Origin of the sequence: Streptomyces sp. NPDC012835 (genome assembly GCF_042900885.1) — a bacterium.
Taxonomy (GTDB): domain Bacteria; phylum Actinomycetota; class Actinomycetes; order Streptomycetales; family Streptomycetaceae; genus Streptomyces.
Genome location: NZ_JBIBBW010000006.1, coordinates 396,101 through 453,771, shown reverse-complemented (window position 1 = coordinate 453,771; position 57,671 = coordinate 396,101). Strand labels below are relative to the sequence as shown.

Annotated in this window: 47 protein-coding genes, 1 pseudogene and 1 riboswitch (2 of these 49 running past the window's edge); of the genes and pseudogenes, 21 read left to right on the top strand and 27 right to left on the bottom strand. The window is 71.3% G+C overall.

All coding sequences use genetic code 11. From position 1 onward, the window contains the following. The 3 genes in view from ACFY6S_RS25525 to ACFY6S_RS25515 are tightly spaced (at most 39 nt apart) and all read right to left on the bottom strand, a layout consistent with a single transcriptional unit that may run on beyond the window. A protein-coding gene (locus tag ACFY6S_RS25525; protein ID WP_388814702.1) for a methionine synthase crosses the window boundary here: on the bottom strand, positions 1 to 407 show its 5' portion. 589 nt of this gene lie to the left of the window's left edge; 407 of the gene's 996 nt are visible here — the first part of the coding sequence; it begins with the start codon at positions 405 to 407; the stop codon falls past the left edge of the window. Beyond that, positions 404 to 1,093 carry an SDR family oxidoreductase gene (locus ACFY6S_RS25520; protein WP_388814704.1) on the bottom strand — a complete coding sequence of 230 codons (690 nt, stop codon included), beginning with the start codon at positions 1,091 to 1,093 and terminating at the stop codon, positions 404 to 406. Before ACFY6S_RS25520 ends, ACFY6S_RS25525 begins: the two co-directional genes overlap by 4 nt. Positions 1,094 to 1,132: 39 nt before the next feature. Continuing rightward, positions 1,133 to 1,672 (bottom strand): TIGR00730 family Rossman fold protein, encoded by a 540-nt coding sequence (locus ACFY6S_RS25515; RefSeq protein WP_388814706.1) that lies wholly within the window; start codon positions 1,670 to 1,672, stop codon positions 1,133 to 1,135. 104 nt (positions 1,673 to 1,776) lie between these two features. On the opposite strand from ACFY6S_RS25515, the gene ACFY6S_RS25510 reads away from it, so the two are divergent. Both ACFY6S_RS25510 and ACFY6S_RS25505 read left to right on the top strand, forming a co-directional pair. Next, positions 1,777 to 2,112 (top strand): DUF427 domain-containing protein, encoded by a 336-nt coding sequence (locus ACFY6S_RS25510; RefSeq protein ID WP_388817810.1) that lies wholly within the window; start codon positions 1,777 to 1,779, stop codon positions 2,110 to 2,112. Between the two features lie 87 nt (positions 2,113 to 2,199). Then, complete coding sequence (locus ACFY6S_RS25505) at positions 2,200 to 2,976, top strand: alpha/beta fold hydrolase (RefSeq protein ID WP_388817813.1); 777 nt, start codon at positions 2,200 to 2,202, stop codon at positions 2,974 to 2,976. Positions 2,977 to 3,077: 101 nt separating this feature from the next. On the opposite strand, the gene ACFY6S_RS25500 is transcribed toward ACFY6S_RS25505, so the two are convergent. Continuing rightward, a complete protein-coding gene (locus ACFY6S_RS25500) occupies positions 3,078 to 3,266 on the bottom strand; it encodes a hypothetical protein (protein ID WP_388814708.1) in 189 nt (62 codons plus the stop codon). A 362-nt stretch (positions 3,267 to 3,628) separates the two neighbouring features. On the opposite strand from ACFY6S_RS25500, the gene ACFY6S_RS25495 reads away from it, so the two are divergent. The 3 genes from ACFY6S_RS25495 (at position 3,629) to ACFY6S_RS25485 (ending at position 6,810) form a co-directional block, all read left to right on the top strand. Then, positions 3,629 to 4,048, top strand: coding sequence for a hypothetical protein (locus tag ACFY6S_RS25495; RefSeq protein ID WP_388814710.1), 420 nt, complete (start codon positions 3,629 to 3,631; stop codon positions 4,046 to 4,048). A gap of 24 nt (positions 4,049 to 4,072) precedes the next feature. Then, on the top strand, positions 4,073 to 5,815 hold the full coding sequence (locus tag ACFY6S_RS25490) for an alpha/beta hydrolase (RefSeq protein ID WP_388814712.1): 1,743 nt from the start codon (positions 4,073 to 4,075) through the stop codon (positions 5,813 to 5,815). A 287-nt stretch (positions 5,816 to 6,102) separates the two neighbouring features. Beyond that, entirely contained in the window at positions 6,103 to 6,810 is a 708-nt protein-coding gene (locus ACFY6S_RS25485; protein WP_388814713.1) for a hypothetical protein, read from the top strand. Between the two features lie 37 nt (positions 6,811 to 6,847). Here ACFY6S_RS25485 and mnmA read toward each other — a convergent pair whose 3' ends face one another. Next, positions 6,848 to 7,984, bottom strand: coding sequence for a tRNA 2-thiouridine(34) synthase MnmA (gene mnmA, locus ACFY6S_RS25480; protein ID WP_388814715.1), 1,137 nt, complete (start codon positions 7,982 to 7,984; stop codon positions 6,848 to 6,850). Positions 7,985 to 8,044: 60 nt separating this feature from the next. Between mnmA and ACFY6S_RS25475 the strand changes: the two genes are divergently transcribed. Beyond that, positions 8,045 to 8,761, top strand: a complete 717-nt coding sequence (locus tag ACFY6S_RS25475) for an N-acetylmuramoyl-L-alanine amidase (RefSeq protein ID WP_388814716.1) — start codon at positions 8,045 to 8,047, stop codon at positions 8,759 to 8,761. A gap of 68 nt (positions 8,762 to 8,829) precedes the next feature. Here the strand turns inward: ACFY6S_RS25475 and ACFY6S_RS25470 are convergent, their stop codons facing one another. The 11 genes from ACFY6S_RS25470 to ACFY6S_RS25420 form a co-directional block, all read right to left on the bottom strand. After that, positions 8,830 to 9,993 (bottom strand): cysteine desulfurase family protein, encoded by a 1,164-nt coding sequence (locus ACFY6S_RS25470; RefSeq protein ID WP_388814717.1) that lies wholly within the window; start codon positions 9,991 to 9,993, stop codon positions 8,830 to 8,832. A 255-nt stretch (positions 9,994 to 10,248) separates the two neighbouring features. Continuing rightward, complete coding sequence (locus ACFY6S_RS25465; RefSeq protein ID WP_388814719.1) at positions 10,249 to 11,082, bottom strand: thioesterase family protein; 834 nt, start codon at positions 11,080 to 11,082, stop codon at positions 10,249 to 10,251. 48 nt (positions 11,083 to 11,130) lie between these two features. Continuing rightward, complete coding sequence (locus ACFY6S_RS25460) at positions 11,131 to 11,802, bottom strand: trimeric intracellular cation channel family protein (RefSeq protein WP_388817816.1); 672 nt, start codon at positions 11,800 to 11,802, stop codon at positions 11,131 to 11,133. 151 nt (positions 11,803 to 11,953) lie between these two features. Beyond that, positions 11,954 to 13,147: an ABC transporter ATP-binding protein gene (locus ACFY6S_RS25455; RefSeq protein WP_388814720.1), complete on the bottom strand. Its 1,194-nt coding sequence runs from the start codon at positions 13,145 to 13,147 to the stop codon at positions 11,954 to 11,956. After that, positions 13,144 to 14,259 carry an ABC transporter ATP-binding protein gene (locus ACFY6S_RS25450; protein WP_388814722.1) on the bottom strand — a complete coding sequence of 372 codons (1,116 nt, stop codon included), beginning with the start codon at positions 14,257 to 14,259 and terminating at the stop codon, positions 13,144 to 13,146. The genes ACFY6S_RS25455 and ACFY6S_RS25450 overlap by 4 nt, the downstream gene beginning before the upstream one ends. Then, the gene (locus ACFY6S_RS25445) at positions 14,256 to 15,266 is read right to left on the bottom strand and encodes an ABC transporter permease (protein ID WP_388814724.1); all 1,011 of its coding nucleotides are present in this window, start codon (positions 15,264 to 15,266) and stop codon (positions 14,256 to 14,258) included. Before ACFY6S_RS25445 ends, ACFY6S_RS25450 begins: the two co-directional genes overlap by 4 nt. Before the next feature lie 138 nt (positions 15,267 to 15,404). Next, complete coding sequence (locus tag ACFY6S_RS25440; RefSeq protein ID WP_388814726.1) at positions 15,405 to 17,165, bottom strand: ABC transporter substrate-binding protein; 1,761 nt, start codon at positions 17,163 to 17,165, stop codon at positions 15,405 to 15,407. 44 nt (positions 17,166 to 17,209) lie between these two features. Further along, entirely contained in the window at positions 17,210 to 18,208 is a 999-nt protein-coding gene (locus ACFY6S_RS25435; protein ID WP_388814728.1) for an ABC transporter permease, read from the bottom strand. Positions 18,209 to 18,660: 452 nt separating this feature from the next. Next, positions 18,661 to 19,455 carry an enhanced serine sensitivity protein SseB C-terminal domain-containing protein gene (locus ACFY6S_RS25430; RefSeq protein WP_388814730.1) on the bottom strand — a complete coding sequence of 265 codons (795 nt, stop codon included), beginning with the start codon at positions 19,453 to 19,455 and terminating at the stop codon, positions 18,661 to 18,663. A 230-nt stretch (positions 19,456 to 19,685) separates the two neighbouring features. Further along, the gene (locus ACFY6S_RS25425) at positions 19,686 to 20,420 is read right to left on the bottom strand and encodes an enhanced serine sensitivity protein SseB (RefSeq protein ID WP_388814732.1); all 735 of its coding nucleotides are present in this window, start codon (positions 20,418 to 20,420) and stop codon (positions 19,686 to 19,688) included. A gap of 37 nt (positions 20,421 to 20,457) precedes the next feature. After that, positions 20,458 to 21,165 (bottom strand): AAA family ATPase, encoded by a 708-nt coding sequence (locus ACFY6S_RS25420; protein ID WP_388814733.1) that lies wholly within the window; start codon positions 21,163 to 21,165, stop codon positions 20,458 to 20,460. Positions 21,166 to 21,366: 201 nt separating this feature from the next. Continuing rightward, positions 21,367 to 21,464, top strand: a riboswitch (glycine riboswitch). A gap of 155 nt (positions 21,465 to 21,619) precedes the next feature. On the opposite strand from ACFY6S_RS25420, the gene gcvT reads away from it, so the two are divergent. From gcvT to ACFY6S_RS25400, 4 genes are all read left to right on the top strand, one after another. Continuing rightward, positions 21,620 to 22,777, top strand: a complete 1,158-nt coding sequence (gene gcvT, locus ACFY6S_RS25415) for a glycine cleavage system aminomethyltransferase GcvT (RefSeq protein ID WP_388814735.1) — start codon at positions 21,620 to 21,622, stop codon at positions 22,775 to 22,777. A 160-nt stretch (positions 22,778 to 22,937) separates the two neighbouring features. Then, on the top strand, positions 22,938 to 23,315 hold the full coding sequence (gene gcvH / locus ACFY6S_RS25410) for a glycine cleavage system protein GcvH (protein WP_388814737.1): 378 nt from the start codon (positions 22,938 to 22,940) through the stop codon (positions 23,313 to 23,315). Positions 23,316 to 23,331: 16 nt separating this feature from the next. Next, positions 23,332 to 24,600, top strand: a complete 1,269-nt coding sequence (gene glyA / locus ACFY6S_RS25405; RefSeq protein ID WP_388814739.1) for a serine hydroxymethyltransferase — start codon at positions 23,332 to 23,334, stop codon at positions 24,598 to 24,600. Between the two features lie 138 nt (positions 24,601 to 24,738). Then, positions 24,739 to 26,136, top strand: coding sequence for an L-serine ammonia-lyase (locus ACFY6S_RS25400; RefSeq protein WP_388814740.1), 1,398 nt, complete (start codon positions 24,739 to 24,741; stop codon positions 26,134 to 26,136). Positions 26,137 to 26,185: 49 nt separating this feature from the next. On the opposite strand, the gene ACFY6S_RS25395 is transcribed toward ACFY6S_RS25400, so the two are convergent. After that, entirely contained in the window at positions 26,186 to 26,566 is a 381-nt protein-coding gene (locus ACFY6S_RS25395) for a hypothetical protein (protein WP_388814741.1), read from the bottom strand. A 436-nt stretch (positions 26,567 to 27,002) separates the two neighbouring features. Between ACFY6S_RS25395 and ACFY6S_RS25390 the strand changes: the two genes are divergently transcribed. Continuing rightward, positions 27,003 to 28,379 (top strand): tol-pal system YbgF family protein, encoded by a 1,377-nt coding sequence (locus ACFY6S_RS25390; protein WP_388814743.1) that lies wholly within the window; start codon positions 27,003 to 27,005, stop codon positions 28,377 to 28,379. 253 nt (positions 28,380 to 28,632) lie between these two features. Here ACFY6S_RS25390 and ACFY6S_RS25385 read toward each other — a convergent pair whose 3' ends face one another. From ACFY6S_RS25385 to ACFY6S_RS25350, 8 genes are all read right to left on the bottom strand, one after another. Continuing rightward, the gene (locus ACFY6S_RS25385) at positions 28,633 to 29,496 is read right to left on the bottom strand and encodes a CopD family protein (RefSeq protein WP_388817819.1); all 864 of its coding nucleotides are present in this window, start codon (positions 29,494 to 29,496) and stop codon (positions 28,633 to 28,635) included. Between the two features lie 240 nt (positions 29,497 to 29,736). Beyond that, a complete protein-coding gene (locus ACFY6S_RS25380) occupies positions 29,737 to 30,399 on the bottom strand; it encodes an ADP-ribosyltransferase (protein WP_388814745.1) in 663 nt (220 codons plus the stop codon). Positions 30,400 to 30,511: 112 nt separating this feature from the next. Beyond that, on the bottom strand, positions 30,512 to 31,807 hold the full coding sequence (locus ACFY6S_RS25375) for a YncE family protein (protein ID WP_388814747.1): 1,296 nt from the start codon (positions 31,805 to 31,807) through the stop codon (positions 30,512 to 30,514). Beyond that, positions 31,807 to 32,613 (bottom strand): polysaccharide deacetylase family protein, encoded by an 807-nt coding sequence (locus tag ACFY6S_RS25370; protein ID WP_388814749.1) that lies wholly within the window; start codon positions 32,611 to 32,613, stop codon positions 31,807 to 31,809. The genes ACFY6S_RS25375 and ACFY6S_RS25370 overlap by 1 nt, the downstream gene beginning before the upstream one ends. A 209-nt stretch (positions 32,614 to 32,822) precedes the next feature. Further along, entirely contained in the window at positions 32,823 to 33,347 is a 525-nt protein-coding gene (locus ACFY6S_RS25365; protein WP_388814751.1) for an ATP-binding protein, read from the bottom strand. A gap of 273 nt (positions 33,348 to 33,620) precedes the next feature. Then, positions 33,621 to 34,391 carry an enoyl-CoA hydratase/isomerase family protein gene (locus ACFY6S_RS25360; protein WP_388814753.1) on the bottom strand — a complete coding sequence of 257 codons (771 nt, stop codon included), beginning with the start codon at positions 34,389 to 34,391 and terminating at the stop codon, positions 33,621 to 33,623. Between the two features lie 94 nt (positions 34,392 to 34,485). Continuing rightward, entirely contained in the window at positions 34,486 to 35,775 is a 1,290-nt protein-coding gene (locus ACFY6S_RS25355) for an Ig-like domain-containing protein (protein WP_388814755.1), read from the bottom strand. Between the two features lie 283 nt (positions 35,776 to 36,058). After that, positions 36,059 to 37,279 (bottom strand): Ig-like domain-containing protein, encoded by a 1,221-nt coding sequence (locus tag ACFY6S_RS25350; RefSeq protein WP_388814756.1) that lies wholly within the window; start codon positions 37,277 to 37,279, stop codon positions 36,059 to 36,061. A gap of 149 nt (positions 37,280 to 37,428) precedes the next feature. Between ACFY6S_RS25350 and glgX the strand changes: the two genes are divergently transcribed. The 3 genes from glgX (at position 37,429) to ACFY6S_RS25335 (ending at position 43,750) form a co-directional block, all read left to right on the top strand. Further along, positions 37,429 to 39,810, top strand: coding sequence for a glycogen debranching protein GlgX (gene glgX, locus ACFY6S_RS25345; protein ID WP_388814758.1), 2,382 nt, complete (start codon positions 37,429 to 37,431; stop codon positions 39,808 to 39,810). 185 nt (positions 39,811 to 39,995) lie between these two features. Next, complete coding sequence (locus ACFY6S_RS25340; protein WP_388814760.1) at positions 39,996 to 41,870, top strand: ABC transporter ATP-binding protein; 1,875 nt, start codon at positions 39,996 to 39,998, stop codon at positions 41,868 to 41,870. After that, positions 41,867 to 43,750 carry an ABC transporter ATP-binding protein gene (locus tag ACFY6S_RS25335; RefSeq protein ID WP_388814762.1) on the top strand — a complete coding sequence of 628 codons (1,884 nt, stop codon included), beginning with the start codon at positions 41,867 to 41,869 and terminating at the stop codon, positions 43,748 to 43,750. The genes ACFY6S_RS25340 and ACFY6S_RS25335 overlap by 4 nt, the downstream gene beginning before the upstream one ends. Positions 43,751 to 43,871: 121 nt before the next feature. Here the strand turns inward: ACFY6S_RS25335 and ACFY6S_RS25330 are convergent, their stop codons facing one another. Then, complete coding sequence (locus ACFY6S_RS25330; protein WP_388814764.1) at positions 43,872 to 47,660, bottom strand: WD40 repeat domain-containing protein; 3,789 nt, start codon at positions 47,658 to 47,660, stop codon at positions 43,872 to 43,874. Positions 47,661 to 48,210: 550 nt separating this feature from the next. Between ACFY6S_RS25330 and ACFY6S_RS25325 the strand changes: the two genes are divergently transcribed. The 5 genes from ACFY6S_RS25325 (at position 48,211) to ACFY6S_RS25305 (ending at position 53,276) form a co-directional block, all read left to right on the top strand. Next, positions 48,211 to 49,635, top strand: a complete 1,425-nt coding sequence (locus ACFY6S_RS25325; RefSeq protein WP_388814765.1) for a hypothetical protein — start codon at positions 48,211 to 48,213, stop codon at positions 49,633 to 49,635. An 11-nt stretch (positions 49,636 to 49,646) separates the two neighbouring features. After that, the gene (locus tag ACFY6S_RS25320; protein ID WP_388814766.1) at positions 49,647 to 50,504 is read left to right on the top strand and encodes a hypothetical protein; all 858 of its coding nucleotides are present in this window, start codon (positions 49,647 to 49,649) and stop codon (positions 50,502 to 50,504) included. A gap of 292 nt (positions 50,505 to 50,796) precedes the next feature. Then, positions 50,797 to 51,690 (top strand): oxaloacetate decarboxylase, encoded by an 894-nt coding sequence (locus tag ACFY6S_RS25315; RefSeq protein ID WP_388814767.1) that lies wholly within the window; start codon positions 50,797 to 50,799, stop codon positions 51,688 to 51,690. Positions 51,691 to 51,748: 58 nt separating this feature from the next. Further along, positions 51,749 to 52,159, top strand: coding sequence for a hypothetical protein (locus tag ACFY6S_RS25310; RefSeq protein ID WP_388814769.1), 411 nt, complete (start codon positions 51,749 to 51,751; stop codon positions 52,157 to 52,159). A 4-nt stretch (positions 52,160 to 52,163) separates the two neighbouring features. Beyond that, on the top strand, positions 52,164 to 53,276 hold the full coding sequence (locus ACFY6S_RS25305; protein ID WP_388817822.1) for a bile acid:sodium symporter family protein: 1,113 nt from the start codon (positions 52,164 to 52,166) through the stop codon (positions 53,274 to 53,276). On the opposite strand, the pseudogene ACFY6S_RS25300 reads toward ACFY6S_RS25305, so the two are convergent. Further along, positions 53,170 to 54,795: pseudogene (locus ACFY6S_RS25300) on the bottom strand (MFS transporter); the annotation flags it as partial. The gene ACFY6S_RS25305 and the pseudogene ACFY6S_RS25300 sit on opposite strands and share 107 nt — an antisense overlap. 138 nt (positions 54,796 to 54,933) lie before the next feature. Here ACFY6S_RS25300 and ACFY6S_RS25295 point away from each other — a divergent pair. Next, a complete protein-coding gene (locus ACFY6S_RS25295; RefSeq protein ID WP_388814771.1) occupies positions 54,934 to 55,872 on the top strand; it encodes a TetR/AcrR family transcriptional regulator C-terminal domain-containing protein in 939 nt (312 codons plus the stop codon). Positions 55,873 to 56,076: 204 nt separating this feature from the next. Next, on the top strand, positions 56,077 to 57,671 hold the 5' portion of the coding sequence (locus tag ACFY6S_RS25290) for a M4 family metallopeptidase (RefSeq protein ID WP_388817825.1). The gene runs 448 nt beyond the window's last position; 1,595 of the gene's 2,043 nt are visible here — the first part of the coding sequence; the start codon lies at positions 56,077 to 56,079; its stop codon lies beyond the right edge, outside the window.

The following is a 57,671-nucleotide window of genomic DNA, read 5'->3' as shown; positions in this document are numbered from 1 at the left end:
AGATCGCGGCAGGCTCCGGGGTCGCTGAGCGCCGCCTCGCCGCCCCGCAGTTCCAGGGCGGCGGCGAGGGTCCACGGTCCGACGGCCTGGATCTTGAGCGGTCCCTCGTACCCCTGGGTGAACTCCTCCAGCGCGTCCAGGTCCTCCCCCAGCCAGGATCTGGCCCGTTTGGTGTCCCGGCCGGGCCGGTCGCCGATGCGCCAGCCGCTGGGCTCCACCCGCGCGTAGACCTCGGCGAGGAGTCCCGCCGTACGTCCGATCATGTCGGCGCCGGGTCCGCGCGCGGGCAGTTCGGGCAGGTACGGGAGCCCCTCGAAGGTCCCGGTGACGGCCTTGGCGGTCTCCCGCGCGTCGCCTCCGGGCATGGAGCCGACGCCGGTGGCGGGTCCGTAGGACAGCGCGCTCACCGGCCCGGCCTGACGGTGACGTCGTCGATCCGCGCGTCGCGCGGCAGGTCGAGCGCGGCCAGGATCGTGGTGGCCACGGACTCGGGGTCGATCCAGCGGGACGGGTCGTACTCCTTGCCCTCCTGCTGGTGCACCTTGGCCTGCATGGGGCTCGCCGTACGGCCCGGGTAGACGGAGGTGACCCGCAGCCCGTGCGGGCGCTCCTCCTCGCGCAGCGCGTCGGCCAGCGCCTTGAGGCCGTGCTTGGAGGCGGCGTACGCGCCCCACTCGGCGTGGGCGGTGAGCCCGGCGCCCGAGTTGACGAAGATCACCTGGCCGTGCGCGACGCGCAGCTGGGGCAGGAGGAGCCGGGTCAGTTCCGCCGGCGCGACGAGGTTCACGGCGAGCTGGCTCTGCCACGCCTTGGGGGTCAGCTCCCCGACCGGCCCGAGGTCCACGACGCCCGCGACGTGCAGGAGCGAGTCCAGCCGGTCGGGCATGGACTGCTGGGCGAGCGCCCAGGAGAGCCGGTCGGGGTTGGAGAGGTCGCCGACGAGGGTGCGGGCGCCGGGGAAGCCCGCGGCGAGTTCCTTGGCGCGGGCGGCGTCGCGGGCGAACAGCAGCAGGTCGTCGCCGCGCTCGTGGAGCCGGCGCGCGACGGCGGCGCCGATGCCGGAGCCCGCACCGGTGATCAGATGGGTAGCCATACGGTCATCGTCGCATCACCCCGGCCGCTCGCCGCACCGTCACCGCACGCCGGTCGCCTCCTCCAGGTAGGCGAGGGCGCTCACCCCGTCCTCGGCGAAGAACACCAGGTCGGCGAGGGGAAGCGGCAGGAACCCCTCTTCCTCCATCCGGTGGAACTGCTGCTTCAGCCCGTCGTAGAAGCCCGCCGTGTTGAGCAGCACCACGGGCTTGGTGTGGATGGAGTGCTTCTTGAGTTCCAGGATCTCGGTGGCCTCGTCCAGCGTGCCGGTGCCCCCGACCATGATCACGACGGCGTCGGACTTGGCGAGCAGCAGCGCCTTGCGCTCGGCGAGGTCCTTCGCGATCACCATCTCGTCGGCGTTCTGCCGGGCCACGTCGTGGAGGAAGTCCACCGAGACCCCGACCAGCCGTCCGCCGCTCTCCTGCACGCCGTCGGCGACGACCTTCATCAGTCCGCTCTCCGAACCTCCCCAGACCAGGGTGTGACCACCCTTGCCGATCAGTTCGGCGAATTCCCTGGCGGGGCGGGTGTAGCGCTCGTCGAGGTCGGCGGCGGAGAGGAAGACACAAATATTCATGGGCCCACGGTAGAGCCCGCGCGGGAAGAGCGCGCCGTCCCCTGTTGCTGACTTGAGTGCGGTCACAGTACCGAGGGACGACAGAACCGACCGAGGGAGAGATGATCACCATGGCCACCGGACACCGCATCACCGTCGAGCAGGGCACCGAGCATGTACGCGTCGTACGCGACGGGCAGCTCCTCGCGGAGAGCCGCCGTCCGCTGCTGCTGCGCGAGACCGGCTGCCCCGTGCGCTACTACCTTCCGCCGAGCGACGTCCGTACCCAGCTGCTGACGCCCTCGGAGACCACCACGCACTGCCCGTTCAAGGGCGACGCGTCCTACTGGTCGCTGCCGGGCGCCCCCGATCTCGTCTGGGCGTACCCCGTGCCGAAGCCGGAAGTCGCCGAGGTCAAGGACCACTTCTGCTTCTACGACACGGAGGTCGTCGCGGACTGACGAAGGCATCTCGAAGAAGACGAGGAAATCTTCGCCGCCGAGCGATGAGTTGGGCGGGGCGCCGGGGTCTGACTCTCCATGGAAAACGTGTGCATGGTGAAGTCGGGGGACACCACCCCGATCGCGTTCCGGCGGTCGGGCGAGGGACCGCCGGTCGTTCTGGTGGGCGGGGCGTTCAGTACGGCGGAGTCGGAGGCTCCGCTGGCGAGGCTGCTCTCGCCGGTCTTCAGTGTCATCACCTACGACCGGCGGGGGCGCGGCGCCAGCGGGGACACCGCCCCGTACGCGGTGGAGCGGGAGATCGAGGATCTCGCCGCCCTTCTCGACGCGGCGGGCGGCAACGCCTCGGTGTACGGGGTGTCCTCGGGCGCCGCGCTGGTGCTGGAGGCGGCGATGGCCGGGTTACCGATCACGCAACTGGCGCTGTACGAGCCGCCGTACGTCACCGATCCCGCCGATCCGCGCGGCACGGCGGCCTACCGTGAGCGGCTGACCGCCCTGCTGGCACGGGGGCTGCGGGACGAGGCGGTCGAGCTGTTCCTGTCGGCGGTGGGTGCGACGCCCGCGATGATCGCCGGGATGCGGCACTCGCCGATGTGGCCGGGGCTGACGGCGGTGGCGCACACCCTGGCGTACGACAGCGCCATCCTGGGCCGGGGCCCGGTCCCGGTGGAACGCCTCTCGGCGGTGCGCACCCGCGCGATGGTCGTGGACGGCGGAGCCTCCCCGGCCGCCCTGCGCGACGCGGCCCGCACGACGGCGAAGTCCCTCCCCCGAGGCCGCCACCGCACGCTGACGGGCCAGCTGCACGAGGCGGCGCCGCAGGTGCTGGCGCCGGTGCTGGAGGAATTCTTCGCGGCGTGACGCGTCTCACCGGCCCCTGCGGGGGCGGCTTTCGGCCGAGAGTGAGATCCACTTCGTAGAGGCTGGTCTCAGCGACGCTCTCGCGGCCAAGTTTGAAAGGCTTACGGGGCGCCCCTGGCGACTTCTGCCGGTCGGCGAACGAGGTCCGCGCGGCGGCCCTCATATCGCGCGGCGCGCTCATCGGGTTGGTCTTGCCCGAGGGCCGTCATCTCGTGGACGTCGTGGCTCAGGCTGGTGTCGCGGGCGGTGCCTTCATTCAGCGCCGTGCCGATCAGCGACAGCACGCGCATGTCACGAATCGAGCGTGATCGGCCACCCGAAATCGCAGGAGCACCTGTACTTCCCGACAGGACGGAGAGGCTCCCCCGCCGCATGCGTCATCGTGCGGACGTTCCGCACTGGGCGGCCTCCGACGGCCGGGCGGTGCCAGCCCTGTTGATCATCCGAGATGGCTGGATCACGTGTCGCTGTACGGCCCTCGGCGGCCGTCAGCCCGTCAACGCGCCGGTGCGTCCGTGCGCCGCTGGGTTGTCGCGATCGTCGCCGACCCAACCATGGCTGAGCGGCGTAGCCGCCGGGGCAGCCCTTGATAGCTTTGCGGCGGCAACGTGCCGTATGGCAGTGAACTTCGATGGCCGGGGGGGAGGGGCGAGTGACATTCAGCCCCGAATGGGAAAGATTATTCGGTCCAGCCGAACCGGCGGGCCAGATGCGGCTCGCGTCTGCCGGTGAGGGTAGCAAAGGCGAGGACGCGGACCTCCATATCGACAACGCTCCCTGGACGACGGCCGCCGGCGTGGCCGGTGAGCTCCACACCAGCGCCAGAACCGCTCTTCGCGATCTCGATCTGGCACACGAGGGAGTCACCTGGGGGTCGGAAGGGTTCACGATCGGCGCGCTCCTGGCCGAAGTGCGCGAAGGATGGGACAAGCGCCTGAGCAGCGTGCGCGACGAATGCTCCAGGCTTGACAGGTCCCTGAAGGCGGTCGGCCGGACCTTCGGCGAGGTTGACGGCGACATCAAGCAGTCGTTCCGGAATGTCGCCCCCAAGCCGCCCGAAGAGGGGCGGTGAGCAAGCGTGTTGACATGGCAGCACGTGCGCGACATCAAGCGGAATGAGTACGAGCAGGCCGCAGACGGTTGGGGGAGGGTCAGCGCCAACGCAAGCGTGGCAATGGACCGGGTCGATCAGGAGATGATCGCCAGAATTCAGAAGTCCCAGCGGGGCAAGGCGGCCAAATCGGCGCTGAAGGACCTCGGCCGGCTGAGTCGCAACTTCCAGTACATCCATACGGAATGCGGTCTGATCCGCACCACATTGAACGGCTTCGCCTCCGAACTGGCCGCCCCGCAGCGCAAGGTGAAAGAAGCTCTCGCAGACGCAGATTCTCTCGGTTTCACGGTGAATCCCGACGGATCGGTCGAGTACCCGCCTTCTCCCCTGTCTCCTGCTCCAAACGCTCCAGACAGAGGAACTGCCCGCCCCGGCGCTCCAATTCCACTCCTGCCGGGCAAGGCCGAAGCGGGCGGGGACGCCAACAGGGGCAAGGCGGAGGAGATCGCGGAGCAGCTCGCAACCGCTGTCGGCGAGGCTGCGGAAATACACTCCCGCTACTCTCGAGCGCTGGCCAAACTCAAGACGACAGGTGGTCTGGAGATCAGCGCCCGGATGTGGGCGGACGCGGCAAAGGACATACGCGCCGTACGCGATGCCGCCGGGCACTACGCCGACGCCGGAGACATCCCGAAGGGCAAGACGCCCGCGGAGAACGCTGCTTGGTGGGAACACCTGTCGCAGGAGCAGCGGGACGAACTCGCCACGCTCTATCCGGCGAGCGTCGGCGCGCTCGACGGGTTACCGGCGGAAGTCCGGGACGAGGCGAACCGCACCGTACTGCGGACGACTACGGCGGACCTGGAGCTGGAGCGCGCCGCGCTGGTGAGCCAGAAGGACCAGCTGAACCATTACGACCGGTACCGCTACCAGAAGGCCACGCGGCGGATCAAGGAGATCGACGAGGACCTGAAGGGACTCAGATCGGTACAGGATCACCTCGACACCGCCGGAGAGAAATTCCTTCCGGAGCTCTATCTCCTCGGCGTGGACACCGAGAAGGAAGGGCATGCGATTGTGTCGGTGGGGAACCCCGACACCGCCAACAAAATCACCACGTATGTCCCTGGCATGAATACCAACCTCGAAGACATAGAGAAGGATATCACCCGGGCGGAGAATTTTTACCTTGAAGCCACAAATCATGGAACTCCCGACGCTAAATACGCTTCGCTCATGTGGCTCGGTTATGACGCACCACAAGGACCGCTTTCGGTCGCGAGCGAGAATCGCGCCAACGAAGGAGCACCGGTGCTCAATAATTTCTTGGACGGTTTACAAGAATCCCATCAGGGTTCACCCGCGCACGAAACCGTGATCGGCCACAGCTACGGATCTCTCGTCACGGGGAAGATGCTGGCAGGCGACGAGACCCCGCCCGCCGATGCTGTCATCTTCATCGGCAGCCCAGGAGTCGGCGTGGATCACGCTCGAGACCTCAACCTCCCTCCGGAGGCAGTATGGGCCGGAAAGGCGAAAAATGACCTCGTGGCACAGCTTCCAACCCGTTCATTCTGGGATCCTCGAGACTGGGGTCACCGTCCCTTCGGTACCGATCCAACTTCATCGGAATTCGGCGGAAATTCATTCGGAGTCCAGGATGGAAATAAGCTTCCAGTATTTTCCGCACACAGTCTCTACTGGGACATAAACTCTGAATCCTTGAGAAATATGGGACTCATCGCAAACGGAGAATATCCGACGAGCGGGGCGCACTCGGGATGAAGATCCAAAGACCACTGACCGGCCTCCTCCTGGGCTCTCTCTTGTTGACTGGTTGCGGCACCGGAGGAAAAGGGACAGCGGGGGGAGACTCCCCAACCTCTCGGACGTCGAACGAATCCACCGATGAAAATGGAGGCGCCCGGATGAATATGGAAAAAGCAAGACGAACGGCCGACGAATTGATTCAGCAAGCGATCCATGGCGTGAGCCCGGTACCGCGCCTGGAGCAACGCAGCGGAGAAGTGGGGCCGTGCCTGGACCCGAGTGACGGCGGGTCCGAGGACCGTGTGACGCTGACAAAGAACTACTGGCTGCGCGACATCCCCCCCGACCAGGGCAAGGACGTCGTCCGCCAGGTGTTCGAGAACTGGAAGACCGCCGGTCACACCGTCGATGCCGCACCGGACTACGAGCGCAGGGCCGTCGGCGCCAACCTGCGTAGCAAGCCCGACGACTTCCTCATGCAGGTGGCCATGGGCCTCGGCGGCCAGCTCAGTGTGGGCGTCACCTCCCCGTGCTTCTGGGACAAGGAGCCCGACGAGGTCAAGGCCCCCGTCTCCAGTGACCTCGGCCTTCCCCTCCCCACGACCAAGACCGAGTTGAAGGTGCGGCAGCAGGCCCTCAACGGCGTGAAGGACGTCTCCAGCCAGGTTCTGGACGGCCTCATCGGCGGCTGGCCCTCCGAGGAGAAGCCCTACGTGTACGTCCGGAGCCAGGACAGCTCCTGTGTGGGGCAGCATCAGTGGACGTACACCTGTGAGGACGCCCCCGTCGCCGAGCGCGCCTACCAACGGCTGCTGCGCAAGCTGACCGATCGCGGCTGGCGCTTCGAGGCGCCGCCCGAGGAAGTTGCGGCTCAGGGCGGCGACGCGGTGCTGGCTCTGACCCCGGACGAGTACGAGTCCGGGGCCGTGGTCGAGCGCCCACGCGGCAGTGCGGTGATCACCGTGTCCGCCGCGTGGGAACGGGAGTGGCCGCCGCCTTACATGAGCTGAGCGCCGGTACCCGGCGGTCGCGAGGCCGCTCCCGCGTTCAGCCCGCCGCCAGCGCCCCCGTCCGCCGCTGGGTCGTCGCGATCGTCGCCGAGCCGACCACGCGCGTGCCGTCGTACAGGACGATCGCCTGGCCGGGGGCGACGCCGCGGACCGGCGTGTCGAAGCGGACGTGGAGGGTGCCGTCGGTGAGTTCGGCCGTGACCGGGGTCTCGTCGCCGTGGGCGCGCAGCTGGGCGGTGTAGTCGCCGGGGCCGGCCGGGGCGGTGCCGCACCAGCGGGGCTTGAGGGCGGTCAGGGCGGTGACGTCGAGGGCGGCGGCGGGGCCGACGGTGACCGTGTTGTCGACGGGCGAGATGTCCAGCACGTAGCGCGGCTTGCCGTCGGCGGCCGGGTGGCCGATGCGCAGGCCCTTGCGCTGGCCGATGGTGAAGCCGAAGGCGCCGTCGTGGCTGCCGACCTTCGTACCGGACTCGTCGACGATGTCGCCCTCGGCTCGGCCGAGACGGTCGGCCAGGAAGCCCTGGGTGTCCCCGTCCGCGATGAAGCAGATGTCGTGGCTGTCGGGCTTCTTCGCCACGGCCAGGCCCCGGCGCTCGGCCTCGGCGCGGATCTCGCCCTTGGTGGTCAGGGTGTCGCCCAGCGGGAACATGGCGTGCGCGAGCTGGCGCTCGTCCAGCACCCCGAGGACATAGGACTGGTCCTTGGCCATGTCGCTCGCCCGGTGCAGCTCGCGGCTGCCGTCGGGGGCGGTGACGACCGTGGCGTAATGGCCCGTGCACACGGCGTCGAAGCCGAGGGCGAGCGCCTTGTCGAGCAGCGCGGCGAACTTGATCTTCTCGTTGCAGCGCAGACACGGGTTGGGCGTGCGGCCGGCCTCGTACTCCGCGACGAAGTCCTCGACCACGTCCTCGCGGAAGCGTTCGGCGAGATCCCACACGTAGAACGGGATGCCGATGACATCGGCGGCGCGGCGCGCGTCGCGGGAGTCCTCGATGGTGCAGCAGCCGCGTGCGCCGGTGCGGAAGGACTGCGGATTCGCGGAGAGCGCCAGATGCACTCCGGTGACGTCGTGGCCCGCCTCGGCCGCGCGGGCGGCGGCTACGGCGGAGTCGACGCCGCCGGACATGGCGGCGAGTACGCGGAGCGGGCGGGTGCGCTGGGAATTCTGAGTCATAGCCCAACCAGAGTACGGCCCGGGGGAACCACAATCGCGCGAGAATGCGTTGACGAGCATATGGGCGAGAAATCACGGGGTACGGGAAGTCGCGGCACGCACAAGCGCGGGGCCGCCGACGGACCGAAGGCGACCCGCAGGGCGGTGCTGATCGGCGGCGCCGCCGCGGTGCTCGGCGGCGGTGTGCTGGCGCGCGACGAGCTGTCGTGGGCCTGGCGGAAGCTGTCCGTGGGGCACAAGCCGCGCAAGGAGGGCGAGCTGGACTACGCCTCCGCCGAGTGGGTGGCCGCCTCGTCGACGAACTGGCGGATGGCCGACCGCCCCGACGACTACCGCATCGACCGCGTCGTGATCCATGTCGTCCAGGGCAGCTACGCGGTGGCCCTCCAGGTCTTCAGGGACCCCGCTCACGGCGCCGCCGCCCACTACGTGGTGGGCAAGGACGGTCAGGTGGCCCAGATGATCCGCGAGCTGGATGTGGCCTACCACGCGGGAAACCGCAGCTACAACGAGCGGTCCATAGGGATCGAGCACGAGGGGTTCGTGGAGGCGGCGGACTCCTTCGGCGACACGATGTACCGCTCGTCCGCGCGGCTCACCGCCGACATATGCCACCGGTACGACATACCGGTGGACCGCGAGCACATCGTCGGGCATGTCGAGGTCCCGGGAGCGGATCACACGGACCCGGGGAAGGGCTGGAACTGGGACCGGTACATGAGGTTCGTACGGGAGGAGTACGCCCGGCGGAAGACCACGACCGCCCCGGCGGAGTGACCGCGGCCGCCCCGCCGGCTCGGGGCCTGGCCGGCGGTTCAGGCCCGGCCGTCGGCTCACGCCGCCCGTCAGCTCAGGCCCGCGCTCCTGGCCCGGTCCACCACCGGTCCGATCGCCTTCGCGACCGCTTCGACGTCCGCCGGAGTGGAGGTGTGGCCGAGGGAGAAGCGCAGGGTGCCCCGGGCGAGGTCGGGGTCGCTGCCGGTGGCCAGCAGGACATGGCTGGGCTGCGCCACCCCCGCCGTGCACGCCGAGCCGGTCGAGCACTCGATGCCCTGGGCGTCGAGCAGCAGGAGCAGGGAGTCGCCCTCGCAGCCGGGGAAGCTGAAGTGCGCGTTGGCGGGCAGCCGGTGGTCCGGGTCGCCGCCGAGCACCGCGTCGGGCACCGCGTCCCGTACGGCCGCCACCAGCCGGTCCCGCAGCGCGCCGACCTCCCGCGCGAACTCCTCGCGCCGCTCCGCGGCGAGCCGTGCCGCGACGGCGAAGGCCGCGACAGCGGGCACGTCGAGGGTGCCCGAGCGCACATGGCGCTCCTGACCGCCGCCGTGCAGGACGGGTACGGGGGTGTGCTCGCGGCCGAGCAGCAACGCGCCGATGCCGTAGGGGCCGCCGATCTTGTGGCCGCTGACGGTCATCGCGGCAAGGTCCGATCCACCGAAGTCCAGCTCCGTCTGGCCGAACGCCTGAACCGCGTCGGAGTGCAGCGGAACGTCGAACTCCGCAGCCACCTCGGCGAGTTCACGGATCGGCAGGATGGTGCCGATCTCGTTGTTGGCCCACATGACGGTGGCGAGGGCGACATCGCCGGGATTCCGCTCGACGGCCTCCCGCAGCGCCCCGGGCGCCACCCTGCCGTACCGGTCGACCGGCAGGTATTCGACGGTCGCCCCCTCGTGCTCGGCGAGCCAGTCCACGGCGTCGAGGACGGCGTGGTGCTCCAGGGGGCTGGCCAGCACCCGGGTTCTGGCCGGGTCGGCGGCGCGGCGGGCCCAGTACAGGCCCTTCACGGCGAGGTTGTCCGCCTCCGTGCCGCCCGAGGTGAAGACCACCTCGCTGGGCCGCGCGCCGAGGGCCTCGGCGAGCGTCTCACGGGCCTCCTCGACGGTACGGCGGGCCCGGCGCCCGGCGGCGTGGAGCGAGGAGGCGTTGCCGGTGAGGCGGAGCTGGGCGGTCATCGCCTCGATCGCCTCCGGCAGCATCGGAGTGGTCGCGGCGTGGTCGAGATAAGCCATGGTGCGCACGATTCTACGAGCGCGGACGAGCGCGCTCGCAGCAGCCCCGCGGCCGACCCCGCTCCGGCCCCCGGCGGGCCGGAGGGGCGCGGCGCGGCGGAGGCCGACGCTCCGGTTGAATCACCGCGGCCCCGCAGCCCCGCAGCCCGGTGCCTCGGCCGCCCCACCGCCGGCCCGCCGGGCCCGCAGCCCGATGCCTCGGCCGCCCCGCCGCCGGCCTCGTCCGCCGCCCGCCGGCCCGCCGGGGGCCGGCGCTCAGCCGCGCGGAACGCGCGCCAGTTGACGGGACTGGGCGACCAGGCGGTCCGCGCTGTCCCAGACCTCCGCGTCCTCCTCCAGGAAGCCGCCCGCCAGATTGCGGGTGGTGATCGCGATCCGGAGCGGTCCCGGCGCCGGGCGGCAGCGGACGTGCACGGTCAGCTCGACCGTCGGGGTCCACCCCTTGAGCCCGAGGTCGAAGGCGGTCGGCGGCAGCGCGTCCACCGCGAGCAGCAGCGAGAGCGGATCGGGGTCGCGCCCGTCGGCGAAGTCGAACCAGGCGCGCATGTCGCCCTGCCCGGAGGGCGCGCCGAGCGCCCAGCCGACGGTGGCGGGGTCCAGCCGCAGGTCGAGCCGTCCGAGGATCGAGAAATCACCGGGCGGCACCGGGCCGCCGGTCGCGCTCGGGCAGCTCTCGCGGGGCGGGATGGCGGGCGGCTTGGCCGCGGTGCGGGTGTCGTCGGGGAGCGCGTCGAGGTCTCCGTACGAGGCGAGGACCCGGATGCGCTCCACCTCGGTGCCGTCCTCCGCCCGCTGGAAGAGGGACGCCTGCCCGGTGGAGAGCGTGCGGCCGGACCGTACGGTCTCGGTGCGCACCACGGCCGGGCCCGGCTTCGACGGGGTCAGGTAGTGCGCGGAGACGGCGATCGGGTCGGCGTGCGCCAGCGCGTCGCCGAGGGCGCGGCCCACGACCGCCAGCAGACAGCCGCCGTTGACGGCCCCCATGACGGTCCAGTCCGGGGAGAGGTCGGTGTCGTAGACGCCCGGTTCACGCGGGACGACGGCGGTGCCGCGGTCGAACTCACTGTCTCCGATGGATACCTGTGCCATACGGCGCAACGCTACAACACGTCTTTACTAAGCGGTAGCTTAAGTTTTTCACGCGGCGGTCCCCTCCTCCTCGGCCGTGGCGGAGCGCCTGTTCCAGGCCCGCGGCGCCCGCCAGTGGAACCGCATCGCGAGCAGCCGCAGTACGAACGCGGTGAGTACGGCGAAGGCGCTGGTCAGCGCGTTCAGCGCCTCGAAGCGGATGCAGAGCGCCACCATCGAGGCGCCGACGATGGCCGGTACGGCGTACAGGTCGCGGTCCCAGCGCAGCAGCGAGGGCACCTCGTTGGCGAGCACGTCCCGCAGCACCCCGCCGCCGACCGCCGTGGCCAGACCGAGCACGGCGGAGGAGGTGAGGCCGAGACCGTAGGCGTACGCCTTGGTGGTGCCCGCGACACAGAAGAGGCCGAGTCCGGCGGCGTCGAAGACGTTGACCGCGCCCTGGATGCGTTCGACGTGCGGATGCAGGAAGAAGACCAGCGTGGTGGCGACCAGCGGCATGGAGAAGTAGCCGAGGTCGGTGAAGGCGGCGGGCGGCACCGCGCCGATGATCAGATCACGCAGCAGCCCTCCGCCCAGCGCGGTGATCTCGGCCAGCACGGCCATGCCGAAGACGTCGAAGTTCTTGCGTACGGCGAGCAGCGCGCCCGAGATCGCGAAGACGAAGATGCCGACGAGATCGAGCGCGTGCTGGACGGAGGGGGTGAACAGGTCCTGGAGCACCCGGACATTGTGCCGGGGCCGACGGGACACCGTGGAACGGCACCAGGGACGCACGAGCACCGCCGTACCGGCCGATGTCATGCGTCCCTGGTCCCGCGACCGCGTACCCGCGGCAGGGCGGTCCGGGCCCGGAGCGCCCTGCCCGGAGCGGCTACTGCCCCTTGCCCGGCGCCTCTGCTTCCGGAGCACCGGCTCCCTCGGCGTCCGGAGCACCGGCGGCCGGCTTCCCGGCACCGGCACCCGGCTCGGCCAGCTCCACCGTCTCGCGCGTCGCCACCGAGACCGTGTCCTGCGGACGCTGGTCCGGCGCGTTCTCCGGGTGGTGGCAGGCCGCCTGGTGACCGGGCGCGAGCTGGATCAGCGGCGGGTCGGTCGTCTTGCAGATCTCCGTCGCCTTCCAGCACCGGGTGTGGAACCGGCAGCCGCTCGGCGGCGAGATCGGCGACGGCACATCGCCCTTGAGCAGGATCCGGTCGCTCTTGCCACCGCGCCTGCTCGGGTCGGGCACCGGCACCGCCGACAGCAGCGCCTTCGTGTACGGGTGCTTCGGCGACTCGTACAGCGACTTCCGGTCGGCCAGCTCGACGATCTTGCCGAGGTACATCACCGCGATCCGGTCCGAGACATGGCGGATGACCGACAGGTCGTGCGCGATGATCACGTACGTCAGGCCGAGTTCCTTCTGGAGGTCGTCCAGCAGGTTCACCACCTGCGCCTGGATCGACACGTCCAGCGCCGAGACGGGCTCGTCCGCGACGACCAGCTTCGGGTTGAGCGCCAGCGCCCGCGCGATGCCGATGCGCTGGCGCTGACCGCCGGAGAACTCGTGCGGATAGCGGTTGTAGTGCTCGGGGCTGAGGCCCACCAGCTCCAGCAGCCGCTGCACCTCCTTCTTCACCCCGCCCTCGGGCTCGACGCCCTGGAGCTTGAAGGGGGTGGAGACGATCCCGCCGATGGTGTGGCGCGGGTTCAGCGACCCGTACGGGTCCTGGAAGATCATCTGGATGTCGCGGCGCAGGGGACGCAGCGCCCCGGCGGACATGTGGGTGATGTCCTTGCCCTCGAACTCGACCTTGCCGCCGGTCGGTTCGAGCAGCCGGGTGATCAGCCGCCCCATGGTCGACTTGCCGCAGCCCGACTCGCCGACGACGCCGAGGGTCTCCCCCGGGAGCACGTCGAAGGACAGCCCGTCGACGGCCTGGACGGCGCCGACCTTGCGTTTCAGGATGCCTTTGGTGATCGGGAAGTGCTTCACCAGGCCGTTGACCTTGAGGATCGGCTCGGGCCCGTCCGATGCGCCGCCCGTCGCGACCTGCTCCGGAATCTTCTTCGTCAGCTCAGTCACAGCTTCGGCGCAATCTCTTCGGTCCAGATCTGTTCCCGCTCCGCCTTCGACATGTGGCAGGCGGAGAAGTGCCCGTCGGTGATCTCCCGCAGATTGGGACGCTCGGTACGGGTGAGGTTGTCCTTGGGCACGTCGGCGTACGGGCAGCGCGGGTGGAAGGCGCAGCCGGACGGGACGTTGATCAGACTGGGCGGGGTCCCCTTGACCGGCACGAGCCGCTCGGTCTGCTCGCGGTCGATACGGGGCATCGAGCCCAGCAGCCCCCAGGTGTAGGGGTGCTGGGGCTGATAGAAGACCTTCTCCGACGAGCCGCGCTCGATGCAGCGTCCGGCGTACATCACGAGCAGGTCGTCCGCGATCTCGGCGACGACGCCGAGGTCGTGGGTGATGATGACGACCGCCGAGTGGAACTCCTTCTGGAGGTCCCGGATGAGGTCGAGGATCTGCGCCTGGACGGTCACGTCCAGCGCGGTCGTCGGCTCGTCGGCGATCAGCAGCTCGGGGTTGTTCACCAGCGACATCGCGATCATCGCGCGCTGGCGCATACCGCCGGAGAACTGGTGCGGGTAGTCGTTGTAGCGGCGGGCCGGCTCGGGGATGCCGACCCGGTCGAGCATGTCGACGGCCCGCTTCTTGGCGGTCTTCTTGTCGACCTTGTTGTGGACGCGGTACGCCTCCACGATCTGCGCGCCGACGCTGTAGTACGGGTGCAGCGCGGACAGCGGGTCCTGGAAGATCATCGACATCTTGTGGCCGCGCAGCTCGCGCACCCGCTCGGGACCCGCGCCGATCAGCTCCTCGCCGTCCAGCCAGATCTCGCCGGAGATGCGGGCGCGCTCGGAGTTGTGCAGCCCCATGATGCCCAGGGACGTCACGGACTTCCCGGAGCCGGACTCGCCGACGATACCGAGGGTCTTGCCGGCCTGGAGGTCGAAACTGACGCCGTCGACGGACTTCACCAGGCCGTCGTCGGTGTCGAAGTGGATCCGCAGGTCCCGTACGGAGAGGAACGTGCCGTCCGCGCCCCGCGGGGCGGCGGCCGGAGCGCTCGCGGCCGGGCCCGTACCCGCGTCGTCCCCGTTCGCGTGCTTCGTCTTGCTCACGTCGCTCATGAGAGCCTCACCCGGGGGTCGATCGCGGCGTACACGAGGTCCACCAGCAGATTGCAGACAACGATGAAGAAGGCGGCGACCAGGGTCACGCCCATCACGATGGGCAGGTCGCTGCGTGTCACACCCTGGATGGCGTACGCGCCCATGCCCTGGAAGGAGAAGACGCGCTCGGTGATGACCGCGCCTCCCAGGAGCAGCGCGAAGTCCATGCCGAAGATGGTGACGAGCGGGGTCAGCGCGGCGCGCAGGCCGTGCTTGACGACCACCTGGCGCTCCTTGAGGCCCTTGGCCCGCGCGGTTCTGATGTAGTCCTCGCCCATGGTCTCCAGCATTCCGGCGCGGGTGAGCCGCGCGTAGAGGGCGGAGTACAGGAAGGCGAGGGTGCACCAGGGGAGGATGAGGTTCCACGCCCATTCGCCGGGGTTCTCGGTGAAGGGCACGAACTCCAGGTTCTCCCAGATCGTCCAGTGGAAGCTGAACAGGGCGAGGGAGACCAGACCGGTGAAGAACATCGGCAGCGAGACGCCGGCCAGGGCGATGCCCATGGTCAGCCGGTCGAAGATCGAGCCCCGCTTGAGCGCGGAGAGGACACCGATGGCGACACCGGAGACGACCCAGATGACCGCCGCGCCGATGGCCAGCGAGAAGGTGACCGGGATGCGCTGGACGATCTCGGGCCAGACCTCGACGTGGGTCTTGAAGGAGTAGCCGAAGCACGGTGCGTTGCACACCGAGGGGTTGGGGCCGAGGTTGTACTCGGCGCCGACCACGATGGCCTTGATGAAGTGCCAGTACTGGAGGTAGAGCGGATCGTCCAGCCCCAGGTTCGCCTTGATGGCGGCGATGGCGCCGGGGTCGGCTCCCTTACCGACGTACTGGGCGGCCAGTGAGTCGGTCGTCTGGCCGCCCAGGCGGGGCACCAGGAAGAAGATCGCGAACGTGACTGCGCTGACCACCAGCAGCAGCAACACCGCGGCGAATACGCGTCGGATGATGTACGCAGCCACAGCCGTGCGGTACCGGGTCGTACGAGCGGGGTGCGCCCGTACGACCCGGCACCTTCACCTGCCTTTCGGGGGGTGCTGTTTGATGTAACAGGTGTTACTGAGTGTGTTACCGAGTGTGCTGTTCGGTGTCGTCCGGACTTACTTGTCCGAGCTCATCAGCACGTAGTCGTACATACCGAGGTACGACTCGGCGACGGTGACGTTGGTCGCCGACTCCGGGCGGTAGAGCAGGTTCTTCTTGTAGAACAGCGGCACCGCGGACGCGTTCTCCATGACCAGCTTGTCGACCTCGGCCCACTTCTCACCGCGGGCGACGGTGTCGAGGGTGCCGATGCCGTCGGTCAGCGCCTTGTTGATCTTCGGGTCGTTCAGCTCCATCAGGTTCGTGCCACCGGACGGCTTGATGGCCGAGCCGTTCACGATCGAGTCGAGGAAGCCGTACCCGGTGGGCCAGTCGGCACCCCAGGCCATCATCATCAGACCGGCGTTGTTGTCGTGGACCCACTTGGGCGAGCCCGCGAAGTCGGTGAAGTACTTGTCCGCCGGGAACTGCTTGATGTCGGCGGTGATGCCGATCGCCTTCAGGCTCTGCTGGATCTGCGTGGCGGCCTGGACCTCGTCGGGACGGTCGGAACGCGCCGTCAGCGAGGTCTTGAAGCCCTTCGGCTTACCGCACTTGGCGAGCGCTTCCTTGGCCTTGTCCGCGTCGCCCTTGCTGCCGGCGGACGGGTACAGGTCGAACTTCTTGTACCCGGCGACCGACGGCGGGATCATCGTGGAGGCGGGCTCGCCCTTGACCGAGCCGCCGACCGCGTCGACCACACCGGCCTTGTTCACGGCGTACTGCACGGCCTTGCGGCAGTCGATGTTGTCGAACGGCTTCACGTTGACGTTCATCGCCAGGTACTGGAGCGCGCCCGCGTAGGGGTTGTCCGTCCGGGCCTTCTCGGCCGGCTTGACGAGCACCTTCGGCTGCGTCTTGGACTGGAGCCCGGTGCCGGCGATGTCCGCGGTGATCGTGTCGCTGAGCAGGTGCTCGTCGACCGTCGAGGCGTTGACGTTGAACTTCAGCTCGATCTTGTCGGGCAGCGCCTTGCGGACCGGGTCGGTCGCCTGGTCCCACTCGGGGTTGCGGGAGAAGGTCGCGCCGCGGCTCTCGCTGTACGAGTCGAACTTGTACGGGCCCGAGGACACGATGTTCTGGACGTACTCGGCGCCCTTGTCGGCCTTCTGCGGGACCGGGGCCGTCTGCGAGAACGCGGCCAGGTAGTCCATGTCGGCGAACGGCTTGTTCAGCTTGAAGGTGATCGTGTACTTGTCCGGGGTCTCGATGGACTTGAGGCCGCCCTTGGACTTGTCCTTGTACGGACCCTTGTACTTCTCACCACCCTCCAGGTACGACTTGAAGTACGTCGGGCCGTTGGATATGGCCTCGGGCGCGAAGTTGGAGCGCTCGATCGCGTACTTGACGTCCGCCGAGGTGATCTCGGTGCCGTCCTGGAACTTGACGCCCTTGCGGAGCGTGTACGTCCAGGTCTTGGCGTCGGCGCTGCCCTTGCCCAGCGAGGTCGCCAGGTCGGGGACGACCGTGAGGCCCTCCTTGCCGGCGGCGGGCTTGAACGTCACCAGGGAACGGGCGTACAGGCGGGAGAAGTTCTGCACCCAGCCGTAGTACGTGTTGCCCGGGTCCAGGGAGTCCGGGCCACTGGAGTGCTCGTAGGTGACCGTCCCCCCCTTCTTGGTGCTGGCGTTGACGATGCCGCTCAGCCCGGCATCGGCCTTCGCGCTGCCGCCCCCCTTGCCGCCGCTGTCCTTGCTGTCACTGCTGCCACAAGCGGTCGCACCCAGCGCCACCGCCAGCGTGACCGCGATGGCCGATGCTGTCTTTCTGCTGTTCATCCTGAGGAAAGCCCCCTCGATTGACCGGTGCGGCAGGGCCGCGATTACTTGCCACGGGGGTCGAGTGCGTCGCGCAGCCCGTCCCCCAGCAGATTGAAGGCCAGCACGGTGATGAAGATCGCCATGCCAGGAATGATCATGTACATCGGGTCGACCTGGTAGAGATCGACCGCGGTGGACAGCATGCCGCCCCACGAGGACTGCGGCGGGGCGATACCGACGCCCAGGAAGCTCAGGGACGCCTCGAAGAGGATGTTGGTGGGGATCAGCAGCGTCGCGTAGACGAGGATCGGCGCGATCAGGTTGGGCAGCAGCTCCCGGAAGAGGATGAACGGGCCGCGGGCGCCGAGCGACCGGGCCGCCTCGACGAACTCCCGTTCACGCAGGCTCATGGTCTGCGCGCGCACGATCCGGCCGATGTAGGGCCAGCTGAAGAAGCCGATCACGAAGATCAGTACCGCGATGCGCAGCGAGAGCCCTTCGAGCCCGAAGACACTGCCCTGGAGCGACGCGGAGATGGAGATCGCGAAGAGGAGCAGCGGGAAGGCGAGGAAGGTGTCCATCATGCGGCTGATCGCGGCGTCGACCCAGCCGCCGTAGAACCCGGCCACCACGCCCATCACGACGCCGATGACGACGGAGAGCATCGTGGAACCGGCCGCGACGACCAGCGAGACCCACGAGCCCTCGATGATGCGGGCCAGGATGTCGCGGCCGGTCTGCGGCTCGACACCCAGCGGGTGGTCCCAACTCATCCCGCCGAAGCTGCCCTTGGGGGCCAGCAGGGTGGGGTCCACCAGGTCCTGGTTGAAGGCGTTGGGGTCCAGCCCGAAGATCGACTGGAGCGGCTTGGACAGTACGGCGACAAGGACCAGGAGGATCACGACGATCGCGCCGGCCACGGCGACTTTGTCCCGTTTGAAACGCGTCCACGCGATCCGGCCGAGCGAGCGACCCTCGATCTGCTTGCCCCCGGCGCCCTCCAGGACCGCTTCCGGCGGAGACTGCGCCGCCGACCCGGTGGTCTCGATAGGTGCCGTCATTGCGCTGGAGACCCCTCTCGGCCGACGGTGGCCGGCCCATGACCGCCGCTGTAGCGGCTCGTTCACATCAGATTTCGCACAGTGGTCCCCCTGGATCCGGGGGACTGCTTCTTGGAGCGCATCGCACACTAGTACGTGCGGAGACCACTTGCTGCACGGAGTCTTCAGCTACGAAGCGATCACCCGCCAGCCCTCACGGTGAATGGTTGCCCAAACGTGATGCGAAAAGAGGATTACCGTTATCCGGACACGATTTTCGGGTCAACGGACGATGTGGGTCACTAATCCACCAGATCGGGCATGCCGCCCAACTACCCACATGAATGATGGAATTAACCCATCCGATCCTCCGGAATGTCCGCCCCCGGAGGAGCGGACGCGGGCGGGAGCGCAGGTCCGGACCTTGTTCCCGGCCCCGCCACCGCGCCCCGTACGCCCGGCGCGCGCGCCGCTCAGTAACCAACGGGTCCGGGCGGCGGGTACCCGTATCCGGGCGCGCGGTCCCCGCCCGCGGGCGCCGCGTGCGCCTCCCGGTCGTAAAACGGACGGGAGTTGGAGCGCAGCCACATTGTTACCGGGTCGTATTCGTCGGACATCGCGACGGTGGAGACCGGCAGCCCGTCCGGTACGGCGGCGATCGACTGACGCATCATCGCGTGCACGGAGTCGACGGAGGCGGGGCTCGTGTCGTACAGATCGAGACCGATGGCGAGGTACGGCACCCCGAGCGCGGGCTGCACCCAGGTACGGCGCAGCGAGCGGACGGCGGGCGTGCGGTGCGCGTTCTGCGTGAGCAGGGCGTAGAACTGCGGGAGCGGTACGGCGGGTTCGGACAGCCGCAGCGGTCCCGCGGGCATCCGGTCCAGGCCGGTGGCGATACGGCGCAGATCGAGCCAGGGGACGCCGACACCGCCGCCGGGGGCGTGCGGATTGAGCCAGATTCCCCAGCGGTCCGGGTAGAGGGCGCGGGCGATGTCGCGGCCGGTGACCACCTCGTGGGCGCGGGTCCAGCCGCTGACGGCGAGTTCCTGGGCTGAGGTGACGCAGGGGGCGTAGCCCACTCCGTCGACCTCCATGTTTCCGTACTGGGCGTCGGGCGAGCCGGCCCCGCCGTGCCAGAGCAGCATCCAGACGCTGTCCTCGTCGAGGGCCCGGAGCAGCGCCTCGTACGCGTCGTACCGTCCGGGCGCCACCTGACGCAGCATGTGCTCGACCTGCCCGGCCGCCGCGGTGCCTGACGCGCTCACTGTGGGTTCCGCCCCTCGTCGATCCACCATTCGCCCAGCTCCCCCGGGCACCATCCGGGCTCACGGTGCGGCGGCCCGGCCGGAAACAGCTTAGGCGGTGTCGTGGACATCCCGGCTGGCCGACGGCCGCGCCCCGCCCGGCAGTCGGGACGCGGGGCCCGGCGCCGTCCGGCCGGGCTCGGGGGGCCTGCGCCGCTTCCCCGCACCCGGCCGGATGCGGGCGAACGTCCCTAGCCGCGCTGGTAGAAGGGCCGCACCTTGGCCAACAGCCAGTCGGCGACCGGGTCCTGGGCCAGGTCCAGCAGCAGCAGGTTGACCGGCCAGCCGACCTCCACCCGGCCCAGGGCCCGGCCCAGCGCGTCCATCGGGGCGTTGCGTTCGGCGGCCTCCCAGGACGAGAGCTGGACGCCTATGAAAAGCACCGGGGGCTCGCCCTCGACGCTGGCGAGCGCGCGACGCGCGGACAGGACGACGCCGACGGCCTCGAACTCGGCCGCCGCGGCGGCGAGGAAGTCCACCGGGTCCTCCTGCCAGTCCGGCTCGAAGAGCCGGGCCCTGCCCCCGCTGGCCGGGCCGTCGAGCGGGGTACAGCCCGCCCGGCACAGCTCGGCGACGGCGGGCGGCGGCAGCGGCATGCCGACCAGCCCTCCCGGGTTGACCACGACGCCGAGCTGCGGCGGCAGGCCCCTGGCGAAGTCGCGGGCGGGCGCGACGGTGAAGGCCATGTGGGTGCCGACGCAGGTGCGGAACTGTTCCGCCGAGCTGAACACCGGGACGTAGGCACCGCCCTCGATGTCCATCGTGGGCAGATCGAGCGAGGCGCTGTCGGTGCCACCGCCGTTGGGCAGCGGCACCCAGACCTCGCTGCGTCCGAGTACCTCGATCAGCCGTGCTCCCGCGCCCTCGACACCGAGCGAGGCGGCGAGCACCTCTTCCAGCTCATTGCCCGGCCATGCTGTGTCCACTGTCCTCATTCCTCCGCCTCGACCCTGCGGCAGCACCTTACGGCGTACCGGCCGCGTGGGTCCCGGCCGCGGCGGTCCGGAACACGATGCGCTCCAGCGCCCCGGCCGCCTCCCGGTCCAGGAGCACGGCGGAGGCGCACCCCGCCGGGAGCAGCCCGCTCTCGGCGCGGGCGAGCAGCCGGCCCACCGCGCGGCGGTGCCGGGCGAAGGCGTACCGGGAGACTCCGCGCCCCCGCTCGCGCTGTCCGGCGCGGGCGATCTCGGGCTCGACGTCCAGCAGCAGGAGGTGGAGCAGCCGGCCACGCCGGCCGCTCTCGCGGGCCAGCCAGCTCCGGACCCAGCTCTGCGTGCCGCAGTCGTGGACGACGGCGCCGGAGCCGGAGCGCAGCGCGCGCCACAGGCCCGCGTAGTGGGCGAGGCGTACGAGCGGACGGTAGAGGGGGTACGGCAGGGCGGGCGGCAGCAGTCGCGCCCAGCGGTCCCTGGCGTCCTGGGAGTCGATTCCCCCGCCCGGCACCGTCCGCCGGATGAGGGTGGACTTGCCGCTGCCGGGCAGCCCGGAGACGACCACCACGTCCCCGGTGGCGAAGACCAGGGTGTGCGGCGCCCCGCCGGGCCGGCCGCGTAAGTCCCGTACACCCGGTCCCGTATCCGTGATGGTGTCCCCGGCGGGTGCTCCCGGCTGGGCGGGTACGCGCGCCGTCGCCCCGGCCGCCGGATACGTTCCGGACCCCTGCGACATCATTCGCGTCCCCCTGTCAGTCCGCTGCCGGTCCGCCGTCCGCGGGGACCGGTCCTCGCCGCTGTGCACGACCCTTGCCCACGAAGTGTAAAGAAATGGCAATGTCGCACAAGCTTCTCACCCGGCCGGGCGAGATCGGGGCCTGCGGCCCCGATCCGCGCCGACGCGTGCGATGATGTGCCCGCCAACTGCATACTGGCCGTTTGAATCCGCGCGGGAGAGTCCCGGTCACCGTGTGCGCCGGGCGCCGAAGGAGCAAGTTCCTCCCTTGAATCTCTCAGGCCCCGTACCGCGTGGATGAGGCAGATCTGAAAAGCGGGCCGCGGTGACAGCGGCTCCACCCAAGGTGCAAGTCACGACCCGCGTGCGTGTGTACGTGTGGCCGTGGTGAACCTCTCAGGTTCCGATGACAGATGGGGAGGACCGTCCTCGCCGTCATGCCCTGGGAGCCACACCGATGAGCCATGTCCCCCCGAGCAGCACCCCCGCCGCGTCCGCCGGCCCCCGTACGACCGCCCTCGACTCCGTGCACCGCGCGCTGGGCGCGACGATGACCGACTTCGCGGGCTGGGACATGCCGCTGCGGTACGGCAGCGAGCGGGACGAACACCTCGCCGTACGGACCCGCGCCGGCCTCTTCGACCTCTCCCACATGGGTGAGATCACCGTGTCGGGCCCGGCGGCGGGAGCACTTCTGGACTACGCGCTGGTCGGCGATATCGGTGCGCTCGCCGTGGGCCGGGCCCGCTACACCATGATCTGCCAGGAGGACGGCGGCATCCTGGACGACCTGATCGTCTACCGCCTCCAGGACGACGAGTACATGGTCGTCGCCAACGCCTCCAACGCCCGCGTGGTGCTGGATGCCCTGAACGCGCGCTCCGAGGGGTTCGACGCCGATGTGCGCGACGACCGTGACGCGTACGCGCTGCTGGCCGTCCAGGGTCCCGAGGCCGCCGGCATCCTGAAGTCCGTGACGGACGCCGATCTGGACGGGCTCAAGTACTACGCGGGGCTGCCCGGCACGGTCGCCGGGGTCCCCGCGCTGATCGCCCGCACCGGCTACACGGGCGAGGACGGCTTCGAGCTGTTCGTCGAGCCCCGGTACGCCGAGCGGCTCTGGCAGGCGCTGACCGAGGCGGGCCGGGGCGTCGGCCTGGTGCCGTGCGGGCTGTCCTGCCGTGACACCCTGCGCCTTGAGGCGGGCATGCCGCTGTACGGGAACGAGCTGTCCACCGCCCTCACCCCGTTCGACGCGGGCCTCGGCCGGGTCGTGAAGTTCGAGAAGACGTCGAACGGCGGCTCCTTCGTCGGGCGCGCGGCGCTGGAGGCGGCGGCCGAGCGGGCCGCGAGCGCCCCGCCGCGCAAGCTGGTCGGCCTGATCGCCGAGGGCCGCCGGGTGCCGCGCGCCGGCTACCCGGTGGTGGCCGGCGGGGCGAAGGTGGGGGAGGTCACCTCGGGCGCCCCCTCGCCGACCCTGGGCCGGCCGATCGCGATGGCGTACGTCGACGCGGAGCACGCCGGTCCCGGCACCGAGGGCGTCGGTGTGGACATCCGGGGCTCCCACGAGCCGTACGAGGTCGTGGCGCTGCCGTTCTACAAGCGCCGGAAGTGATACGGCCGGGCCGGGCGCGTCCGTACGCCTCCGGCCCGCCACGCCCCACCGTCCCGGTCCACCTCGGGTCCGTCCCGGTCCACCTCGGTCCGTCCCGTCCGTCTCGGTCCGTAAGACGACTGTTCCGCACCACACCCCCGCGTACAGGAGAATTCAGGTCATGAGCAACCCCCAGCAGCTGCGCTACAGCAAGGAGCACGAGTGGCTGACGGCCGCCGACAACGGCGTGTCGACGGTCGGCATCACGGAGTACGCGGCGAACGCGCTCGGTGACGTCGTGTTCGCCCAGCTCCCCGAGGTCGGTGACACGGTGACCGCGGGCGAGACGTGTGGAGAGCTGGAGTCCACCAAGTCCGTCAGCGATCTCTACTCCCCTGTGACCGGCGAGGTCACCGAGACGAACCAGGACGTCGTGGACGACCCCTCGCTGGTGAATTCCGCCCCCTTCGAGGGCGGCTGGCTGTTCAAGGTGCGCGTCGCGGAGGAGCCCGAGGACCTGCTCTCCGCCGACGAGTACAAAGAGTTCTCCGGCAACTGACACCCCAGGGACTGTGATGTCTTCGAATTCCCTTCTGAACGCCTCGCTCCACGAACTGGACCCCGACGTCGCCGCCGCTGTCGACGCCGAACTCCACCGACAGCAGTCCACCCTCGAAATGATCGCCTCGGAGAACTTCGCTCCGGTCGCTGTCATGGAGGCGCAGGGCTCCGTCCTGACCAACAAGTACGCCGAGGGCTACCCGGGCCGCCGCTACTACGGTGGCTGTGAGCACGTCGACGTGATCGAGCAGATCGCCATCGACCGGGTGAAGGCGCTCTTCGGGGCCGAGCACGCGAACGTACAGCCGCACTCGGGTGCCCAGGCGAACGCCGCCGCGATGTTCGCGCTGCTCTCCCCCGGCGACACGATCATGGGTCTGAACCTCGCCCACGGCGGGCACCTGACCCACGGCATGAAGATCAACTTCTCCGGCAAGCTCTACAACGTCGTCGCCTACCACGTGGACGACGCGACCGGTCAGGTCGACATGGCCGAGGTCGAGCGGCTCGCCAAGGAGTCCCGGCCGAAGCTGATCGTGGCCGGCTGGTCCGCCTACCCCCGGCAGCTGGACTTCGCCGCGTTCCGCCGGATCGCGGACGAGGTCGGCGCGTACCTGATGGTCGACATGGCGCACTTCGCCGGTCTGGTCGCCGCGGGGCTGCACCCCAACCCGGTGCCGCACGCCCATGTCGTGACCACCACCACGCACAAGACCCTGGGCGGTCCGCGCGGTGGGGTGATCCTCTCCACCAAGGAACTGGCGAAGAAGATCAACTCCGCGGTCTTCCCGGGCCAGCAGGGCGGCCCGCTGGAGCACGTCATCGCGGGCAAGGCGGTCTCCTTCAAGGTGGCGGCCGGCGAGGAGTTCAAGGAGCGCCAGCGGCGCACCCTGGAGGGCGCCCGGATCCTCGCCGACCGGCTGACCCGTCCGGACGTGACCGAGGCGGGCGTCTCGGTGCTCTCCGGCGGCACGGACGTCCACCTGGTCCTGGTCGATCTGCGCGACTCGGAGCTGGACGGCCAGCAGGCCGAGGACCGGCTCCACGAGATCGGCATCACGGTCAACCGCAACGCCGTCCCGAACGACCCGCGTCCCCCGATGGTCACCTCGGGTCTGCGCATCGGCACCCCGGCGCTGGCCACCCGCGGCTTCACGGCCGAGGACTTCACCGAGGTCGCGGAGATCATCGCGGCGGCGCTGAAGCCCGAGTTCGACCGCGAGGCGCTGGCGGGCCGGGTCACCGCGCTCGCCGCGAAGCACCCGCTGTACCCCGGTCTGTAATCACCCGTACAGCCCGGTTCGGCGGGGCACCGCGCACACTGGAACAGTGCGCGCGGTGCCCCGCACCGTGCCCACCGTTCCCTCCGCACCACCCCGGCGGACAACGGCGTCCGCCAACCGGCAACAAGGAGTCCCACCGTGGCCATCTCGGTCTTCGACCTGTTCTCGATCGGCATCGGCCCGTCCAGTTCTCACACGGTCGGCCCCATGCGCGCGGCCCGGATGTTCGCCCGCCGCCTCAAGAACGAGGGCCTGATCGCCCATACGGTCTCGATACGGGCCGAGCTGTACGGCTCCCTCGGCGCGACCGGCCACGGCCACGGCACCCCCAAGGCCGTCCTGCTGGGCCTGGAGGGCAACTCCCCTCGGACGGTCGACGTGGAGAACGCCGACGCCGAGGCGGAACGTATCCGCACCAGCGGCCGGCTCCAGGTGCTCGGTATGCACGAGATCGCCTTCGACGCCGAGGAGGACCTGGTCCTGCACCGCCGCAAGGCCCTGCCGTACCACGCCAACGGCATGACGGTCGCGGCGTACGACGCCGACGGCGGCACGCTCCTGGAGAAGACGTACTACTCGGTGGGCGGCGGTTTCGTCGTGGACGGGACCGTGCTCGATGCGGACGGCACGGCGAAGGACCGCATCGTGCCCGACGACACCGTGCTGAAGTACCCCTTCCGCACCGGCGACGAGCTGCTGCGGCTCTCCGCCGACACCGGTCTGTCGATCTCCGCGCTGATGCTGGAGAACGAGAAGGCGTGGCGCACCGAGGACGAGATCCGCGCCGGGCTGCTGGAGATCTGGCGGGTCATGCAGGCGTGCGTCGCGCGCGGCATGTCCCGCGAGGGCATCCTCCCCGGCGGCCTCAAAGTCCGCCGTCGCGCCGCCCACTCGGCCCGCCAGCTGCGCGCCGAGGGCGACCCGCAGGCCCACGCCATGGAGTGGATCACGCTCTACGCCATGGCCGTCAACGAGGAGAACGCCGCCGGCGGCCGCGTCGTCACCGCGCCCACCAACGGCGCCGCCGGCATCATCCCGGCCGTCCTGCACTACTACATGAACTTCGCCGCGGGCGGCGCGACCGGGACGGAGAAGGACGACAACGTCGTCCGTTTCCTCCTCGCGGCCGGCGCCATCGGCATGCTCTTCAAGGAGAACGCCTCCATCTCCGGCGCCGAGGTCGGCTGCCAGGGCGAGGTCGGCTCGGCCTGCTCCATGGCCGCCGGCGCCCTCGCCGAGGTCCTCGGCGGCTCGGCGGAGCAGGTCGAGAACGCCGCCGAGATCGGCATGGAGCACAACCTCGGCCTCACCTGCGACCCGGTCGGCGGCCTGGTCCAGATCCCCTGCATCGAGCGCAACGGCATGGCGGCGGTCAAGGCGGTCACGGCGGCGAAGATGGCGCTGCGGGGCGACGGAAGCCACAAGGTCTCCCTGGACAAGGTCATCAAGACCATGAAGGAGACCGGCGCCGACATGTCCGTCAAGTACAAGGAGACGGCGCGGGGCGGGCTCGCGGTGAACATCATCGAGTGCTGACGGGGCGGGCCTGATCAGCGCACCGCCCGTGCGGGTGCCGGGCGCGCGGTCAGCCTCGGGGGCCTTCGCCGTCCGGTACGGCGTCCGTGTCCGCGGCGACATCGGCGAAGTACGCGCGGAGCACCCGCGGGCGGAGGCCGTACCGCCGCTTGAACGAGGCGTCGCGGCGGCCGAGTTCGGCCGCCTCCAGGCCCCGGGCCCACGCCTGGCGCGTCACATGCGCGTACGCGACGCAGAAGGGGCTGAATCCCACGAGAGGGCCGTCGGCGGTCAGGCGGAAGCCGTAGCGCTCGTAGTGGTCGGGGTCGCGGTGGACGTCGGGGTGCACGGGCAGGGTGACGAACCGTCCGCCGGGCCGCAGCGCCTCGGCGGCCGTCCCGCACAGGCCGACGAGTTCGTCGTAGGTGGTGGCGTACGGCAGTACGTACACACCCAGGACCAGGTCGAAGCCGCCCGCCGGTCCGGCCGGCAGGCTGCCGACACAGCCGATGCCCAGACCTTCTTTCGTGGCCCGGCGGGCTCGCTCCGGTGAGGCACCTTCCCGGCCCGTTCTCCGGGATGCGGGTCCCGGCCGGGGATGCGTGCCCGCGTTGAACGCTTGCGCTCTCGTGAAATCGACGGGACGTCCTCGGTCCCGGTAAAGAACAGGAAGATCTGTCGGACCGCCACTCCCGCGATGGCGCCCTGAGCAGGATGATGAGCAGAGGAACGGGACCCGGGGTCCGGGAATGACGTCCTGTGACGATCCGCTGGTCCGCCCCTCGAATGTGTCCCGCCATGACCGGTGCGCGCGCCCCTCCGACGCCGGCGCCGCCGTCATGAGCCCGACGGGCGCGGGAGCGAGGCTCACCCGAGGAGGCAGGGTCTTGGTACGCGATCAGCCCAATCACCGCCTCGCCGCTCTGCTCGGCGAGGCCGGCTGGAGTGCCGCGGAGCTGGCGAGGGCGGTCAACGGCCTGGGGGCCGCACAGGGGCTGCCGCTGCGCTACGACCGCACCTCGGTCGCCCACTGGCTCGCCGGCTCCCGCCCCCGGTCTCCCGTCCCCACCCTGGTCGCGTCGGCGTTCAGCCGCCGCAGCGGCCGCCTGATCACCGCGGAGGAGACCGGCCTCGCGCACTACGGGGCCGACGACCCGCTCCCGCCCCATCAGTCCCGGCGGGACGATGTCCTGGACCGGTTGACGGCCCTGTGCCGCGCCGACACCGACCCCACGCGGCGGATTCCGCTGGCCGGCTCCGCCTACAGCCTCGTCGCCGCCACCGCGCCGGCCTGGGGCGGGGGCCGCCCCGTCGGCGCCGCTCCGGCGCGGGTCCCCGCTCTGGTGCCCCGGGCCACCGCCGCTGACCTGCGGAGGATGCAGTGGATGATCCTCGCGTTCGCGGATCTCATGGAGCGCCACGGCGGAGCCCACGCGCGCACCGCCCTGACGATCTATGTCGCCGACGACACGGGCGGTGTGCTGGCCGCTCCGGCGCTGCCCTCACTGCGCCGGGAGCTGTTCACCGGAGCGGGGCAACTCACCCATCTGCTGGGCCGTATGAGCATGGACGCCGGCCATCAAGGGCTGGCGCAGCACTACTTCACCGCCTCCCTGGAGCTGGCGCGCGAGGGCGACGACCGTCGTCTCTACGCGATCACCCTGCGGGCCATGAGCCTCCAGGCACTGCATCTCGGTTTCGTCCAGCACGCGTGGCAGCTCGCCGACGCCGCCGTGGACACCGCCGGTCCGCGTACCGACCCGTCGACCCGGGCCTTTCTGCTGAGTCAGCGCGGCCTGACCCACGCCCACGCGCGGCGCCGTCGTGAAGCCGTCAGGGACCTGGCGTCGGCCGAGGCCCAGCACGACCGCGCGAGCGGTCCGGCCGGGCCCTTCACCCTCTATCCCCGTGCCGGCCTCGACTATCAGCGTGGCCGGGCCCTGCTCGCCCTGGGAGATCCGGTCCAGGCGGCCCGCGCCCTGGAGACAGCGGCCGGGGCCCGTGCCGGCGACCGGCACAGGTCCAGCGCTCTCACCCGCGCGCGCCTCGCGGAGACCCTCCTGGCCCAGGGGCGTCTGGAGGAGTCATGCGTCCACTGGGACGTCTTCCTCGACCACTACCCGTACCTGCGCTCGGCCACCGCGGACCGCGCTCTGCGGCAGCTGCGTACGTCCCTGCGCGGCTTCCGGCACCAGCCGCACGCCGCCGCCGTCCTGCGTCGCGCCCGGTCCCTCACCCCCCGGCCCCGTCGTCGGCCGCCCTGACCCGACGGGGTCGCGAGGAGGGCTCGTTGCCTGTGTCGCCGTGTCCGGAAGCTGTCCACCGACCGGGCCCAGCGGACTGAAAGCGAAGGGATCGTCCATGGGCGATGTCTACTCCACGGCCGGAGCTCAGGGGAGGGACCGCGCCACCCCGGTGCGGTAACAAGCCGCAGGGACGACTCCGGTCTGCTCCATCTGCCCGAGCACGGCCGGCCGGGGCGCCCGTCCCCCGCCGAAGCGCCCCGCCGCGACCCGGTCAGCGGGTGCTGAGCCAGTGCGGGTCGGGAACGACCGTCAGGATCGCCGAGACCAGCAGGACCAGCGCGAGTACGGCCAGCTCGGCGCGGGCGGGCCGGGTGGCGTCGGTCCCGCGGCGCAGCCTGTGGCGGGCCGTGAGCGCGAGCGCCGCGACCGTCAGGACCAGGAGGAGCTTGACGATCAGGACACGGCCGTAGGCCGTGGCGAGGACGACGTCGGCGGGCAGTCTGCGCAGCGTGGAGAACGTGCCGGTGACGGCGAGGGCGGCGAAGAGGGGGCCCGCGAGCCGGGCGTAGCGCGCCAGTACCTGTCGCGCGCCGGCCGGGTCCGCGCGCCGCAGCCACATGGTGTGCAGGGCGTGGAGCAGCCCGCCGGTCCACAGGGCGGCGGCGCCGAGGTGGACGACGGTGAGCGCGGCGCCCAGCAGGGGGGTGTACGGCTCCGGGTGCGCCCGGAGCGCCTCGGCGCCGATCACCACGGCGAGCGGCACCGCGGCCAGGGCCGGGCGGTTCAGCGCCACGCACCCGGCGGCCAGCAGGAAGCCGTTGGCCATGACGAGCAGGAGGCGACCCTCGACCGTCCCGTACACCTCGGTGAGGTCGAGTCCGCTGACGGCGGCCAGCAGCAGGATCTGTCCGGCGGACGCCGCCGCTCCGACGAGCGCGGCGGTGACCGCCCGGCTCCGTGGCAGCGGGCCGCCCCGGGCCAGCCGGACGCCCACCAGTTCACCGAGGTGGAGCGCGAGGGCGGCGAAGACGGCGACGCGCAGGACGGTCGTCGCACCCGCCGCGGGAATCCGCAGCTCGCCGGTGCCCCGCGCGGCGAGGCCGGCGCCGAGCAGCGCGACGAGGAGCGCGAGCAGGACGGCACCGGCGGCGAGGCCCGCCGTGAGGACGGCCCCGCGGGGTACGGAGCGACGGGTCTCCTCGGCGGACGAATCCGGGAATGTCACCGGTTGATCCTCTTATCCCGGTCGGCCACTCGGCAACGCGACTACGGCAAATGCCGCACACTTCGCGAGTCGGGGCCGGAACGCCCACGGGTCGCGGGCGTTCCAGCGGGACGGTCGTCGCGGGGCCCTGCCGGGCTCGGACGGAAGACCTCAGCCTCGCCAGGGCTTGTAGTGCGGGTTGTCCTGGCATTCGGCCATGGTCTCGGTCTTCCGCGCCTTGTCGACCGGACAGGCACCGACGATCAGCTCCCGCGAGACGCCGCCGGGAAAGGCGACCTCCTCCCGGTGGGCCGCCTTGTGGGTGGCACCGATCGTCCTGTTCACATCGATGCCGCCGGGGGCGTCGATGTAGTAGTTGAAGGTGTGCGTGGCGCCCTGCTTGTAGAGGTCGTGGTCGTAGCTCGTGGAGACGTACGGCGAGTCCTGGCCGGCCAGGACGTGCTGCGCCACGTCGTACTGGCCGTCGACCGGTGCCTTCGGCAGGAAGCCCTGCTCGAAGACGATCTCCGGCGGCCGGCTCTCCGCGCGGTAGAGCTGTTTGCAGTCGGTGCGCCAGGACGGCGTCGGGCTGATGCGGTCCGCATCGACGCTGTGGTCGGCCGCGGCGAACAGGGGATCGGTGACGGACGGGCAGTCGCTGTCCGCCGGGACGGCCTCGGTGGCCCCGGCGGCCCCGGTGGCGGACGCGGAGTCCGGTGCGGGGCCCCCCGCCGGGTCCGGTGTGGTGGTGGCGGATGCGGAGGCCGGGAGGAGCACGGCGCAGACGGACAGCGCGAGCGCAGCGGCCCGCCGCCGGTTTCGTGGAGCGATCATGGGATGCACCCTCCACGCCGTACGGCGGCGGGCCGTGGACCGCCACCCGTTCGGGGGCGTGTCGGTTCGGAACGATGGCCGGTGCGCGACGAGTTGGGCCGGGCGGGTCGGGTCAGCGGAAGACGCCGGTGTGGCCCAGGGAGTAGCGGCCGGGCTGCGGGTAGACCGCCAGCCCGTGCGGGCCGCCGCCCACCGGGATCCGGGCGAGCTCCTCGCCGCTGGCGGTGTCGATCGCGTACACCTCGGAGTCGTAACGCCCGGCCAGCCACAGGACCTTGCCGTCCGCCGAGACACCGCCCATGTCGGGGCTGCCGCCCTCGGGCAGGTGCCACTTCTTGGTCAGCCGGTTCTTGGGGAAATCGAAGATCGAGATGGTGCCCTCGCCCCGGTTGGAGATGTACATCTCCTTGGAGTCGCGGCTGACGTACAGCCCGTGGCACCCCTCGCCGGTGGGCAGCAGCTTGGGGGTGGTGAACTTCTCCCCGTCCAGCACCCAGACGCCGTTGGCCATCATGTCCGCGATGTAGAACGTCTTGCCGTCGGGCGAGATCTTCACGTCCTGGGGCATCGCGTCGTCGAAGGGCAGCTCCTGCTGGCCGATGACCTCCATCTTCTCCGTGTCGACCTTGAGGAGTTCGGCGGAGAACTCGCAGGAGACGATGAAGTACCGGCCGTCGGCGGAGAAGTCCGCGTGGTTGACGCCGGCGCAGGTGACCGGGACGGTCTTCTTGATCTCCATGGTGTGCGGGTCGCGGAAGACCAGTTCGTGGTCGAGCGAGGCCATGACGATCGCGTACTTGCCGTTGGGCGTGAAGTACAGGTTGTACGGATCGTGTACGTCGACGGGCTCGCCCGCCTCCCCGGTGGCGGGGTTGATCGGGGTGAGCGTGTGGCCGCGGTTGTTGTTGACCCAGAGGGTCTTGAGGTCCCAGGACGGCACGACGTGCTGCGGCTGCCGGCCGACCTCGATGGTGTCGATGACCTTGTATGTCGCCGGGTCGATGACGGAGACCGTGTCGGAGTTGGTGTTGGGGACGTAGACCCGCGAGGGGAAGCCCCGCACGACGGGCGAGAGCATCCCCGGCCGGTCGGCGGCGTAGACGTCCTTGGGGTCCTGCACCGGCGGCATGCCGGGCAGTCCGGGCGGCGCCGCCGTCCGGGCCACGGCCGGACGCGAGGCGGCCTTGGTCGCGGCCGTCTCCGTACGCCCGGAGTCGTCGGCGCCGCCGCAGCCCGTGAGGAGTGCGAGGGCGGCGGACAGCGCGAGCGCGGTGGCGCGCGTGACGGGAAAGGCGCGCGGGGTACGTGAGGTACGAGAGATGTGTGAGCCGGGGGAGATCCGGAAGGCGCGGCGGGATGGGCGCCCGGCGGCGGAGGGCCCGGCGGCGGAGGATGGCGTCCGGTGCATCAGGTCAGCAGCTCCGTGGTCGTCACCGCGCGCAGGCCGCGGCGTTCCAGTGCGTCGAGGAGGGCGGGCAGCGCGGCGACTGTGTCCGCGTAGCCGAAGTGCAGGCTCACCACCGAGCCGTTGCGGATCTCTTCGGTGACGGTGCGCGTGACGGCGGTGGCGCCGGGCGAGGTGAAGTCGAGGGAGTCGACGTCGTAGGAGAGGACGTGCGGGTAGCCGGCCCGCGCGGCGAGCCGCCGCACGAGCGGGGTGGCGTGCTGGGTGCGTGAGGGGCGGAACCAGGTGCCGATGGAGCCGGTGAGCCGGCGCAGCCGTTCGGCGCAGCCGGTGATCTCGGCGTACGCCTGTGCCTCGTCCATGTCGGAGATGTCGGTGTGGTGCAGCGTGTGGTTGCCGAGGTCGTGGCCGCCGTCGAGAATCCGGCGGGCGAGCGCGGGGTGTTCGTCGAGCCATTCGCCGACGGCGAGGACGGTGATCCGCGCTCCGGCGCGTTCCGCCTCGGCCAGCAGGGCGGTGGCGGTGGCGGGATCGCCCTGGCCGTGGAAGGTGAGGGCGACCCGGGGCCGGTCCCGGGGGCCGTTCGCGATCTCGGCGGGCCGGCCGGGGAATCGCCGGGGCGCGGGGGCGGCCTTGGCGACGGGCCGGGTCCCGCCGGGGCTGGAGCCGGGGGCGGGCGGCGAGCCCGAGGGGGCGGCGGAGGCCGGTACGGAGTCGGACGCGCCGTCCGTACAGCCGGTGGCGAGGGCGCCCGCGACGGCCGCTCCGGCTGCCGCGCGCAGTGCACTACGACGGTCGATCGGGATCACGCCCCCATTTAAGGGGGAAGGAGCGGGAATTTAAGGGGAAAAGAGCGCGAAAGGGAACGATTGACTCTTTTGGCCGCCTCGTGGGAGCACGGAATCGCTCCGGGCGGGAGCACCGGCGCGGGCCGGAACGCGGAGGCTCAAGGTCCCGGGCCCCCTCGATCCCGGACATTCACCGACTCGGGCGCTCAGGAAATCCCGCGCTCAGGAAATCAGGGCGACCGGTGGTCGGCGATCCGCATCTCGAACCAGGTCGTCTTGCCGCGCGGCAGCAGATCCACCCCCCAGCGGTCGGAGAGCTTGTCCACCAGAAAGAGTCCCCGCCCACTGGTGTCCATGGCCCGCACCGGGATCAGGCACGGCAGCCCGCGCGAGGGGTCGCGCACCTCGATCCTGATCCAGCCGCGTCTGCGCACCATCCGTAACCCGAAAACGCGCGCCCCGGTATGGCGTACGGCGTTGCCGACGAGTTCCGAGACGAGCAGCACCGCGTACTCCGCGGTCTCCGGGGAGAGCTTCCACTGGCGCAGCACCACGGAATGGGTGATCCGGCGGGCGGCCGACGCGGATTCGGGCCGAGAGGGTAACCGGACTTCCGCCTCGGTCGGATTGCCGAACAATTCCAGCGCCCTCAGCGCCTGTTCATCCTCACCGGACGGTATCCACCGCCCGGTGGTCGCACTGCCGCGCCGCCGCGGCTGCTCCACATCCTCCAGGCCCGCCATGTCTTCCATCATGGCCGCACAGAGCCATTTCCGGGGGCGTTCCGGGGGAATCGACCCCCCGGAACGAGTGACTCCGAGGCGCCTTCAACGCATATGCCGTTGGCAGTGCATATACCCACTTACCCATTCTGACCTGGGATAACGACAAGCGCCAAAGTGATCGCCGGGCGCTATTGCGGCGAATTTATCGAGTTCGCCGCACGTCCCGGCCGAGCCGGTCGCCGAGTTGACGTGACGACTCCGCGTATTCCGTGTCGACACGCTGCGTGTCCAACGGCCGCCCGATCAGAGGAACGTGGCCTTGCCCGGCCCCTCCTCCTCGAACGACCGCATTCCCCGCTCGCGGTCCTCGGTGGCGAACAGCCCGGCGAACGAGGTGCGTTCGATCGTGAGTCCGCTCTCCAGATCGGTCTCCAGCCCCGCGTCCACCGACTCCTTGGCTGCCCGCAGCGCCAGCGCCGGGCCCTGGGCGAGCTTCGCGGCCCAGGCGTGCGCCTGCTCGTACACCTCCGCCGCCGGGACCACCCGGTCGACCAGGCCCATCGACAGCGCCTCGTCCGCCCTGACCTGACGGCCGGTGAAGATGAGGTCCTTGGCCCGCGACGGGCCGATCAGCCGGGCGAGTCGCTGGGTGCCGCCCGCGCCCGGGATCAGCCCGAGCAGGATCTCCGGCTGACCGAGCTTCGCGTTGTCCCCGGCGATCCGGAAGTCGGCGCAGAGCGCCAGCTCGCAGCCACCGCCCAGGGCGTAGCCGGTGACCGCGGCGACGACGGGCTTGGGGATGCGGGCGACGGCGGTGAACGACTCCTGGAGCGCCCGGGAGCGCACGACCATCGCCGCGTGGTCCATCCGCCGCATCTCCTTGATGTCGGCGCCGGCCGCGAAGACCTTCTCACCTCCGTAGAGGATCACGGAGCGCACGTCGTCACGGCGCCCCGCCTCCTCGGCCAGCTCGCGCAGCCGGTCCTGGACGGAGGTGTCGAGCGCGTTCATCGGAGGGCGGTCGAGCCGGATCGTACCGACGCCGCCGGAGACTTCCAGATTCACATGGGCCATACCCCGCAGGTTAACGCCCGCTTACGACAACGGGCCCGGGGGGCACGGTCGTACCGTGCCCCCCGGGCCCGTCAGCCGGCGTGGTGGCGCGACGCTACGCGGTCCACTCCGCCCAGGACATGTTCCAGCCGTTGAGGCCGTTGTCCGGGGCGATCTGCTTGTCGTTCGAGTTCTTCACGATCACGACGTCCCCGATGATGGAGGCGTTGTACATCCACGCCGACGGCGTGCCGTTGTCGCCGCCGCCCCGGATGTCCCGCAGCCCCACGCAGCCGTGGCTGACGTTCGCGGAGCCGAAGGTGCCCGCGGAGGCCCAGTAGTTGCCGTGCATGAAGGTGCCCGAGGTGGACAGGCGCATGGCGTGCGGCACGTCCTTGATGTCGTACTCACCGCCGAAGCCCACCGTCGCGCCGTCCATCCGGGTCACCGCGTACTTCTCACTGATGACCATCTGCCCGTTGTACGTGGTGGTCGACGGGGCGCCCGCCGTGATCGGGATCTTCTTGATCAGCTTGCCGTCGCGCACCACCTTCATGGTCTTGGCGCTCGCGTCCACGGTGGACACCTGACTGCGGCCGATGGTGAAGGAGAACGACTTGGCCTGCTTGCCGTAGACCCCGGGGCGCCCCTCGATGCCGTCGAGGTTGAGCTCGACCGTCACCTTCGTGCCGGCGGCCCAGTACTTCTCGGGGCGGAAGTCCAGCCGGTCGTTGCCGAACCAGTGCCCCTCGATCGGTACGGACGGCTTCGCCGTCACGGTGATCGCCTTCTCGACGGCCTCCGGTGCGGTGATGCCCCGGGTGAAGTTGATGGAGACGGGCATCCCCACGCCGACCGTGGAGCCGTCCTCGGGGGTGTACTGGCCGATGAACGTGTCCCTCGGTACGAGGGTGGTGAACGTGGTGTCCTTGGCGGACTCGCGGCCCTCCGCGTCCTTGGCGGTCGCGTGGACCTTGTACTTGGTGGCGCCGGCCAGGTGCTGGAGGGGTTCCCAGGCCGTGCCGCCGGCCAAGAGCTTCCCCTCGACCGGCTCGCCCTTGTCGTCCCGCACCGTGACCGAGGTCAGCTTGCCGCCCTCGGCGGAGACCTTCAGGGCGCCGGTGGTGGCCACGCCGTCGGCCTCGTCCTTCGGCTCGACCCTCACCACCGCCACCGACGCGGCGTTCTCGACCTTCGTCACACCCTTGCCGTCGCCCTTGCCGCCGCTCTCGTCCCCGTCGCCTCCGCCACCGCACGCGGTGACCAGCAGAAGCAGGGCCCCCAGCAGGACGGCCGGTGCCCCGGCCCGCCGTCCGCGCCGCCCCTGCCGTCCCCGTGCCGTGCGCGGTCCCCGGTCCCCCGGACGCGCTTCGTAAGCCCCCGATATCGGCAGCTCGTTCCCCATGGTCGTCTCCCCTCGCACGGCCTGGCCCCGCCACGGCCCGCACTTCCGCGCGTCAAGTGCACGCGCACGGCGTTAGATAACCACACCGGAGGTCCGGCGCAGACCTGCGGACTGTCACCATTCGGTCCCAACCGGCCGGGACGGCGCAGGTCAACGCGGCCTGATGCCCCATCGGCGCCGGCCCGGCCGAGGCGATCGGGGGACGGTCAGGAGGGGCGCATCGGGGAGAGCGCGGCGGGGGTGAGTGCGATCGGGCGGGACGGCTGCCGGGCCGGGGGGGCGATCAGCGGAGGGCGGAGCCCGCCCGCCACTGGTTCCAGTTCAGGTTCCAGCCGCCGAGCCCGTTGTCGGGAGCGACCGTACGGTCCTTGGAGTTGACCACCTCCACGACATCGCCGATCAGGGTGCGCTCGAAGAACCAGCCCGCCGGGGTGTCGGGGCCGCCGCCCTTGACGTCCCGGAGTCCGACACAGCCGTGGCTGACGTTCTCCGAGCCGAAGGTCTCCGGGTCCGCCCAGTAGTTGCCGTGCAGGAAGGTCCCCGAGGTGGTGAGCCGTACGGCGTGCGGCACGTCCTTGATGTCGTACTCGCCGCCGAACCCGACCGTCCTGCCGTCCATGCGCGTGACGTCGTACAACTCGGTGACCACCATCTTCCCGTTGTACGTGGTGCTCTTCGGGGCGCCCGCCGTGATCGGCACCGTCGACAGCAGCTCGCCGTCCCGCCGTACCTCCATGGTGTGCTCCTCCGCGTCGACCAGCGAGACCTGGGAGCGGCCGACCGTGAAGCCGAAGGTCTTGTGCTGGATACCGAAGACGCCCGGCGCCGCCTGGACGTCCCGCAGGGCCAGTTCGACGGTGACCTCGGTGCCCGGCTCCCAGTACCCCTGGGGCCGGAAGTCCAGCCGCTGGTCGCCGAACCAGTGGCCCGCGATCTCCACCGCGGGCTCGGCGGTCACCTTGATGGCCCGTTCGACGGCGGCCCGGTCCCGGATCCTGCGGTTGAAGTCGAAGGAGATGATCATTCCGGTGCCGACGGTCGAGCGGTTCTCCGGCGAGAAGTAGCCGATGAACCGGTCCGTGGGCACCGCCGTCGTGAAGGTGGTGTGGCGGGCCGAGCGACGGCCGACGGCGTCGACGGCCACCGCGTCCACGCTGTACTTGGCGGCGAGCGCGACCCGCGCGTCGCTCCGGGGTGTCCAGGAGCGGCCGTCCTCGGAGATCCGCCCGGGCAGCTCCCTCGGCTGGGCGTCCTCGATCTGGGTCACCCTGACCCGTTCCAGCCGGCCGTCGGGCACCGTCACCTCGACGGGGTCCGTGCGGCCGATGCCCTTGGCACCGTCCTTCGGGGTGATGGCGATGGTGTCGCCGGTGGTCCGCGACTTGCCCTCGGTGAACGTTGCCCCGCCGGTGCATCCCGACAGTAGGGCCAGTACGGCCACCAGTCCTGCCCATGTCAGGACGGTGACTGTGCCCGCCCCTGCCCGCTTCGTTACGTTTCTCACGCTCGTCCCAACGACCACCCCCCTCCGGGGGAAACGTGAGGGCGGCCTCTGTTGGGGGCAGAACAGGAGAAGGACCCCATTGGGCGAGCCGCGGCCGGGACGCCGTGCGCTCCGACCCGCGGGGCCGACGAGCCGCGGGAGGCCGGTCAGTGGCGAGCGCAGCCGAGCAGGAGGCAGTGCGAGGGGAAGCGGCGGACGAGGTACGGGACGACGAACGCGCTCTGCCGGACGGGACCGCTCCACAGCGGTCCCGGCGGCCGGACGCCCCCTACGGGGCGGGCGGCGACGGCCGCCACGAGCGGTCCCGTACCGCGCCGCCCGAGGTCTGGCCGGGCACCCCGACCCCCCTCGGGGCGCGTTACCGGGTGGGCCCCGACGGGGTGGCGGGCACCAACTTCGCGCTCTGGGCGGGCGGGGCCGAGGCGGTCGAGCTGTGCCTCTTCGGACCGGAGGAGGCCGCAGAGGAGGACAGCGGGCCGGGCACGGGCGCCGGAGCGGACGGCGCCGGGACCGAGATCCGGCTGCCGCTGACCGAGCTGACCCATGAGATCTGGCACGGCTTCGTGCCCGGTGTCCGCCCCGGCCGGCGCTACGGATTCCGGGTGCACGGCCGCTGGGACCCCTGGACCGGCGCCCGCTGGAACCCGGCGAAGCTGCTGCTCGATCCGTACGCCCGCGCGGTCGACGGCGAGTTCGGCCTCCCGCCGGAGGTCTACGGCCATGTCCGCGACTGGCCGCAGCGCCAGGTCGCCGACACCGTGCGCGACGAGCGCGACTCGGCCCCGTACGTCCCCAAGGGCGTCGTCGTCCACGACGAGGCGCCCGGCGACGAGTGGGCCGACGACCGGCGGCCCAAGACGCCGTGGGCCGACTCGGTCATCTACGAGCTGCATGTGAAGGGCTTCACCCAGCGCCACCCGGGCATCCCCGAGGAGCTGCGCGGCACGTACGCGGGGCTCGCGCACCCGGCGGCGATCACATATCTGCGGGAGCTGGGGGTGACGGCGGTGGAGCTGCTCCCCGTCCATCAGTTCGCCCATGAGGAGCATCTGCTCCGGCGCGGTCTGCGCAACTACTGGGGCTACAACTCCATCGGTTACTTCGCGCCGCACGCGGGCTACGCGGCGGGCTCCACCCGCGGCCGGCAGGTCACCGAGTTCAGGACCATGGTGCGGGCGCTGCACGCGGCCGGGATCGAGGTGATCCTCGACGTCGTCTACAACCACACCGCCGAGGGCGGGGAGCTGGGGCCGACGCTCTCGCTGCGCGGGATCGACAACCGCGGCTACTACCGGCTGCCCTCCGACGCCCGCCGCTACACGGACTACACGGGGTGCGGCAACACCCTCCACGTGGTGCAGCCGAACGTGCTGCGGCTGATCACCGACTCGCTGCGCTACTGGGTGACCGAGATGGGCGTCGACGGCTTCCGCTTCGATCTGGCGGCGGCGCTCGCGCGCTCCATGCACGACGTCGACATGCTCTCGCCGTTCCTCGCCGTCATCGCCCAGGACCCGGTGCTGCGCCGGGTGAAGCTCATCGCCGAGCCGTGGGACGTGGGCAACGGCGGCTATCAGGTCGGGGCGTTCCCGCCGCTGTGGACGGAGTGGAACGACCGCTACCGCGACGCCGTACGGGACTTCTGGCGCGGCGCCCTGCCCGACGTCCGAGACCTGGGCTACCGGCTCTCCGGGTCGAGCGACCTGTACGCGTGGGGCGGCAGGCGGCCGTACGCGTCCGTCAACTTCATCACCGCGCACGACGGCTTCACGCTGCGCGACCTCGTCTCGTACGAGCACAAGCACAACGAGGCCAACGGCGAGGGCAACCGCGACGGGACGGACGACAACCGGGCCTGGAACTGCGGGGCGGAGGGCGAGAGCGACGACGCGCGGGTCAACGCGCTGCGGCGCAGGCAACTGCGGAATCTGCTGACCACCCTGCTGGTGTCCACGGGCGTCCCGATGCTGGTCGCGGGCGACGAGATGGGCCGTACGCAAGGCGGCAACAACAACGCGTACTGCCAGGACAGCGAGGTGAGCTGGCTCGACTGGTCGCTGCTGGAGGACCCGGCCGGGACGGGGGCGGGGCTGCACCGGCTGACCACCCGGCTGCTCGCGCTGCGCCGGGCCCATCCCGTGCTGCGCCGGCGCGCCTTCTTCTCCGGCCGGCCGCGCGACCCGGACGGGCTGGCCGACCTGGCGTGGTTCACCCCGTGCGGTACGGAGATGACGGAGCGGGACTGGTACGCGCCGGCCGCGACGCTGGGGCTGTTCCTCTCCGGGCGGGACATCCCGGGGCGGGACGAGCGCGGGGCGCGGATCACGGACGACAGCTTCCTGACGGTGCTGCACGCGGGGGAACGGGAGCTGGACTTCGTCCTGCCGGGGGCGCCCTGGGCGCGGAGGTACGAGCTGGTGGTCGACACGGCACGGGAGGCCCAGACGGAGCCACCGGGGACGGTGCACGAGGCGGGGTCGGCGGTGCGGGTCCCGGCGCGGTCGGTGCTGCTGTTCCGGGTGTGCGCGTAGCGGCGCGGAGGCGGTCCGGGGGCGCCGGGGCCGGGGCCGCCGGGGCCGGGGCCGCCGGGGCCGAGTGTGCGCCGGTCCTGCCGGACGACAGCCCGGGGATCATGCGGTACGACGGTACGAATTTCACCGTCGCCGGTGGAAAACCCCGTGAGCCTTGTCAGTGGTGAACCGTAGGCTCGCCCCTGATGACCGACACATACGCAGCCACCGACGCTGCCTCCCGGAACACGTCCGCCGTGCGTTCACTGCTGCGGTTGTGGCCCTACGTACGCCCTGTGCGCGGGCGCCTCTTCAGCGCGGCGTTCATCGCGATCGTCGCGTCCTGCCTCGGTCTGGTGATCCCGCTCGTCCTGAAGTGGATGGTGGACGGCCCGGTCACCCGAGGGGACACCGGCGGTGTCTGGCTGGGGGCGCTGGTGCTGCTGGCCCTCGGGATCGTGGAGGCGGTGCTGTTCGGCTTCCGCCGCTGGCTGGTGGCCAGGCCGCTGGCCGGGGTGGAGGCGGCGATGCGGGCCGATCTCTACCGTCATCTGCAACGCCTGCCGGTCGCCTTCCACGACCGGTGGCCCTCGGGTCAGTTGCTGTCGCGCGGGACGACGGACCTGATGCTGCTGCGGCTGTTCCTGGCCTTTCCGCTGACCTTTCTGCTGGTCAACTCGGCCACGATTCTGATCGGCTTCGTCATTCTGCTGATCCAGGAATGGACGCTGGGGCTGGTGCTGCTGGCCCCCGTGGTGCCGCTGGTCGTCCTCTGTTCCTTCTTCGAGGCGCGGTACGCGCTGGTCGCGCGGCAGGCGCAGGACCAGGTGGGCGATCTGACGACGGTGGTCGAGGAGGGGGTCCTCGGAATCCGGATCATCAAGGGGTTCGGGCGCCACCACAGCCAGTCCCACGCCTTCCGCGCGCTCGCCCGGCGGCTGCGCCGCACGGAGCTGGACAAGGCACGGCTGCTGGCGGGCATCTGGGGTCTGATCATGACGATCCCCGAGCTGGCGATCGGCGCGGCTCTGGTGCTGGGCACGATCCAGGTGGCGGAAGGCGGGCTCTCGGCGGGCACGCTGGTGGCGTTTCTGTCGACGGCGCTCGCGCTGCGGTGGCCGGTGGAGTCGATCGGGTTCCTGCTGGCGATGAGTCAGGAGTCGGCGACGGCGACCACCCGCTTCTTCGAGGTGATGGACGTGCCGGAGGAGACGGAGCCCGAGGGTGTCCGGGCGGTCGCGGAGGAGAAGTCCGCCGGAGGCGGGGACGCGGACGGGGGCGGGCTGCGCTTCGAGAGCGTCGTCTTCCGGTACCCGGACGGGGACGGGAGCGGGGAGTCGGCGCCCGTACTGACCGGGATCGATCTGCACATCGGCCCCGGCGAGACCATGGCCCTGGTCGGTGCCACCGGATCCGGCAAGACCACACTGACCGCGCTCGTCCCCCGGCTGCACGACGTGACGTCCGGGCGGATCACCCTGGACGGCGAGGACATCGCCCTGATGGAGCGGCGGCGGCTGCGCGAGCTGGTGTCGGTGGCGTTCGAGGAGCCGACGCTGTTCTCCGCGAGCATCAGGGAGAACGTGCTGATGGGCAGGGCCGACGCCGACGAGGACGCGTTGAACCGGGCCCTGGACGTGGCGCAGGCCGGGTTCGTCAGGGACCTCCCCGAGGGGATGGACACCGAGGTCGGGGAGCAGGGCCACAGTCTCTCCGGCGGCCAGCGTCAACGACTGGCGCTGGCCCGGGCGGTGGTGGGCCGGCCGCGCTTCCTGGTGCTGGACGATCCGCTCTCCGCGCTGGACGTGCACACGGAGGCGCTGGTGGAGGCGGCTCTGCGGCGCGTCCTGCGTGGGACCACGGCGCTGGTGGTGGCGCACCGGCCGTCGACGGTGCTGCTCGCGGACCGGGTGGCGCTGCTGTCGGGCGGGCGGATCGCCGCGGTGGGCACCCACCAGGAGCTGCTGCGGAGCAGTTCGGAGTACGCGTGGCTGATGGCCGGGGCGGCGCCGGACGCCGAGCCCCCGGCGAGCAGCACGGCGGGGGCCGGAGCAGGGGCCGTCGAGGGGAGCGAGCGATGACGACATCGACCAGTACGGGGCCGGAGGGCACCACCGCACCCGCGCGGCCGTCCGCCGCCGCGCCCACGCCCGTCGTGGACTCCCCCGGCCCGGACTCCTTCGCCCGCGACGATCTGCCCACGGCCGCCGGCGCGACCGGCGCCCTGCTGCGGTCGCTGCTGGCCGCCCGCCGTACGCGCGTGGCCGTGGCCGCGCTGCTTCTGCTGCTCCAGCAGGCCGCCGCCCAGACCGGTCCGCTGCTCGTCGCGTACGCCATCGACCGGGGGGTGCCCGCCTTCCGGGACGGCGCGTACGGCCCGCTGTACGCGGTGGGCGCCGGGTATGTGATCTGCGCGCTGGGTTCCGGCGCGTTCCAGTACGCGTTCGTCCGGGCCGCCGCCCGGATCAATCAGGACGTGCTGCTCGATCTGCGCGGCCGGATCTTCCGCCACGCGCAGGCGCTCAGTGTGGACTTCCACGAGCGGTACACCTCCGGCCGGCTGATCTCCCGGTCGACCACGGACGTGGAGTCCCTGCGCGAGCTGCTGAGCGAGGGGCTCCAGGAACTCATCGGCGTGGTGCTGTCGTTCGTCTACATCTCGGCGATGCTGCTCTATCTGGACCTGGGACTCGGCGCGACGGCGGTGCTCTCCTTCGTCCCGCTGTATCTGCTGGTACGGCTCTACCAGCGCCGCTCCGCGCAGGTCTTCGGCCGGCGCTCCACCGCGATCGCCGCCGTCATCGTCAAGTTCACGGAGACGATGAACGGCATCAGGCCGGTGCGGGCGTTCCGGCGCGAGCGCGCCAATGACGCGGCGTTCCTGACGCTCAACCGGACCCATGAGCGGAGCAACGGGGACGCGCTGCTGGAGATGGCCCGCTATGTGGTCGGTTCGCGGCTCGTCGCCAACGTCACCGTCGCCGGTCTGGTCCTGTGGGGCGCCTACCGGGTGGCGGACGGCACGCTGGCGCTGGGTGTGCTGGCGGCGGTGGTGCTGTACCTGCGGCGGCTCTACGAACCGATCGACCGGATGGGGATGTTCCTCAACTCGTACCAGTCGGCGGCCGCTTCCCTGGAGAAGATCGCCGGGCTGCTGGCCCAGACCCCGTCCGTGCCCGAGCCGGCCCGCCCCCGGCCGCTGCCCGCGCTCGGCGGTGAACTGCCGGGAAGGGAGGCCGTCTTCGAGGCGGTGGCGTTCTCGTACCGTACGGGCGGGGAGGTGCTCCCCCGGTTCGATCTGACGGTCCCGGCCGGGCAGACGGTCGCGGTGGTCGGCTCGACGGGCGCGGGCAAGTCCACGCTCGCCAAGCTGCTGGCCCGGTTCTACGATCCGACGGAGGGCCGGGTGCTGCTCGACGGGGTCGATCTGCGCGACCTGGAGACGTCGGAGCTGCGGCGCGGTGTGGTGATGGTGACCCAGGAGGCGTTCCTCTTCTCCGGCACGGTCGCCGAGAACATCGCGGTCGGCCGGCCCGACGCCTCCCGTGCGGAGATCGAGCACGCGGCCAAGGCCATCGGCGCCCACGAGTTCATCAGCGGCCTGCCCGACGGCTACGACACGGACGTCCGCAAACGGGGCGGCCGTATCTCCGCTGGCCAGCGTCAACTGGTCGGCTTCGCCCGGGCGTTGCTGGCCGATCCGGCCGTCCTCATACTCGACGAGGCGACCAGCTCGCTCGACATACCGGGCGAGCGCGCGGTCCAGCGCGCGATGGACACGGTGCTGCGCGGCCGTACGGCGGTGCTGATCGCGCACCGGCTCTCCACGGTCGAGATCGCCGACCGGGTGCTGGTGATGGAGCACGGCCGCATCGTGGAGGACGGCGCCCCGGCCGACCTGGTGGCGGGCACCGGCCGCTTCGCCGGCCTGCACCGCGCGTGGCGGGACAGCCTGGTCTGACACGGAGCGCTGGGGGGCCGCGCTTGGGCGCGTATCCCTTCCGGGCGGAGAACGGGCTTCCCCGGCATCGCCGGGCAGGCCGGGGACGGTCGACGGACCGGCGGCGGGACCGGCGGCGCGCTCAGTGGCCTTCGCCCGCTCCCGCTCCGTCGCAGCCCGGCCGGTAGGGGACCTGGGGCAACTGCTCCTGCCAGGTGCGGCGGGGCAGCGCGGCCCCGGCGTAGGCGCACACCTCGCGTTCGGCGGTGTCCGGGTCGAGCGGCCACAGGCGGGCGGTCAGGTCGTAGCCGACGCTGGCGAGGGTGTGTCCGCCGGGCGCGAAGGCGAGGGCGACGACGCTGTCGGTGTGACCGGCCAGCGGAAGTCCGGCGGCGGCGGCGCGGGCGCTGTCCCGCAGGTTCCAGAGCCGTACGCTCCGGTCCTCGCTGCCGGACGCGAGGGTGCGGCCGTCGGGGCTGAAGGCCACGGTGTGGACCCGCCGACCGTGACCCGTCAGCACCGCGGCGCTCCGCGCCTCGGCGGGGCGGGTGGTGTCCCAGAGGCGCACGGTGCGGTCGGCCCCGCCGCTGGCCAGGGTGCGGCCGTCGGGGCTGAACGCGAGGCTGCTCACTTCTCCCTGGTGCCCCGTCAGCCGGCCCAGGGTCCGGCGGGTGCGGGTGTCCAGGAGGCTGATCGTGCCGTCGTCGACGGCGGCGGCGAGCGTGCGGCCGTCGGGGTGCCAGGCGAGGGAGTCGACGCGGCCCGGCAGCCGCAGCGTGCCCGCGCCACCGGATACGGCGCCCGGGCGCAGCCGCCAGAGCCGGACGGTCTCGCCGTCCGCCGCGACGGCCAGGGTGCGGCCGTCACGGGAGAGCGCGAGCGCGCGGATCGGCCCGCCGGCGTCGAGCGGTGCGGCGCGCAGGGGCCCGCCGGCGGCGGGAGAGACCTTCCAGAGGCGGACGGTGCGGTCGGCGCTGCCGGTGATCAGGGTGCGGCCGTCCGGGGTGAAGACGACGGCGTTGACAGGGCCTTTGTGCGGCAGCGGGCCGCCGGGCACCTTGCGCGGGTGGACGGGGTCGCGGATGTCGTACAGCCGGACCGCGGCGTCGGCCTCGCTGCCCACCGCGAGCAGGGCGCCGTCCGGGCTGATGTCGACGGACAGGAGGGGGTTGGTGAAGTCGGTCAGCACGGTACGGGGGCGATGCCACAGGACGAGGGCCCCGTCGTAGCCGGAGCTGGCGAGGGTGAGGGGGTCGCCGGGGCGGAAACGGGCGGTCCAGACGCCGCTGGTGTGCCCGGTGACGGGGTCGCCGAGGGCCTGGGCGTAATCGGGGTTGAGCACGTTCCACAGTTGGAGGCTGTTGTCCTCGCCCGCGCTGAGCAGGGTGGTGCCGTCGGAGCTGAAGGCGACCGAGAGGACGGCGGCGTGGTGCGCGCGCAGGACGGGGGTGTGCCGGGGCCGCGGGTCCGCGGGGTCGGTGACGTCCCACATGCGTACGGTCTGGTCGTACGAGCCGCTGGCGAGGCTCCTGCCGTCGGGGCTGAAGGCGACGGAGAAGACCGGGCGGGTGTGGGCGGTCGGGGCGTGGCCCGCCGGGCGGGGGCGGTCGGGACGCGTGATGTTCCACAGCCTGACGGCGTTGTCGTACCCGCCGCTGGCCAGGGTGTCACCGTCCGGCGCGAAGTCCAGGGCCTGCACGCCCCCGCGGTGGGCGGTGATCGGGTCGCCGTGCGCGACGGGGCGGGCGGGGTCGGCGAGGTCCCACAGGCGGATGGCGCCGTCGACGCCGCCGGTGGCCAGGGTGGTGCCGTCCGGGGAGACGCGCAGGGCGGCGACGGCGCTGTCGTGTGCGGTGAGCGGTGTGCCGAGCAGCCGCGGGTGGTCGGAGCGGGCGGTGTCGTAGAGCATCACCTGTCCGTTGTGCAGCCCGAGGGCGAGCAGGTGGCCGCGCGGGGAGAAGGCGAGGGACTCCGGCCGGGCCGGGAAGCCGGTCAGCGGGGCTCCGAGCGGCCGGGGGCGCCGGGGGTCGGCGGTGTTCCAGAGCCGGAGGGTGCCGTCGTGGGCGGCGGTGGCGAGGACGTCGCCGTCGGGCGCGAAGTCGGTTCCGGTCACCAGGCCCCGGTGGGCGGCGATCGGGTTGCCCAGCACGGCTCCCGCGTCACTGCTGAGACGCAGGGCGACATCGGAATCCGGGCCGAGGGCGCGGGCGGCGACGTCGAGGCGGGCGGCGAGCGGGCGGTTGCTGTCGCGGACCAGGTCCGCCTTGGCGACCATCTGCTGGAAGACGGCGGCATTGCGTTCGGTGCGTGCTGTGGCCCGCTGTTCGGAGGCGACCACGGTGGCCGCGATGGCCAGCAGGGTCAGCACGGCGAGCGCGGCGGTGATCCCGCGCCGCAGCCGGATGTGGCGGGCGCCCCGCCGCTCCGACGCCTCCACGAACGCGTTCTCCCCGGCGGTGAGACGCAACGCGCGCTCGGCGGGCGGGAAGTGCTCGCGCACGGCGTCGAGGCGGGCGCCGCGGTAGAGGGCCTCGGGGTCCTGGCCCAGGGCCAGCCACTCCTCGGCGCCGTCGGTGAGGCGGCGGTGCACGCGCAGCTTGTCGCGCTCGTCGGCGATCCACCCGCCGAGCCGGGGCCAGGCCGAGATGAGCGCCTCGTGGGCCAGGTCGACGTCCTCCTGGCCGAGGGTGAGGAGCCGCGCCGCGACGAGTCGGTCCACCACCTCGTCGACCTCGCGCACGCCGTCCGGGCCCAGCGTGCCGGTGAGTTCGCTCTTGCGTACGGTCCGCCGGGTGCTGGGGGCGTGCTCGCTCTCGCCGGGAGTGACCAGTTGCAGCAGGACACGGCGTGCGTGATCACGCTGGGCCGGTGTGAGGTCCTTGTAGACGTTCTCGGCGGTCCGCTCGATGGCGCGGTGCAGGCCGCCCGCCTTCTCGTAGGCCGCCTCGTCGAGCAGATGACCGCTCAGGAAGCGCCACGCCTGGTCCAGGGCGTGCGACATCAACGGCAGTGCGGAGGCGTCCCGTTCGACCTCGTTCACGATGAGATCGGTGAGACCTCTGGCCACGTTCAGGTTGCGGGCTCTGGCGGGTCGGGTGACGGCCTCGCGCAGTTCGGCCCTGCTCATCGGGCCGACCAGCAGGTGCGCCTCCTCGAAGGCGCTCGCCAGGCCGGGGTGCCGGGTGAGGTGGTCGAAGAAGTCGGAGCGCAGGGCGATGACCACGCGCAGCCGGCTCTCGGGGTCGCGGGCGGCGAGCAGGGCGGTGATGAAGCCGTCGCGTTCGGCGGTGTCGGCGCACCGGGTGAACAGTTCCTCGAACTGGTCGACGACCAGGAAGGTGTCCCCGTCGCGTGCGGCGGGTTCGAGATGGGTCCGGTGCGTGGTGAGCGGGGTCGCGTTCAGGGTGAGGGTGCGGATGGCGGCCGGCCGCCCCTGGCCGCCCTTCGCGCTCTGCCAGTGGGGGATCAGGCCGGCCCGCAGCAATGAGGACTTGCCGCTGCCGGACGCGCCGAGGACCACGGTGAAGCGGGAGCGCGCGGTCAGTTCGGCGAGCTGGCCGATGAGGCGGTCGCGGCCGAAGAAGAGTCCCGCGTCGCTCTCCTGGTAGGCGCGCAGGCCCCGGTAGGGCGAGGGTTTCCTGCTTCCGCTCTGGGTCGGGAGAAGCCGCAGCGCCTTCTCGGCCTGCTCCCAGCGCCGGCGCCACGCCGCGAGATCCCCGCCGCAGGCGGACACGAAGTCCGCGGTGACCGGCCATGTCGGCAGGGTCTCCCCCTTGGCCGCTCCGTGCAGGGTGGCGGCGGCCCGCCCCGAGCTGCGTTTCATCCGGGCGTACGGAGGCGTCCCCGCCTCCTCGCGCAGGCGGCGCAGGGCGGAGGCGAACTCACCGACCGGGTCGGACGCCGGGGGCTGCTCGTCCTCGATGAGGGTCATCAGGGGTCCCGTGGAGAGGGAGGGGTGGCTGAGCACCGGACGGATGGACGAGTGCGGGTGGACGTTGAGGAATCGGACCGCGACACCGAGTGACCGTACAGGACGGCCGTCGCGGCGACGTCCGGTTCAGGTCACCCGCGTACGCGACCGCCCGCGTCCCACCGCGGCGGCCGTTCGGATGATCCGCGCACACGACACCGTCCGGGCCCTCTCGCCACCGCCGTCCACGTCACCGGGTCACGCCCTCCCGTTCAGTCATCACCTCGACCGGTCCGAACGCCGCCCGTTCGCGGAGGTCAGGCGTCCCTTCTTCGTTCAGACCGGTGCTCGGTACCTGCTGAACGGCGGCCCTTCTGGTCTGGTGGTGAGCGGAGGAGGCGCGAGAGGTCGGCGACGCCGGTCCACGACGAGCCCCACGGGGGTGGGCTCGGGTCGGTGCGTGACCGCGCGCCTCCTCCACACCCCCGGCGCCCCGCCCACGTACCGGCGGACGACGCACACAGGCGCACAGACACATGGACGCACAATCAAGCGAGAGGAACGGTTGACCATGACGGATTCCACGGGGAGCCCCTGGCTCGACGGAGAACCGCCCGACAGGGCACCCGTCACCACACCGCCTCCGGTCCGCCTCGACCGGCTGACCGCGGCGCTCGGCAACGCGGCGCTGCCGGGGCTGGGCCACGCGATCGCCCGGCGTTGGCTGACGGCCGCGGCGGCACTGGCGGGGGCGGCGCTGTGGCTCGGTCTGGCGCTGGAGACCGGCCAACTCCGCTACGAGGTGCTCCTCGTGCTGTGGTGGGTCCTGGGCATAGCGCACGGGGCGCTGCTGCGCGGGGTGCCGGCGCGTCGGCCGGGGCAGACGGCCCGCCATGTCACGGCGGGCGTCATGGCATTGGCGGTGCTGCTCGGCGCGGGGTTCCTGCGCCATCAGGCCGCCACCGTGGCCGAAAACGTCGAGTCCGCGCGGGGCAAAGGCGATTGCGCGGGGGTGCGGTCCGCACAGGGGCGCCTGTGGATCGGCACCTGGGCCGCGAACGCCCCGCTGGCCGCCGAGGGCGAGCGGACCGTGGCCGCCTGCGCCCGCCTGGACGAGGCGCGCGAACTCCTGGCACGGGGGCTGAAGGGCGACAAGGAGGCGTTGGCGGCCGGCTTCGCCGTGCTGGACGCCGCACGGCCGGGCGACGCCGCGTTGGCGCGGTCGGCCCTCGACGGCTTCCTGCGGCGGATACGGGCACAGGAAGCGTGCAACGCCGCGGTGGTGACCAGCTGGCTGCGCGACCACCGGAAGAACACCGTCCTGCGTGGCCGGGCCGCCGACGCCGCCGAGCGGCAGGCGCCCACCGCGTTGAGCGGATGCGGCGACGCCCGTATGGCTCTCGGCCAGTGGCCGAGGGCCAGGGACAACTTCCGGCAACTGCTCGCCGACTACCCGGACAACGCCCTTGCCGACCACGCCCGCAGCGAATCGACACGGGCGACGCACGAGCTGGAACTGATGACCGTTCAGGACCGGTTGAACTACTCCAGGTACTGCGAGAACCCCGCCGGCTACGGGGCCGCACCGCCCTACGGCAAGGGCGAGAACCGCGCCGTGTTCACCGCGGGGGACGACGCGGACTACATCAGCGACCTGCCCGACTCGTGGCGTACGGAGGACCCCCGGAAGGCCACGATGATCGTCTGCACCGGGCCGCCCTCGCACGGTGACGTGGTGGAGACCTGCCGCTACACCACCGAGATGAATCCGTACGGCCCGGCGTTCAACGTGCACTGGACCAAGGTCAAGCTGCGGGTGAAGGTCTATGAGCTGCGTACCGGGAAGCTCGTGGCGGACCGCTCCGTCCAGATCAGCGGGTCGAGCTGCCCCGACAGGCACCGGACGTACCAGCTCGTAGCCGAGGGGATGAGCGAATACGTCACCCCGTCGAAGGCCGACGTCCGCCGGGCGTTCGCGTCTCCGCTCAAGCGCTGAGAGGCATCCCCATGGGTCGACGCACCAGGAACCACCGCTTTCTCGTCCTCGGAGTCTGCTCCATAGCCCTGGCGGGCCTCGTCTCCCCCTCCGCCGCCGCCCGCCCCCTGCCCGCCGGCAGCGCGGCCGAACGATATGGCTGGGGGGACCCGCTGGCGGCGTGGTCGGACGAGTTCGGCTACGGCTCCGCCGACGCGCCCGCGATACCTGACCCGGCCAAGTGGCAGCTGCCCGGCGACGGTTCGTCGTGCTGGCCCGGACACGAGGGCAACGGGCGGCGCTGCCCGGGCAACAGCCGGGTCGTCGGCGGTGTCCTGCGCCAGACCGGCGGGGCGAACGGGGACTCCGCCTGGATGGCCTCCAGGTTCGGCCAGCGCTACGGCCGTTGGGAGGCGCGGGTCCGCTCGCGGACGACCGGCGAGGGCTACGGCCGCCCGTACCACCCGCTGCTCATCCTGTGGCCCGACTCCGGCCGCTGGCCCGAGGACGGTGAGTACGACTACCTGGAGAACAGCGCTCCCGGCGAGGACTGCGCCGAGGCGTTCATCCACTACCCGCACCGGGCCGGTGTCGATGTCCAGCAGGAGCCCGCGCGCACCTGCGGTGTCGACCTGACCCGGTGGCACACCATCGGCATCGAGTGGACGCCGGACCATGTGCGCGGATTCCTGGACGGGAAGGAGTGGTTCCGCTTCTCCGGCGGGGCGAACGCCGTACGCGACTGCGTCCAGTGCGCCCCCTCCATGCACCAGACCGTTCAACTCGACAACTTCTTCGGCGACCGGATGCAGAGCGCTGTCTACGAGATCGACTACCTGCGCGTCTACGCCATCGACGGCGTGAGCCGCCCGGGGTACGGACCACGATGACGCGCCCGCGGACGTCCGGTGCGGTGATCGACCGGACGTCCGCGGGCGCGCGCCCGTCGCGGCGCGCTCCGCCGGGACCCACGTGAGGCCCCCGTGCCATGAGCGCCCCTTCACGAATTGCGCACCCAGGGGGCCGTCCCGTACCGCCCCTGGCGATACATACGAGAATTTTGCCAAATCGGGAGAGGTGCCGGTGTGTCGCATTACCGATTCTTGGTTCTCTTGCGAATCTTTTGCCCGTCAGCACAGGTCCCGAACTCGCGACGGGCGAGTTCTGTCATCAGGGAGATCCATGCGCTACGGCACCGCCTTGCGTGAAGCGGTCGCAACGCCCCGCACCACACCTCTCATCGGTATTTACGACATGTACTCGGCCTCCATCGCGGCCCAGCACTACAACGGATTCTTCGTCTCGGGATTCGGGTTCGCCGCGTCGCATTACGGGCTTCCGGACATCGGTTACATCGCCTGGCCCGACATGGTCGCCTTCGCGAGCCGGCTCCGGATGGCCTTCCCCCACCACCACATGCTGGTGGACATCGACGACGGCTATGTGGACCCCGAGGTCGCCTGCCACGTCGTCCGGCAGCTGGAGAGCATCGGGGCGTCCGGGGTGATCCTGGAGGACCAGAAGCGGCCGCGCCGCTGCGGGCACGCCGACGGCAAGCTGATCCTGCCGCTGGAGGAGTACCTGGAGAAGCTCGATCTGGTGCTGCGCAGCAGGGAGGACCTGCTCGTGGTGGCCCGTACGGACGCCACGGAGGAGGCGGAGATCGTACGGCGCGCGGAGGCTCTGGCGCGGACCGAAGCGGACGTGATCCTGGTCGACGGGGTGCGCAGCGTCGAGTGGATCCGCCGGATCCGCGCGGTGGTCGGCGACAAGCCCCTGCTGTTCAATCAGATCGCGGGCGGCAAATCGCCGAGGCTCTCGCTCTCGGAACTCTCCGAACTCGGGGTGGATGTCGCCATCTACAGCACCCCGTGTCTTTTCGCCGCGCACGGAGCGATCGACGGTGCGCTGATCGATCTGAAAATGGCGGACGGGCGGCTCCCGGATTCCCGGGAAACCGGGGCCATCGGGGTGAAGGGTTCCACGGAACTGCTGGAGAAGAACATCAGCAGGCATCACCTGGGCCGGCAGCCGGACCCGGAATCCGTTCCGGTCCCGGTCCCGGTATCGGTCTGATCCGGCGTTCTCTCTCGTGTCGACGAATCCCTTTCGGCCGGGCACCGGCCGGCATCGCGTGACGGAAAAGGGGCCGCGTACGGCGCGCGCGTCCACCACGGGTGTCGCCGTCGCCGCGGGCATCCTCTGCGGCGGCGTCGGCGCGGATGTCGCGCGCGCCGACGAGTCCCCTCCCCCGGCGGCGCTGACCACCGGCCGGAACGTCGGCCTCGTGGTGATCGACAACTCCCATGCCGACTCCTGGCTGGAGGTCGACCGGACGCTCAACTTCCTGATCGGCAGCAAGGGCACAGCGGGCAGCGACCACGACGGGGGCGGCGGCGCCATCGACGTGCAGGCCGGGGCGGGCGCGGACACGACCGCCGGTCCCGGTACCGGAAGCGGGAGCGGGGGCGGGGGCGGCGGCGGGGGCGGCGGTTGGATCCCGTTGATCGGCCACCCCCCGTGGCAGGGGGAGAACGGTGAATGACGTGATGCCGGAGGCCGGCCGTCGGCCGGTCCGGCGGTCCCCGCCGCCGGGCCGGTCGGCCGCCCGGCTGGGGAAGGCCGTCGATCCGTATGTGCTCGCCCTTCTCGGTACGGTCGCGCTCGCCGCGCTGCTGCCCGCCACGGGCCGGGCGGCCGGGGCCGTCGGCGGCTGCGCCGACCTCGCCATCGGGCTGCTGTTCTTCCTGTACGGCGCGCGGCTGTCGGCCCGGGAGGCGGTGGACGGCCTGCGGCAGTGGCGGCTGCATCTCCTCGTCGGGGCCGCCACCTTCGTGCTCTTCCCGCTGCTGGGGCTGGCGGCGAGCGGCCTCGTTCCGCATGTGCTCACGGACCGGCTCCACATGGGCCTGCTGTTTCTCTGCGTCGTGCCCTCCACCGTCCAGTCGTCCATCGCCCTCACCTCCACCGCGCGGGGCAATGTGCCGGCCGCCATCTGCGCCGGTACGTACTCCAGCCTGCTCGGCATGGCGGCCACCCCGCTGCTCGCCGCCTGGCTGATCGGCGCCACGGCCGGCTTCTCGGCGGACGGGGCGCGGACCCTCGCCGTGCAGCTGCTGCTCCCTTTCCTCGCCGGGCAGTTGTGCCGCCGCTGGATCGGGGGCTTCGTCGCCCGCCACAGGAGAACCCTCGGTCTGCTGGACCGGGGCGCGATCCTGCTCGTGGTCTACACGGCCTTCAGCCGGGGCATGGTGGAGGGCGTCTGGCAGCAGGTCACCCCCGTCCGGCTGCTCGCGCTGCTCGCGGTGTGCGCGGCGCTGCTCGCGGTGGCCCTCGCCACGACGTCGTACGCGGCACGGCGGCTGGGGTTCGAGCGGGAGGACCGGGTCGCCGTCGTCTTCTGCGGCTCCAACAAGAGCCTGGCGACGGGGCTGCCGATGGCGGCGGCGCTGTTCGGGGCGTCGGCCGGGCCGGTGATCCTTCCGCTGATGCTCTACCACCAGCTCCAGCTGATGGTGTGCGCGGTCATCGCGTCCCGCTGGGCGCGCCCGCCGTCCCCGCTCCGGCACCCGGCCGCTCCCCGGGGCCGGGATCAGGACCGGGACCGGCGTCCCGAGGCGGACCGGCCTCCTCCCCCACCCGCGCGTGCCGCAGCACCGTGACCGAGAGGACCGCCGCTCCCACCATCGTCACGGAGGCCCCCACCCCGGCGTAGCCCATGCCGTGGGTGAAGGCGTCGCGCGCGGTGGCGAGCAGGGAGTCCCCGGCGTCGCCGCCGAGCCGCTGGGCCACCGACATCGCGCCGCCCAGCGTCTCGCGCGCGGCGGCCGGGGCGTCGGGGGCGGCGGACTTCATGTCGGCGCCGTACACGGCCGCGCCGACCGACCCGAGGACGGCCATGCCCAGCGCGCCGCCCAGCTCCTGGCCCGACTCCAGGACGGCCGCCGCCGAGCCCGCGCGCTCGGGCGGGGCCGCGCCGAGGGCGAGTTCGTTGGCCAGGGTCATCGCAGTGACCAGTCCGGCCGCGTACATCGCGGAGCCGACGAGTACGGTCCACAGCGCCGAGTCCGTACGGACCTGGCTGAGCCAGCCGAACCCGGCGGCCGACAGGAGCAGTCCCCCGCACATCACATGGGCGCGGTTCAGCCGGGTGGCGAGCGCGGCGCCGGTCGGAGCGGCGACCATCACGCCGAGCGAGGGCACCAGACTCCACAGCGCCGCCTCGAACGGGCTCTTGCCGAGCACCGACTGGAGGTACTGGGTGAGGAAGATCGCGTAGCCGACGGTCGCGGCCATCGCGAGCAGATTGACGAGCACCGAGCCGCCGTACGCCGCCCGTCGCACCAGCGCCAGATCGACCATCGGGTGGTCGAGGCGCGTCTGACGGACCAGGAAGACGGCGCCGAACATCAGCCCGACGACGACGGCGAGCACGGAGAGCGGCGCGTAGCCGTTCTTGGCCAGCTCCTTGACGCCCTGGATGAGCGGAAGCAGGGCGGCGAGCGAGAGCGCCGCGCTCAGTACGTCGAACCCGCCGCTCGCCGCCGACCTGAACTCCGGCAGCAGGAGCGGCGCGAGCACCAGCAGCAGGGCCATCGCCGGCAGGTTGATCAGGAACACCGATCCCCACCAGAAGTGCTCCAGCAGCGCCCCGCTGACCACCGGGCCGAAGGCGACCCCGCTGGCCATCACGGTCGTCCAGAGGGTGATGGCCTTGGCGCGCTGCGCCGGGTCGCGGAAGAGGTTGCGGATCAGGGCGAGCGTCGACGGCATCAGGCAGGCGCCGCCCACCCCGAGCAGCGCCCGCGCGGCGATGAGCGCTCCGGGGGTGTGCGCGTATCCGGCGGCGACCGAGGCGGCGCCGAAGACCACCGCGCCGGTGAGCAGCAGCCGACGGCGTCCCACGCGGTCGCCGAGGGCGCCCATCGTGATCAGGAGGCCGGCGAGCACGAAGCCGTAGATGTCGAGGATCCACAGCTGCTGGGTGGAGCCCGGCCGTAGATCCTCGCTGATGGCGGGGATCGCGAAGTAGAGAATCGAGACGTCCATCGAGACCAGCAGCAGCGGCAGCATCAGCACGCCGAGCGCGGTCCACTCCCGGCGCCCGGCGCGCTCGGGGCCCGGCGTCCCGGCCGTCCCGCGCGGCCCGCGCGGCCCGCGGGGTGCGCTGTCAGGTGTCATTCCCTCGGTCATGACGGGAGCACAGCAGTCCGGCGCGTACACCGCAAGCAGCTGCCTAGTGCACCGGGCAACCATGAGGCTCTCCACCCCAGTTCACCGGTGGTTACCCCGGTTCACCGCACTAGTACACTCGCGCCCGTGGTCACCGAACCGCTCTACCCGCCGCCCTATCTCAGGATCGCCGCCGAGATCCGTGAGCGCATCGAGGCGGGCACCCTGCGCCCCGGCGACCGCGTCCCCTCCACCCGGGCGATCACCCAGGAGTGGGGGGTGGCGATGGCGACCGCCACGAAGGCGCTGTCGGTGCTGCGCCAGGAGGGCCTGGTACGGGCCGTGCCGGGCGTCGGCACGGTGGTCGACCGGACCCGCGCCCAGCCGCGCCGTACCCCCGGGGACCCGGCGCGCGGCGAACCGGCCCTGAACCGGCGGCGGATCGTCAGGACCGCGATCGAACTGGCCGACTCCGAGGGGCTCGGCGCGCTCTCGATGCGCCGGGTCGCGACGGCGCTCGCCACCTCGACCATGGCGCTCTACCGCCATGTGCCGGGCAAGGCCGAGCTGGTGCGGCTGATGTCGGACGCGGTCTCGGGCGAGGAGCCGATGGGTCCCGTACCGGCCGACTGGCGCGCGGGGGTGGAGCACGCGGCGCGCTGGCTGTGGCGGGCGAACGGGCGGCACCCCTGGCTGGCCACCGCCATGGCCTCCTTCACCCGTCCCCCCGCGGCGCCCGACGCCATGGCGTACACGGAGTGGGTGCTGAAGGCGCTTCAGAGCACCGGGCTCTCGCCGTTCGAGATGATCCACAGTCATCTCACGGTCTTCGCCTACGTCCAGGGGCTGGCGGTGGCGGCGGATCTGGAGAACCAGGCCAGGCAGGACACCGGACTGTCCGACGAGGAGTGGCTGGCACGAAACGAGCCACAGTTCGACGCCATCGTGGCGGGCGGGGCCTATCCGCTGCTCAACACGCTCTTCACACAGGAGCAGTTCGACCTTGACCTCGATACCCTCTTCGAGTTCGGGCTGCGGCGGACGCTCGACGGCATCGCCGTGATGATCGGCGAAACGTCCGCTTAACGAACATGTCACTTCAGGCAGCGGACGAGTTCCGGCCAACTTGTTGACGCGCTCCTGACAGAGAGCTGTCCCGGCTGCGACTCTTCCCCCGTTCTTCGCACCGCCCCCGCACCGCCCGCATCACCGGTACCGCACGCACGGCTGATCCGATTCTTCCCGTACTCCCCCCTCGCAGAAGGAGTTCGCGTGAGACCTGTCAGACCCCTGAGAGTCACCCCCCGCCGCCGCGCCACCGCCACCGGCGCGCTCATCGCCGCCGCGGCCCTGCTCGGCGTGGGCGTCCAGGCCGGCACCGCCGTCGCGCAGCCCGACAGCGCGCCCGCGGCGCCCGTCGCGGGCAAGGCCGACCCCGGCGCGCTGCCGCGTTCGCTCTCCCCCGCAGCGCGCACCGCTCTGATACGCGAGGCCGACGCCGGCAAGGCCGAGACCGCGAAGGACCTCGGCCTGGGGGCGGGGGAGAAGCTCGTCGTGCGCGATGTCGTGCAGGACGTGGACGGCACCACGCACACCCGGTACGAGCGCACCTACCAGGGGCTTCCCGTCCTCGGCGGCGACCTCGTCGTCTCGGCGGCGAAGTCGGGCGCGACCCGGTCCGTCACCAAGGCGTCCACCGCCACGCTGAAGAACGTCTCCACCGCCGCCGCCATCACCCCGGCCACCGCCGAGAAGCAGGCGCTGAGCGCCGCCGCCGCGGCGGACTCCAAGGCGAACGGCGCGAAGAAGATCGCGACCGACAGCGCGCCGCGCAAGGTCGTCTGGATGGCGAAGGGCACCCCGACCCTCGCGTACGAGACCGTGGTCGGCGGGTTCCAGCACGACGGCACCCCCAACGAGCTGCATGTCGTCACCGACGCGGCCAGCGGCGCGAAGCTGTACGAGTGGCAGGGCGTCGAGAACGGCGTCGGCAACACCCAGTACAGCGGCCAGGTCACCCTGGGGACCACCCCGTCGGGATCGACGTACAACCTCACCGACGGCGGCCGGGGCAACCACCGGACGTACAACCTGAACCGGTCCACCTCCGGCACCGGCACGCTCTTCTCGAACTCCACCGACACCTGGGGCAACGGCACCACCTCCAACCTGGAGACCGCCGGCGCGGACGCGGCCTACGGCGCCGGGCTGACCTGGGACTACTACAAGAACGTGCACGGCCGCACCGGCATCAAGGGCGACGGCGTCGGCGCGTACTCCCGGGTCCACTACAGCAGCGGCTACGTCAACGCCTTCTGGCAGGACTCCTGCTTCTGCATGACCTACGGCGACGGCTCCGGCAACGCCCGCCCGCTGACCTCGATCGACGTGGCCGCCCACGAGATGACCCACGGCGTCACCTCCGTCACCGCCAAGCTCAACTACAGCGGTGAGTCGGGCGGTCTCAACGAGGCGACGTCCGACATCTTCGCCACCGCCGTCGAGTTCTACGCCGGCAACGCCGAGGACCAGGGCGACTACCTCATCGGCGAGAAGATCAACATCAACGGCAACGGCACGCCGCTGCGGTACATGGACAAGCCCAGCAAGGACGGCTCCTCGCGCGACTACTGGTCCTCCACCCTCGGCAACGTGGACGTCCACTACTCCTCGGGCCCGGCGAACCACTGGTTCTACCTGATCTCCGAGGGCAGCGGCGCCAAGACCGTCAACGGTGTCGCCTACGACTCGCCGACCTACGACGGCCTTCCGGTGACGGGCATCGGCCGGGACAAGGCCGCGCAGATCTGGTTCAAGGCGCTCACCACGAAGTTCACCTCCACGACCAACTACGCGGCGGCGCGCACCGGCACGCTCGCCGTGAC

Coding starts and splice junctions, on each gene's coding strand:
- ACFY6S_RS25355 (WP_388814755.1), bottom strand. CDS start 35,775: ATGGGGAACGAGCTGCCGATATCGGGGGCTTACGAAGCGCGTCCGGGG.
- ACFY6S_RS25450 (WP_388814722.1), bottom strand. CDS start 14,259: ATGAGCGACGTGAGCAAGACGAAGCACGCGAACGGGGACGACGCGGGT.
- ACFY6S_RS25435 (WP_388814728.1), bottom strand. CDS start 18,208: ATGACGGCACCTATCGAGACCACCGGGTCGGCGGCGCAGTCTCCGCCG.
- ACFY6S_RS25375 (WP_388814747.1), bottom strand. CDS start 31,807: ATGCACCGGACGCCATCCTCCGCCGCCGGGCCCTCCGCCGCCGGGCGC.
- ACFY6S_RS25520 (WP_388814704.1), bottom strand. CDS start 1,093: ATGGCTACCCATCTGATCACCGGTGCGGGCTCCGGCATCGGCGCCGCC.
- ACFY6S_RS25315 (WP_388814767.1), top strand. CDS start 50,797: ATGCGCTACGGCACCGCCTTGCGTGAAGCGGTCGCAACGCCCCGCACC.
- ACFY6S_RS25325 (WP_388814765.1), top strand. CDS start 48,211: ATGACGGATTCCACGGGGAGCCCCTGGCTCGACGGAGAACCGCCCGAC.
- ACFY6S_RS25320 (WP_388814766.1), top strand. CDS start 49,647: ATGGGTCGACGCACCAGGAACCACCGCTTTCTCGTCCTCGGAGTCTGC.
- ACFY6S_RS25475 (WP_388814716.1), top strand. CDS start 8,045: ATGGGCGAGAAATCACGGGGTACGGGAAGTCGCGGCACGCACAAGCGC.
- ACFY6S_RS25330 (WP_388814764.1), bottom strand. CDS start 47,660: ATGACCCTCATCGAGGACGAGCAGCCCCCGGCGTCCGACCCGGTCGGT.
- ACFY6S_RS25335 (WP_388814762.1), top strand. CDS start 41,867: ATGACGACATCGACCAGTACGGGGCCGGAGGGCACCACCGCACCCGCG.
- gcvT (WP_388814735.1), top strand. CDS start 21,620: ATGAGCCATGTCCCCCCGAGCAGCACCCCCGCCGCGTCCGCCGGCCCC.
- ACFY6S_RS25340 (WP_388814760.1), top strand. CDS start 39,996: ATGACCGACACATACGCAGCCACCGACGCTGCCTCCCGGAACACGTCC.
- gcvH (WP_388814737.1), top strand. CDS start 22,938: ATGAGCAACCCCCAGCAGCTGCGCTACAGCAAGGAGCACGAGTGGCTG.
- ACFY6S_RS25365 (WP_388814751.1), bottom strand. CDS start 33,347: ATGATGGAAGACATGGCGGGCCTGGAGGATGTGGAGCAGCCGCGGCGG.
- ACFY6S_RS25420 (WP_388814733.1), bottom strand. CDS start 21,165: ATGATGTCGCAGGGGTCCGGAACGTATCCGGCGGCCGGGGCGACGGCG.
- ACFY6S_RS25515 (WP_388814706.1), bottom strand. CDS start 1,672: ATGAATATTTGTGTCTTCCTCTCCGCCGCCGACCTCGACGAGCGCTAC.
- mnmA (WP_388814715.1), bottom strand. CDS start 7,984: ATGACTCAGAATTCCCAGCGCACCCGCCCGCTCCGCGTACTCGCCGCC.
- ACFY6S_RS25440 (WP_388814726.1), bottom strand. CDS start 17,165: ATGAACAGCAGAAAGACAGCATCGGCCATCGCGGTCACGCTGGCGGTG.
- ACFY6S_RS25465 (WP_388814719.1), bottom strand. CDS start 11,082: ATGGCACAGGTATCCATCGGAGACAGTGAGTTCGACCGCGGCACCGCC.
- glyA (WP_388814739.1), top strand. CDS start 23,332: ATGTCTTCGAATTCCCTTCTGAACGCCTCGCTCCACGAACTGGACCCC.
- ACFY6S_RS25380 (WP_388814745.1), bottom strand. CDS start 30,399: ATGATCGCTCCACGAAACCGGCGGCGGGCCGCTGCGCTCGCGCTGTCC.
- ACFY6S_RS25360 (WP_388814753.1), bottom strand. CDS start 34,391: ATGGCCCATGTGAATCTGGAAGTCTCCGGCGGCGTCGGTACGATCCGG.
- ACFY6S_RS25500 (WP_388814708.1), bottom strand. CDS start 3,266: ATGCGCGTGCTGTCGCTGATCGGCACGGCGCTGAATGAAGGCACCGCC.
- ACFY6S_RS25305 (WP_388817822.1), top strand. CDS start 52,164: ATGCCGGAGGCCGGCCGTCGGCCGGTCCGGCGGTCCCCGCCGCCGGGC.
- ACFY6S_RS25470 (WP_388814717.1), bottom strand. CDS start 9,993: ATGGCTTATCTCGACCACGCCGCGACCACTCCGATGCTGCCGGAGGCG.